46 protein-coding genes and 1 tRNA gene (2 of these 47 only partly in view) are annotated in these 57671 nt (G+C 65.7%); 23 read left to right on the top strand and 24 right to left on the bottom strand.

The features are described from left to right. A protein-coding gene (locus tag CupriaWKF_RS17270; RefSeq protein WP_276099001.1) for a sensor histidine kinase crosses the window boundary here: on the top strand, window positions 1–369 show its 3' portion. Its footprint begins 1125 nt before the window's first position; only the last 369 of its 1494 coding nucleotides appear in the window; its start codon lies beyond the left edge, outside the window; the stop codon is at window positions 367–369. 27 nt (window positions 370–396) lie between these two features. Here the strand turns inward: CupriaWKF_RS17270 and CupriaWKF_RS17265 are convergent, their stop codons facing one another. The 8 genes from CupriaWKF_RS17265 to CupriaWKF_RS17230 form a co-directional block, all read right to left on the bottom strand. Beyond that, window positions 397–1866, bottom strand: coding sequence for an FAD-dependent oxidoreductase (locus CupriaWKF_RS17265; protein WP_276099000.1), 1470 nt, complete (start codon window positions 1864–1866; stop codon window positions 397–399). A gap of 63 nt (window positions 1867–1929) precedes the next feature. Further along, complete coding sequence (locus CupriaWKF_RS17260) at window positions 1930–2826, bottom strand: patatin-like phospholipase family protein (RefSeq protein WP_276098999.1); 897 nt, start codon at window positions 2824–2826, stop codon at window positions 1930–1932. Window positions 2827–2859: 33 nt separating this feature from the next. After that, window positions 2860–3285 carry a PaaI family thioesterase gene (locus tag CupriaWKF_RS17255; protein ID WP_276098998.1) on the bottom strand — a complete coding sequence of 142 codons (426 nt, stop codon included), beginning with the start codon at window positions 3283–3285 and terminating at the stop codon, window positions 2860–2862. Between the two features lie 66 nt (window positions 3286–3351). Next, window positions 3352–4410, bottom strand: coding sequence for an AbrB family transcriptional regulator (locus CupriaWKF_RS17250; protein WP_276098997.1), 1059 nt, complete (start codon window positions 4408–4410; stop codon window positions 3352–3354). Between the two features lie 113 nt (window positions 4411–4523). After that, window positions 4524–6038, bottom strand: a complete 1515-nt coding sequence (locus tag CupriaWKF_RS17245) for a tripartite tricarboxylate transporter permease (protein WP_276098996.1) — start codon at window positions 6036–6038, stop codon at window positions 4524–4526. Between the two features lie 27 nt (window positions 6039–6065). Continuing rightward, entirely contained in the window at window positions 6066–6539 is a 474-nt protein-coding gene (locus tag CupriaWKF_RS17240) for a tripartite tricarboxylate transporter TctB family protein (protein WP_276098995.1), read from the bottom strand. Window positions 6540–6799: 260 nt separating this feature from the next. Further along, window positions 6800–7768 (bottom strand): tripartite tricarboxylate transporter substrate binding protein, encoded by a 969-nt coding sequence (locus tag CupriaWKF_RS17235; protein ID WP_276098994.1) that lies wholly within the window; start codon window positions 7766–7768, stop codon window positions 6800–6802. Between the two features lie 264 nt (window positions 7769–8032). Further along, a complete protein-coding gene (locus tag CupriaWKF_RS17230) occupies window positions 8033–8908 on the bottom strand; it encodes a ChaN family lipoprotein (RefSeq protein ID WP_276100857.1) in 876 nt (291 codons plus the stop codon). A gap of 261 nt (window positions 8909–9169) precedes the next feature. On the opposite strand from CupriaWKF_RS17230, the gene CupriaWKF_RS17225 reads away from it, so the two are divergent. Both CupriaWKF_RS17225 and CupriaWKF_RS17220 read left to right on the top strand, forming a co-directional pair. Continuing rightward, window positions 9170–10951 (top strand): hypothetical protein, encoded by a 1782-nt coding sequence (locus CupriaWKF_RS17225; protein ID WP_276098993.1) that lies wholly within the window; start codon window positions 9170–9172, stop codon window positions 10949–10951. Further along, the gene (locus CupriaWKF_RS17220) at window positions 10948–11847 is read left to right on the top strand and encodes a T6SS immunity protein Tli4 family protein (RefSeq protein WP_276098992.1); all 900 of its coding nucleotides are present in this window, start codon (window positions 10948–10950) and stop codon (window positions 11845–11847) included. The genes CupriaWKF_RS17225 and CupriaWKF_RS17220 overlap by 4 nt, the downstream gene beginning before the upstream one ends. A 173-nt stretch (window positions 11848–12020) precedes the next feature. Here CupriaWKF_RS17220 and CupriaWKF_RS17215 read toward each other — a convergent pair whose 3' ends face one another. The 5 genes from CupriaWKF_RS17215 to CupriaWKF_RS17195 form a co-directional block, all read right to left on the bottom strand. Beyond that, entirely contained in the window at window positions 12021–15218 is a 3198-nt protein-coding gene (locus tag CupriaWKF_RS17215; protein ID WP_276098991.1) for an efflux RND transporter permease subunit, read from the bottom strand. 3 nt (window positions 15219–15221) lie between these two features. Further along, a complete protein-coding gene (locus CupriaWKF_RS17210) occupies window positions 15222–16463 on the bottom strand; it encodes an efflux RND transporter periplasmic adaptor subunit (protein ID WP_276098990.1) in 1242 nt (413 codons plus the stop codon). Between the two features lie 269 nt (window positions 16464–16732). Further along, a complete protein-coding gene (locus tag CupriaWKF_RS17205) occupies window positions 16733–17371 on the bottom strand; it encodes an MOSC domain-containing protein (RefSeq protein ID WP_276098989.1) in 639 nt (212 codons plus the stop codon). Window positions 17372–17500: 129 nt separating this feature from the next. Then, the gene (locus tag CupriaWKF_RS17200; protein WP_276098988.1) at window positions 17501–18673 is read right to left on the bottom strand and encodes an MFS transporter; all 1173 of its coding nucleotides are present in this window, start codon (window positions 18671–18673) and stop codon (window positions 17501–17503) included. A 225-nt stretch (window positions 18674–18898) separates the two neighbouring features. Then, on the bottom strand, window positions 18899–19924 hold the full coding sequence (locus CupriaWKF_RS17195) for a D-2-hydroxyacid dehydrogenase family protein (protein WP_276098987.1): 1026 nt from the start codon (window positions 19922–19924) through the stop codon (window positions 18899–18901). Window positions 19925–20393: 469 nt separating this feature from the next. Between CupriaWKF_RS17195 and CupriaWKF_RS17190 the strand changes: the two genes are divergently transcribed. Beyond that, window positions 20394–22250, top strand: coding sequence for a phosphoenolpyruvate carboxykinase (GTP) (locus tag CupriaWKF_RS17190; protein ID WP_276098986.1), 1857 nt, complete (start codon window positions 20394–20396; stop codon window positions 22248–22250). A gap of 101 nt (window positions 22251–22351) precedes the next feature. Here CupriaWKF_RS17190 and CupriaWKF_RS17185 read toward each other — a convergent pair whose 3' ends face one another. Both CupriaWKF_RS17185 and CupriaWKF_RS17180 read right to left on the bottom strand, forming a co-directional pair. Next, window positions 22352–23047 (bottom strand): response regulator transcription factor, encoded by a 696-nt coding sequence (locus CupriaWKF_RS17185; RefSeq protein WP_276098985.1) that lies wholly within the window; start codon window positions 23045–23047, stop codon window positions 22352–22354. Beyond that, window positions 23044–24450, bottom strand: coding sequence for a cache domain-containing protein (locus CupriaWKF_RS17180; RefSeq protein WP_276098984.1), 1407 nt, complete (start codon window positions 24448–24450; stop codon window positions 23044–23046). Before CupriaWKF_RS17180 ends, CupriaWKF_RS17185 begins: the two co-directional genes overlap by 4 nt. A gap of 405 nt (window positions 24451–24855) precedes the next feature. On the opposite strand from CupriaWKF_RS17180, the gene CupriaWKF_RS17175 reads away from it, so the two are divergent. From CupriaWKF_RS17175 to CupriaWKF_RS17165, 3 genes are all read left to right on the top strand, one after another. Next, window positions 24856–26928 carry a carbon starvation CstA family protein gene (locus CupriaWKF_RS17175; RefSeq protein WP_276098983.1) on the top strand — a complete coding sequence of 691 codons (2073 nt, stop codon included), beginning with the start codon at window positions 24856–24858 and terminating at the stop codon, window positions 26926–26928. Between the two features lie 25 nt (window positions 26929–26953). After that, on the top strand, window positions 26954–27148 hold the full coding sequence (locus CupriaWKF_RS17170) for a YbdD/YjiX family protein (RefSeq protein ID WP_211946023.1): 195 nt from the start codon (window positions 26954–26956) through the stop codon (window positions 27146–27148). 203 nt (window positions 27149–27351) lie between these two features. Then, entirely contained in the window at window positions 27352–27801 is a 450-nt protein-coding gene (locus CupriaWKF_RS17165; protein WP_276098982.1) for a hypothetical protein, read from the top strand. 260 nt (window positions 27802–28061) lie between these two features. Here CupriaWKF_RS17165 and CupriaWKF_RS17160 read toward each other — a convergent pair whose 3' ends face one another. After that, entirely contained in the window at window positions 28062–28280 is a 219-nt protein-coding gene (locus CupriaWKF_RS17160) for a hypothetical protein (RefSeq protein WP_276098981.1), read from the bottom strand. Window positions 28281–28467: 187 nt separating this feature from the next. Between CupriaWKF_RS17160 and CupriaWKF_RS17155 the strand changes: the two genes are divergently transcribed. Next, window positions 28468–29373, top strand: coding sequence for a LysR family transcriptional regulator (locus CupriaWKF_RS17155; protein WP_276098980.1), 906 nt, complete (start codon window positions 28468–28470; stop codon window positions 29371–29373). Window positions 29374–29439: 66 nt separating this feature from the next. Here CupriaWKF_RS17155 and CupriaWKF_RS17150 read toward each other — a convergent pair whose 3' ends face one another. From CupriaWKF_RS17150 to CupriaWKF_RS17135, 4 genes are all read right to left on the bottom strand, one after another. After that, a complete protein-coding gene (locus CupriaWKF_RS17150) occupies window positions 29440–32130 on the bottom strand; it encodes a DNA topoisomerase III (RefSeq protein ID WP_276098979.1) in 2691 nt (896 codons plus the stop codon). A gap of 147 nt (window positions 32131–32277) precedes the next feature. After that, complete coding sequence (locus tag CupriaWKF_RS17145; protein WP_276098978.1) at window positions 32278–32682, bottom strand: thioredoxin family protein; 405 nt, start codon at window positions 32680–32682, stop codon at window positions 32278–32280. Between the two features lie 79 nt (window positions 32683–32761). Then, window positions 32762–33862: a DNA-processing protein DprA gene (gene dprA, locus CupriaWKF_RS17140; RefSeq protein WP_276098977.1), complete on the bottom strand. Its 1101-nt coding sequence runs from the start codon at window positions 33860–33862 to the stop codon at window positions 32762–32764. Between the two features lie 35 nt (window positions 33863–33897). Beyond that, the gene (locus CupriaWKF_RS17135; RefSeq protein ID WP_276098976.1) at window positions 33898–35067 is read right to left on the bottom strand and encodes a LysM domain-containing protein; all 1170 of its coding nucleotides are present in this window, start codon (window positions 35065–35067) and stop codon (window positions 33898–33900) included. A gap of 161 nt (window positions 35068–35228) precedes the next feature. Between CupriaWKF_RS17135 and def the strand changes: the two genes are divergently transcribed. The 10 genes from def to CupriaWKF_RS17085 all read left to right on the top strand — a co-directional run bounded on the left by def (window position 35229) and on the right by CupriaWKF_RS17085 (window position 45474). Beyond that, on the top strand, window positions 35229–35735 hold the full coding sequence (def, locus tag CupriaWKF_RS17130) for a peptide deformylase (RefSeq protein WP_276098975.1): 507 nt from the start codon (window positions 35229–35231) through the stop codon (window positions 35733–35735). 128 nt (window positions 35736–35863) lie between these two features. After that, entirely contained in the window at window positions 35864–36868 is a 1005-nt protein-coding gene (gene fmt, locus CupriaWKF_RS17125; RefSeq protein WP_276098974.1) for a methionyl-tRNA formyltransferase, read from the top strand. 203 nt (window positions 36869–37071) lie between these two features. Beyond that, window positions 37072–37932: a zinc metalloprotease HtpX gene (gene htpX, locus CupriaWKF_RS17120; protein WP_276100855.1), complete on the top strand. Its 861-nt coding sequence runs from the start codon at window positions 37072–37074 to the stop codon at window positions 37930–37932. A 176-nt stretch (window positions 37933–38108) separates the two neighbouring features. After that, complete coding sequence (gene rsmB, locus CupriaWKF_RS17115; RefSeq protein ID WP_276098973.1) at window positions 38109–39482, top strand: 16S rRNA (cytosine(967)-C(5))-methyltransferase RsmB; 1374 nt, start codon at window positions 38109–38111, stop codon at window positions 39480–39482. Window positions 39483–39491: 9 nt separating this feature from the next. Continuing rightward, window positions 39492–40346, top strand: a complete 855-nt coding sequence (locus tag CupriaWKF_RS17110) for a DUF4390 domain-containing protein (protein ID WP_276098972.1) — start codon at window positions 39492–39494, stop codon at window positions 40344–40346. After that, window positions 40343–42778, top strand: a complete 2436-nt coding sequence (locus CupriaWKF_RS17105) for a PAS domain-containing sensor histidine kinase (RefSeq protein WP_276098971.1) — start codon at window positions 40343–40345, stop codon at window positions 42776–42778. Before CupriaWKF_RS17110 ends, CupriaWKF_RS17105 begins: the two co-directional genes overlap by 4 nt. Before the next feature lie 51 nt (window positions 42779–42829). Continuing rightward, window positions 42830–43540 carry a response regulator gene (locus CupriaWKF_RS17100; protein ID WP_276098970.1) on the top strand — a complete coding sequence of 237 codons (711 nt, stop codon included), beginning with the start codon at window positions 42830–42832 and terminating at the stop codon, window positions 43538–43540. A 52-nt stretch (window positions 43541–43592) separates the two neighbouring features. Beyond that, window positions 43593–43668, top strand: a tRNA-Phe gene (locus CupriaWKF_RS17095). A gap of 232 nt (window positions 43669–43900) precedes the next feature. Next, a complete protein-coding gene (locus CupriaWKF_RS17090; RefSeq protein ID WP_276098969.1) occupies window positions 43901–44392 on the top strand; it encodes a hypothetical protein in 492 nt (163 codons plus the stop codon). A 353-nt stretch (window positions 44393–44745) separates the two neighbouring features. After that, window positions 44746–45474, top strand: coding sequence for an MIP/aquaporin family protein (locus tag CupriaWKF_RS17085; RefSeq protein ID WP_276098968.1), 729 nt, complete (start codon window positions 44746–44748; stop codon window positions 45472–45474). Here the strand turns inward: CupriaWKF_RS17085 and CupriaWKF_RS17080 are convergent. Beyond that, the gene (locus CupriaWKF_RS17080) at window positions 45458–47053 is read right to left on the bottom strand and encodes a carbohydrate porin (protein ID WP_276098967.1); all 1596 of its coding nucleotides are present in this window, start codon (window positions 47051–47053) and stop codon (window positions 45458–45460) included. The genes CupriaWKF_RS17085 and CupriaWKF_RS17080 overlap by 17 nt on opposite strands. A 1399-nt stretch (window positions 47054–48452) precedes the next feature. On the opposite strand from CupriaWKF_RS17080, the gene ltrA reads away from it, so the two are divergent. The 4 genes from ltrA to dinB all read left to right on the top strand — a co-directional run bounded on the left by ltrA (window position 48453) and on the right by dinB (window position 53929). Next, on the top strand, window positions 48453–50165 hold the full coding sequence (gene ltrA / locus CupriaWKF_RS17075; protein ID WP_276098966.1) for a group II intron reverse transcriptase/maturase: 1713 nt from the start codon (window positions 48453–48455) through the stop codon (window positions 50163–50165). 311 nt (window positions 50166–50476) lie between these two features. Continuing rightward, window positions 50477–51610 (top strand): TRAP transporter substrate-binding protein, encoded by a 1134-nt coding sequence (locus tag CupriaWKF_RS17070; RefSeq protein WP_276098965.1) that lies wholly within the window; start codon window positions 50477–50479, stop codon window positions 51608–51610. 164 nt (window positions 51611–51774) lie between these two features. Next, on the top strand, window positions 51775–52686 hold the full coding sequence (gene rarD / locus CupriaWKF_RS17065) for an EamA family transporter RarD (protein ID WP_276098964.1): 912 nt from the start codon (window positions 51775–51777) through the stop codon (window positions 52684–52686). Between the two features lie 157 nt (window positions 52687–52843). Continuing rightward, window positions 52844–53929: a DNA polymerase IV gene (gene dinB / locus CupriaWKF_RS17060; RefSeq protein WP_276098963.1), complete on the top strand. Its 1086-nt coding sequence runs from the start codon at window positions 52844–52846 to the stop codon at window positions 53927–53929. Between the two features lie 65 nt (window positions 53930–53994). On the opposite strand, the gene CupriaWKF_RS17055 is transcribed toward dinB, so the two are convergent. Together CupriaWKF_RS17055 and CupriaWKF_RS17050 are read right to left on the bottom strand one after the other, a co-directional pair. Beyond that, a complete protein-coding gene (locus CupriaWKF_RS17055) occupies window positions 53995–54969 on the bottom strand; it encodes a DUF2272 domain-containing protein (protein WP_276098962.1) in 975 nt (324 codons plus the stop codon). Between the two features lie 252 nt (window positions 54970–55221). After that, entirely contained in the window at window positions 55222–55500 is a 279-nt protein-coding gene (locus CupriaWKF_RS17050; RefSeq protein ID WP_211946049.1) for an HU family DNA-binding protein, read from the bottom strand. A gap of 1069 nt (window positions 55501–56569) precedes the next feature. Here CupriaWKF_RS17050 and CupriaWKF_RS17045 point away from each other — a divergent pair. After that, entirely contained in the window at window positions 56570–57091 is a 522-nt protein-coding gene (locus CupriaWKF_RS17045; RefSeq protein ID WP_276098961.1) for an SET domain-containing protein-lysine N-methyltransferase, read from the top strand. Between the two features lie 23 nt (window positions 57092–57114). Here CupriaWKF_RS17045 and CupriaWKF_RS17040 read toward each other — a convergent pair whose 3' ends face one another. After that, window positions 57115–57671, bottom strand: the 3' portion of a protein-coding gene (locus CupriaWKF_RS17040; RefSeq protein ID WP_276098960.1) for a sensor histidine kinase. 1078 nt of this gene lie beyond the right edge of the window; only the last 557 of its 1635 coding nucleotides appear in the window; the start codon falls outside the window, past its right edge; it ends in the stop codon at window positions 57115–57117.

The following is a 57671-nucleotide window of genomic DNA, read 5'->3' as shown; positions in this document are numbered from 1 at the left end:
CCGGGCCTGAAGCTGCCCGTGCGCGCCGATGCGGCGCTGTTGCGCGAGGCACTGGCTAACCTTGTCCACAACGCCATCCAGTATTCGCCGCGCGGCAGCCGCATCACGCTGTCGGCACGGCGCATCGACCAGACGGCGTGCCTGATGGTCGAGGACGACGGGCCGGGTATTCCCGCCAGCGAGCGCGAAAAGGTGTTCGCGCGCTTCTACCGGCGCGTGGGCAACACCGAACCGGGCTCCGGACTCGGGCTGGCGATCTCGCGCGAAATGGCCGCGCGGTTTGGCGGCACCGTCGAGCTGACAGAAGGATCGCAAGGGCAGGGGGTCAGGGCGCTGCTGAAGCTGCCGGTCAGCGAACAGGGCCTTTGACGGCCCCCTGTGCGCGACGCATCTCCATCAGCCGAACAGCTCTTCCGCCACCGTGGGATGCAGTTGCAGCGTAGTCTCCAGGTGAGATTCGCGCACCCCGAGCCGCAGCGCCACCGCCATCGCCTGCACGATCTCCGGTGCCGCGTTGTCCATCAGGTGCACACCCAGCACGCGCCCGGTACGCGCGTTCAGCACAAGCTTGAACACCGATTGCAGCGCATTGCCGCCGAAGCGGCTTTCGAGCGAGACAAAGCGCTTGACCACGGTGCGGATGCGCTCGGGCTTGCCGGCCTCTTCGACGGCCTGGGCCTCGGTCAGCCCGACCGCGCCGATGGCCGGTTCGCAGAACACGGCAGTCGGCACGAAATCGAAGTCCGAGCGTTCGCCGCGGCGGCCGAACAGCCGGTCCGCGAGCCAGCGGCCCTGCGAGGTTGCGACTGGTGTCAGGTGCAGGCCTTCGATCGCGTCGCCGATCGCATAGATCGAGCGCACCGAGCTGCGGAACTGCCGGTCCACCTTGATGCCGCCCTTGTCGCCGAGCTTCACGCCTAGCGCATCGAGCCCGAGCCCGTCCACGTTCGACACGCGCCCGACCGCTACCAGCGCCGCCTGCGCGCGCACGGATTCGGTCTGCCCCGGCTTGTTGCGGGGGAGATAGCAGACCTCCAGCGCGCCGTTGGCCTGGCTGATCAGGTTGACGGTGGCATTCAGGTGCAGCCGCACGCCCTTGGCTTCGAGCGCTCCCGCAAGCGCCTCGGCGATCTCCGCGTCGAAATGCGGCAGCAGCCGGTCGCCGGCAACGATCAGGTCCACCTTGACGCCGTAGCGCGACAGGATCGATGCCTGCTCCACGCCGATGTAGCCGCCGCCGATCACGGCGATCGATCCCGGCACGCTCTGCCACGTGAAGACATCGTCGGAATTGCTCGCAAGTTCACCGCCGGGAATGTCGAGCGCTTTGGGTCGGGCGCCCGTGGCGATCAGGATGCGCCTGGCGCGGATGACTTCATCGCCCACACGCACTTCATCGGGCGCCGTGACGGTGGCATCGCCGCGGATGATGTCGACGCCCGCTTCGAGCAGGCGCTGTGCGTAGGCCACGTTCAGCCGCGCGACTTCCGCGTTGACGCGCACGATGGCATCGCGCCAGTCCTCGTGGCCACCCGTGTGAGACAGGCAGCCGGACAGGATCGCGGCCCAGCCCGCGCCGTACGACAGCATCTTCTTGGGCACGCAGCCCCGGTTGACGCAGGTGCCGCCGATTTCATCGCGCTCGATCAGCACGACGCTGGCCCCATGCGACGCCGCGCGCCGCGCGCACGCGACGCCGGCCGAGCCGCCGCCGATCACGACGAAGTCGGCCTTGCGCGAACGCGCGGGCTTGCCGCTCTTGCCGCGCGCACGCGGCACGCGTTCCACCGCCGGCTCGGCACTGACTTGACGGGCCCGCCTTGGTCCGTTGTCGGACGTGGCGGTTGTTGTCTGGCGCTTGCTCATCCATGCCTCCTGTCGCGGCACGCGGCCGCATCGACAAACGATCGGACCGGCACCAGCAACGCGCTAGGCGCCGGACTTCAGTTCCGTATTCAGGATCGACGGCCACTCGCGCAGGAAAGTTTCCCCGTCGCGGCGGCCCAGGTCATAGGCGTGCGTCATCGCGTCGGGCCGGGTGTAGTCCCAGCTCGAGATCGGCACGCGTTGCGAAGGCTGCAGGTACAGGCGGCGCTGGCCGCCGCTTTGCATCACGAAACGGCGCGGGCGCGGATACAGCCGCGTCACCAGCACCAGCACATTGCCCGGCGTGGCGTCGAGCGCGTCCACGGGCACGTTGTCCACCAGGCCGCCATCGAGCACCGCGCGCCCGTCGCGGCGCAGCACCGGCGTGAAGGGCGGCGTGGAGGCCGACTGCAGCAGCAGGTCGGCAAGCTGCTCGGGCGAGCCACAGTCCTGCGCGCGCACGAACTCCGGGCGGAAGCCAAGCTTGCGCCCGAGCCGCGGATGCAGCGTCTTGAGCACGTGCTTGTCGATGTTGTACGCCAGCAGCCCCGCCGCCACGGCCAGGCGCGGCCCGCTCCAGCGCGGGATATGCGCGACGCCGATGCGGATCTCCGGTGCCTGCTGCAAGTGCGCGAGTCGCCCGTCTGCAAAGATCGACAGCAATGCCGTGCGGTAGATGCCATAGTGCGGAAACACCCGCTCGCTGCGCAGCAGGTTGCCCCAGTAGGCGTTGCGCTTGTTGTTCGACAGCACCTGGCGGTAGTACGCCATGGTCTGTTGCGAGTCGTGCGCATAGACCATGCAGGCCGTGGCCGCGCCCGCGGAAATGCCGGCGATCACGCGCGGGCGCAGCTTCAGTTCCGGCGCCACCGTGTCCCACCAGCCCGCCTGCCACCAGCAGCGGTTGCCGCCGCCGGCGAAGACAATCTGGTCAAAGGGGGTCGTGGTGCCGGTAGTCATGCCGCGATCTGCGAGTCGTTTGCGGGCCCGGCGTCAGAGCAGGGCATAGGTGGTGGTAGCCTGCACGGCCAGCTTGCCATCGGTGCCAGTCAGCTCGATCTCGCCGAACACCACGGTCTTGCCAAGGCGCAGCACCTTGGCGCGCACGAGCACATCGCCGTCGATCACGGGGCGCATGAAGTTGGTATTCAGGGTGACGGTGGTCATCGGCCGGAACGCGCCCAGCGCGCTGGCCACGGCGACGATCATCGCGGTGTCGGCGGCCGACATCAGCACCTGGCCGCACACCACGCCGCCCGCATGGCGGAACATTTCCTGGAATGGCAGCCGCAGCGTGATGCCGGCGTCATCGACGGCTTCGGCACGCAGCCCGAGCTGGCGCACCCAGGGCGCGAGCACGCGCTCCAGCGTGGCATCGATCTCGGCAAGGGTCAGGCGGCGTTCGGCGGATTCGGACATGGCGATCCTGGTCTTGTTGTCCCGCTGGGATGACACCCGGTAGCCGCCCGGAAAGCGGGCTGGCCGCTACTCCGTCTCTTCCGGCGCGACGCGATGTTTGAGCCAATGATACAGGGGGCCGGTGGCCAGCACCACGAAGGCCATCCGGATCACATGGAAGGCGGTCACGAGCGGCACGCCAAGCTCCAGCACCTTGGCCGTAATGCACATCTCGGCAATGCCGCCCGGCGTGGTGCCCAGGATCATCGTGGCCGGATGCGCGCCGGACAGGATCGAGATCACCCAGCCGAGCAGCGCCGACACCAGCAGCGCCGCCACCGTGTACAGCGCCACGCCCGACAGAAAACGCGGCGCGGTATGCAGGAAGTCGCGCGAGAAACGCGCGCCCAGCGACACGCCGATCAGCAACTGGCCGGCGCGGCTCATCCACGTCGGGATGGCCGACAGCTCGACGCCCGAAGCGGTCAGCACCGCCGCGGCCAGCAGCGTGCCGATCACGAACGGATTCGGCATATTGAGCCGGTGCACCAGCAGCGCCACGCCAAGCGTGATGGCGATCAGCGCCAGCAGACCCGGCGCGCTCACCGTGCGCGGCCCCGGGATGTACGGATCGAGGCCATGGATGCCGCCGTACTGGAAGATCGCCGGCACCGCCACCACCACCATCAGCACGCGCAGGGAATGCGCCGCCGCGACCTGGTCGATGCGCGCGCCGTTGCGCTCGGCCAGGTTGGCCATCTCCGAAGCGCCGCCGATGGCCGTCGAGAAAAATGCGGTCTTGAACGCGACGCCCGTGGTCCGGCGCAGCAGCAGCGCACCGCCCGCGCCCAATGCCAGCGCGAACAGGGAGCCCGCGATGATGTAGGGAAGGAATTCGAGCAGCCGGGCCACCACGTCCGGCGTGAAATACAGGCCCAGCGACGCGCCGATCACCCACTGGCCCGCGTTGCGCGCCTGCGTCGGCGCGCGCAGGTCAGCGCCGGCCATGCGCGCGCTCGCGACGGACAGCAACGGCCCGATCATCCACGGCAGCGGCGTGCGCAGCACGGTGCAGAGCAGCGCGGCAGCCAGGCCGAGCAGCAGCGTCAGCACGAACGGCAGCCAGCGATGGGAGGAAAGACTCATGATGCAGCGGCCTGGCAGGGGGCGCCGGCGCCTTGTTGTTGTGGATGCAAGAATGCATGAAGCCCGGCGCGCATGCACCGGGCTTCGTTCATCTTATGACACGGGGCGGATGATCACGCCGCATTGTCCGCCTGTTCGTGCGCGGTCGGACGATTGGCATGCCAGCGCAGCAGGCGCGGGATCACCACCACGGCCACGGTCATGGCCAGGATGGTGGCCGAGATCGGCTGCTTCACGAACAGGCTCCAGTCGCCCTGGCCGATCGACAGCGCATTGCGCAGCTGCTTTTCGGCAATCGGTCCGAGGATCAGGCCGACGATGACCGGCGCGGTCGGGAAGTCGAAGCGGCGCATCACCATGCCCAGCAAGCCGACCACGAACAGCAGCAGCAGGTCGAACCAGGACTGGCGGATGCCGTAGGCCCCGAGTCCGGCGAAGATCAGGATGCCGCCGTACAGCAGCGGCGTCGGCACGCGCAGCATGCGTACCCACAGGCCGATCGCCGGCAGGTTCAGCACCAGCAGCATCACGTTGCCGATGTACAGCGATGCCAGCAGGCCCCACACCAGGTCGCCCGAGGTCTGGAACAGCATCGGGCCCGGCTGCAGGTTGTAGTTCTGGAACGCCGCCAGCAGGATCGCCGTGGTGTTCGAGGTCGGGATGCCGAGCGTCAGCAGCGGGGCCAGCGTGGCGGTCACGGCGGCGTTGTTGGCAGCCTCCGGGCCGGCCACGCCTTCGATCGCGCCGACCTTGCCGAACTCTTCCTTGTGGTTCGACAGCTTCTTCTCGGTGGCGTAGGAGAGGAACGTCGGGATCTCGGCGCCGCCGGCCGGGATCAGGCCGAACGGGAAGCCGATGATGGTGCCGCGGATCCATGCCGGGACCGAGCGCTTCCAGTCCGACTTGTTCATGTGGACCGAGCTCAGCTTGTTGAAGGTGCCCTCCGGCTGCGGGAAGAACGCGTTGAACAGCGCCTCGCCCACGGCGAACAGGCCCACGGCCACCACCACGATGTCGATGCCGTCGTACAGCTCCTGCACGTTCATCGAATAGCGGGTCTGGCCAGACAGCGAATCCATGCCGATCAGGCCGATGCCCAGGCCAAGGAACAGGCTGGTCATGCCGCGCAGCAGCGACGAGCCCAGCACGGCCGAGACCGTGGTGAACGCGAGCAGCATGATCATGAAATATTCGCCCGGGCCGAACTCCAGCGCGACGTCCGCCGCCACCGGCGCGAACATCGACAGCAGCACGGTGGCGATGGTGCCGGCCACGAACGAGCCGATCGCAGCCGTCGCCAGCGCCGGGCCGGCACGACCGTTCTTGGCCATCAGGTTGCCTTCCATGGCCGTGACCATGGTAGACGACTCGCCCGGCGTGTTCATCAGGATCGAGGTGGTCGAGCCGCCGTACATCGCGCCGTAGTAGATGCCGGCGAACATGATCAGCGCAGCGGTGGGTTCGACCTTGGCCGTCAGCGGCAGCAGCATCGCCACTGTCAGCGCAGGCCCGATGCCGGGCAGCACGCCAATGGCGGTGCCGAGGAAGCAGCCCACCAGGGCCCACATCAGGTTGATTGGCGTGATGGCGACGGCAAAGCCGTGCATCAGCTGGTTCAGGGTATCCATTCGTGACTCCTTGCTGAACGGGCGGGCTCAGAAGCCGGCGATGGGAAGCAGCGGCAGGTTGATGCCGAGCAGGAATTCAAACAACGCCCACATCGGCACCGTGATGCACAGGCCGATGATCGCGTCGCGCACGATGCGGCGGCTGCCGTAGCCGCGCGCCACGCAGATCATCAGCAGCGTGGACGACAGCACGAAGCCGAGCGTGCCGATCAGCGCCATATTCAGCACCAGGCCCGCCGACACCCACAGGAAGCCCTTGAAGTTGTGCGGGGCGCTGGGCAGTTCGGCGTCTTCTTCGGGCATGTTGCGGAAGCCGCCGCGCACGCCCTGCCAGGTCAGCAGCGCGCCGCACACGGCCAGGCCGATCGCCACCAGCGTGGGCACGAAGCGCGGCGACAGGCCGGCATAGCCTTCTTCGCCAGAGATGCCCGACAGGCCGAGGAAGAAGAACAGCGAGATCGCCAGCACGGCAACGCCGATGGCGAGATGGGAGGGTTTCATGGAGGCTCCTTGGCCTTTGTCGCCAGCACAGGGGCGCTGGCTTCCGCGACGCTGGCTTTCTGAATCCTGCGCGGCCGCAGGGCCCGGCGACATGTAGTTTTGGTTTGGCTATCGCAGGTGGCAGACACCGGGCCCCGCGCCGTTTTCCCGGCTACCGTCTATTGCGGCAGCTTCGGCAGGCACGACAGGTAACACTTCAGCACTGCTCAGATCCGCGGGGCCGCGGATCCGTACTGCAAGGCGCTCGCGCGCCTCTGTTCTTACTTGGCTACGCCCAGTTCGCGCAGCGTGCCGCCCAGGCGGGCCGATTCGCTGTCGACGAACTTGCCGAACTCATCGCCGGTCAGCAGGAACGGCGTCCAGTCATTCTTCTGCAGCGTTTCCTTCCAGGCCTTGCTCTCGGTCGCCTTCACCACGGCGTCGATCATGGCCTTGCGCTGCTCGGGCGTGGTGCCGGGCGCGCCGTAGACGCCGCGCCAGTTGTAGATCTCGACGTTCACGCCCTGCTCCTTGAGCGTCGGGATGTCGGCGGTGCGGTCCTTGGAGGTCACCGCCAGCGCGCGCATCTTGCCGCTCTTGATGAACGGCAGGAATTCCGACACGCCGGCAATGCCGACGGTCACGTGGCCGCCGAGGATCGAGGCCGACGCTTCACCGCCGCCCTGGAACGGCACGTAGTTGATCTTCTTCGGGTCCACGCCGACGTCCTTGGCGATCAGGCCGGCCAGGATGTGGTCGATCGAACCCTTCGAACCGCCACCCCAGCTCACGCTGCCGGGGTTGGCCTTGAGCTGCGTGGTCAGGTCCTTGATCGACTTGATCGGCGAGCTGGCCGGCACGGTGATGACCATGGTGTCGGCGAACAGGCGCGCGATCGGCGTGGCGTTCTTGAGCGTGACCGGCGGATGGTTGGTCTCGATGGCACCGACCATCACCGCGCCGACGACCATCAGCGCATTCGGGTTGCCCTTGTCGGTGTTGACGAACTGGGTCAGGCCGATGGTGCCGCCCGCGCCGCCCTTGTTGTCATAGGTGGCCGTCTTGGTCACGCCCGAGGCGATCATCGCGGCGCCCAGGCCGCGGCCGGTCTGGTCATAGCCGCCGCCCGGGTTGGCGCCGATCATGAACTTGACGGTGTCCATGGCATAGGCAGGCGCGGCAACGGCGGTGGCCGCAACCACGGCCGAGGCCATGACGATGTGGGCGAAACGGTGAATCGAGCGGCGCATAACGGTCTCCTTGTGGTATTGCCGTATCTTCGGCTGGCCGTCATGGCGTCGCGTCGGGACCCGGGAGACACGGGCGCATACCGTCACGAAGGAACCGGTAGGTCGCTGTCTCCTGTCCGTTGCACGCCTTGCATGCCGGCATTGTTATGGGCTTCTGTGTGACCCGCTGGTGGGTCATGTGCCGGATTCTAGGCGTTGAAAACTGTCAAAAGGCTGTCAGATTGACAGCTCTTGCATCGGGGTTTACGTGGATAGGCGGGTGATTCAGCGCGCAGCAGGCGCGGATGCGGCGACCGGTATGGCCTTGCCCACCACGGCGTCGCGGCACGGATCGCCGCGTTCCACGGGCGCCACGGTCACGACGCGGTCGAAGCCCGCCGGGTTGCCCTGGCCGTGCTCCAGATAGCCCACGCTGACCGCCTTGCCGGCATCCGCTCCCAGCCAGCGCGGCACGCCGATATCGTTGCGCACATGGCCATTGCCCGCGATCAGCACCGCGCCGCGCGCCGCGTAGGGACGCAGTGTGGCCGCCATCACGGCATCGCGCGCGGCCTGCGCGTCGAGCATGCCGGGCAGCATGGCCTTGGGGAAATTGCCGCAGTGGCCTTCGTCGAGCACCGCGGTCTGCGCTGCCACCAGGTCCGGCGGCAGCGTGCCGGTCAGGCCCAGCCGGGCACGCTCCTGCGGCGTGAACAGGCCGTCAAGGCCGCCGCGCACGATCTTCGCCGCGTCGGCGCGCGACAGGTTCGCGGCCAGCAGCGGCAGGTCGTACGCCAGCGCCAGCGCCACCACCGGCCGGTACAGCGGCCATTGCCAGCCGCCACCGCCGGCCTGCGCGATCAGGTAGTCGGCGTCGTCCGCTCGTTCGCGGCGCGCGCGGTCGATATCGGCCTGGCGTTCGCGGTCGAATTGTTCCATGGCAATGGCGGGGCGCCAGCCTTGCTCGATGGCGTGGGTCAGCGCGGCGAGGCGCTGTTGCTGGCCGGCGGGGTTATCGTGGACTTCTCCCAGCAGCACGTAGGACTTGCCGGCAAAGTCGGCATTGACTTCCGCGGGAGACGGTCCCTGGGTTGCGCAGCCGGCCGTCAGCACGGTCAGGGCCGCCGCCAGCATGCCGGCCATATGCAACCGGATTGACATCATGCGGTGTTCCTCCCTTATCTCAATGCGGCCGCCAATGGCGAGATTCTCGCCCACCTTGGCCAGGTTGCCGTCGGACAGGTCCTTCAGCGCCGTGCCCGCGATCCAGGTTGCCGCTGCCGCCGGCCGGCCAGCTATAGCTCGGTGTAAGTCCCCGCTCGGCACCTTCCTTGCGGCTGGTCAATCCGGGCGTTCCGTCCGGCAGATAACTTGCCTCGGACTCGCTCAATTGCAGGCCAATACCGGCCCTCCACCGCCACCATGGAAAACCCCGGCTACCTACTCTACCGCAGCATCATCAACGACGACGGCGATCAATATGCCCCGGTGACACTGACGCCAGCGGAAGATCAGCGTGAAAAGATCGTCCTGGCCAAACCTTACGTTATTCCTGTCCTCTTTTTGCCCGGCATCATGGGCACCAATCTCAGGAAAAAGGAAGGGAAGGATATCGCCTGGCGTCCGCCAAACACGGACCTGCGCGGCGCGGCAGATGCCATCTGCCAACTCTTCAGCTATCTGTTCAAGAATGCGAAGGACCGCGCCGGCGACCTGGCAACCGCAACGGTGGAGGTCGATCCCAGCGGGCCGATCGACGCCGGCCTGAGCGGGTTGCCCAGAAACGTGCTCGTTGTGCGCGGCTGGGGAGCATTGATGCGTTCCTCCTACCACCCGTTCATGGGCGATTTGCAGCACCTCCTGAACTCACTGGCGGAATACGATTTCGAGCGCTGCGTAGCGGACCTGAAGGGCTGGGCAGCCGAAGATGGCCAATCCCCGCCTTCGGACTGGGGTGCGGACCGTGGCGAGGCATTGACGCGCGAGGAAATCCTGCACGCGGCCAATTACCAGTTCGATGTCTGGGCCGGCGGCTACAACTGGCTGCAGAGCAATCGCGACTCCGGTGCGGCCATCAAGGACCTGATCGAGAACACGATCCTGCCGTACTACAACGAAGGCAAGACGGTCATCGTCGAGGACACACCCGACGGCGAAGGCAGTAATCAATGCAGCATCCGGCGCCGCAAGCCGGGTCGTCCGATGGCCGAGAAGGTGATAGTGGTGACCCACTCGATGGGCGGACTGGTGAGCCGTGCGCTGACCGAGATTCACCAGTGCGACAAGGTGCTGGGCGTCTCGCACGGCGTGCAACCCGCCACGGGTGCACCGGCCACGTACAAGCGCATGCGTGCGGGATTCGAGGGGGTGGAGCAGGTGATTCTGGGGCGGAACGCGGCAGAGGTGGTTGCCATTTTGTCGCAGGCGCCGGGTGGGTTGGAGTTGTTGCCGACGGCCGACTACAACGATGGCAAGCCTTGGCTGAAGGTGCGGGAGCGCAAGGGTGGCAAGGAGACGCTGGCGTTGCCGAGGAATGGTGATCCTTATAGTGAGATTTATCTGTCGCCGGACTGGTATGGGTTGGTGCCGGACAACAATCCGGACTTGCTGGTCCCCAACTCCGCGAAGCAAGCGCAATTTGCGCGCGATTCTGAGCCTGATCGAGACTCTCCACGCAGGACGTTGACTGAAATTGTTGACGGTGTTCGAAGATTTCACCGTGCAATAGAGAGGCGATACAAGGTTCATACCTATGCCCACTATGGCGCGCAGGGGCGGCGCGATCCCGAGAGGGATCCTGGTGGCTTGCTTGGGTTAGGTCTTATGGCGAGTAAGGATCGGTTCAGCTGGGGAGAGGTCGCCTGGGAGGGGACAGGGGGCCGGGGGCTGGATCCCAAGAAGGTCAAGATCACTAAGGATGACGGCAACGGCACGCTGAGAACCTCTGAGGGGCTCAGCCTGAAAATAGGTGAGCCCGACAGTCCTGGGGATGGCACGGTACCCGTCCAATCAGGTGCAGCACCGGGTAAGGCAGGTATCGCGATGAGCTTTGCCCATGGACAAGACTGCGCCGGGAAGCAGAACACTAAATTCTGTTACGACCATCAGGGTAGCTATGGGGATAAGCGCGCGCTCTACGCCACGATGCACGCAATTGTGAAGATTGCCCAAGAAGCTCAATGGCACAGAAAGGAGTCTGTATGAAAGAAGGATGGAGAACACGTGCCATTGGCCGGCATCTAATCGACCTGCCGGGAGAGGCGAAGACGATTGAGAGCTATGCATACAACAAAGTGAAAATTGAGCTGTTGCCGGCGATTCGGTCGCAGGACAGTTTGGATCAGTTGGTAGCCAAAGAGGAACAAGCACTGCGCAATGCAAAACACCAAATGCATGGCAGCATGTTCGTCGAACGAGTGCCGCATGCCAACGGATCGGTGAGCTTGCTCTCGTGGAACCGGCCAACGGGGGACATACTCTATCGCCTTGATACATACTTTCGAGCCGGATCAAAAACACTGAAATACTCGGGAGACATTGATCCGGACAAGAAGAATGTGGTTCTTGCTTCCTGCGATCGACTTGCAGAGGAATGGCGAGAACTGGAAGTTGGTGAAATTTCGAACGGCATTGGCTATGTAGTGAATGATGTGATTTTGGCGGCAAGCCGCTTCAATCTCGAAAGTTGGCGCATGGTCATTCGGCTGGCCGGAAAGCCAGATGTTTCATTCAAGGTCACCGCCTATACGCAGCGCAGTGTCGAACCCGGCTTACGCAAGCGCGCCGGCGGAGTACTGGCAGGATTGCTGGGGGCAGTGGCTGGATTTACTCAATTGCGCAATCGTGAACACCCGGTCGGCCCCATCGAGGCCGACGAGATTCTCGTGGCAGGCACGCAGGACGGCAAGCGGACTTACGGCTTCAAATGGGAAGCGCCGGGCAAGGCCGACTCCCTGGCTGAACCAAATCTGAATATATCGCTGCAGGTCGGCGAAAGCGCTTACCGCACCAACAAGGAGTCGTTTGCCAGCGACGAGGAGGCGCTGGAGTTATGGGACGCCGTGGTCGGCTCCATTCGGCTGCGCCCGGGGGCCGTATGAGTACAGACCAGATTCGCGCCGCCATGTGCTGCGGATAGTGGTGCGGCCCTCCTGAAAGTTGCCGGGTCCCCGCATACGCGGGGACCACGTGTCGGTTAGCACGCGCAAGTCATCGTGGTCAACGCGCCGTCATCGCTCACGCAAGCGGAAGTGGAAAACTTCGCTTCCGTCCTTCAGTGCTGCTGCACCGTCTCGGCGTGCACCTGCTCCGGCAGCCTGTTCCCGTCCGCATCGATCTGCAGCGGGCCGGTGCCCGAGAACCGGTCCAGCGCCAGGTAGATCACCGGCGTGATGAACAGCGTGATGACCTGCGAGAACAGCAGGCCGCCGACCACGGCCAGGCCCAGCGGCTGGCGCAGCTCGGCGCCCGCGCCCAGGCCCAGCGCCAGCGGCAGCGCGCCCATGACGGCGGCGAACGTGGTCATCATGATCGGCCGGAAGCGCAGCAGGCAGGCCTGGCGGATGGCCCGCGCCGGCGCCATGCCTTGCTCACGCTGCGCCGCGAGCGCGAAGTCGATCATCATGATGGCGTTCTTCTTGACGATGCCGATCAGCATCAGCACGCCGATGGTCGCGATCAGCGACAGCTCCACGTTGAACAGGAACAGCGTCAGCAGCGCGCCGATGGCGGCCGAGGGCAGGCCCGCCAGGATCGTCAGCGGATGGATGTAGCTCTCGTACAGCACGCCCAGCAGCGTATAGATGACCGCGATGGCCGCCACCAGCAGCACGATCTGCGTGGCCTGCGACGACTGGAACACGGCCGCGTCGCCACCCCAGCTCGTGAAGATGGAGGTCGGCATGGCGATCTCCTGCCGGTAGCGGTCGATCTTCGCCGAGGCCTCTCCAAGCGCCGCGCCGGGCGCCAGGTTGAACGACACCGTCACCGAAGGCAGCTGGCCCTGGTGGTTCACGGCAATCGGCCCGACCCGGCGCTCGGTCGTGGCGAACGCGGAGATTGGCACCATCTGGCCGGTCTTGCTGCGCACGTAGAGCTTGGTGAACGCGCTTTCGTCCTGGCGGTCGACGTCGGCGGCCTGCAGGATCACGTAGTAGTTGTCGATCGGCGTGTAGATCGTCGACACCTGGCGCTCACCGAACGCCGAGTACAGCGCCGTGCGCACGTCCTGCATCTGCACGCCGAGCGCGTTGGCCTTGTCGCGGTCGATCGAAAGCTGCGCCTCCAGGCCCGATTGCTGCGAGTCGCTGGTAACGTCGCGGAAGATCGAGTCCGCGCGCATCTTTGCCATGAGCTTGTCGCTGAACTCCTGCAGCTGGCCGGCCTTCACGCTTTGCAGCGTGTACTGGTAGCGGCTCTTGCTCTGGCGTCCGCCCAGGCGCAGGTTCTGCACCGGCGAGAAATACACCGCCAGGCCCGGGATACCGGACACGTCCTTGCGCAGCGACTCCACCACCTTTGGCATCTTGGGCCGCTCGCCGAGCGGCTTCAGTTCGATGAACATGCGGCCGGTGTTGATCGCCGGCGACGGGCCGCCGCCGATCGAGACCACGATGCTCTTCACCGCCGGGTTGGCGCGCATGCGCTCGGCGGCATCGCGCAGCCGCTCGGCCATGGCGTCGAACGAGATGTCCTGCGGGCCTTCGGCGTTGACCTGGATCTGGCCGATGTCTTCCTCGGGGAAGAAGCCCTTGGGAATCTTGACGAACAGCACGGCGGTCAGCACGAAGGTCAGGCCGGCGGCCACCAGCACCACGCGCCGGTGCGCCAGGCACCAGTCCAGGCCGTGCGCGTACTTGTGCAGCGTCCACTCGAACAGGTTCTCGAACCACTGCGTCGAGCGCATGCCCAGCGTCTGCTTCTGCACCACCGCCGGCGCGTGGCCAGCGTGATCGCCATAGGCGTGCTGCGATTCATCGACCGGCACGTTCTCGGCCGACAGGAAACGCGCGCACAGCATCGGGATCAGCGTGAGCGACACCAGCGCCGACACCAGGATCGACAGCGACACCACCGCGGCGAACTCATGGAACAGCAGCCCGATCACGCCCGGCATGAAGAAGATCGGGATGAACACCGCCACCAGCGAGATCGAGATCGACAGGATGGTGAAGCCCATCTCGCGCGAACCGACCAGCGCGGCCTTGAGCGGCGGCACGCCTTCCTCGATATGGCGCACGATGTTCTCGAGCATGACGATGGCGTCGTCCACCACCAGGCCCACGGCCAGCGTGATGGCCAGCAGCGACACGTTGTCCAGGCTATAGCCGAAGGCCTTCATCAGCGCCACCGTGCCGATCAGCGAGATCGGCAGCGACACCGTGGGGATCAGCGTGGCGGCGGCGCGGCGCAGGAACAGGAAGATCACCATCACCACCAGCGCGACCGTGAGCGCCAGCGTGAACTGCACGTCGTGGATCGATTCGCGGATCGAGTTGGAGCGGTCGTTGACCACCGACACGTTGACCGAGCCCGGCATCTGGGCCAGCAGCCGGGGCAGGGCGCCCTTGATCGCATCCACCACGGCCACGGTGTTGGCGTCGGGCTGGCGCAGCACGGCCAGCACGATGGAGCGTTCGTTGTTGAGCCAGCTGCCGGTCTTGAGGGTCTCGACGCTGTCTTCCACCTCGGCCACGTCGGACAGGCGTACCAGCACGCCGTTGGGCTGGCTCGCGACGATGATGCCGCGGAACGCTTCGGCATTGGCAAGCTGCCGGTTGGCCTGGATCGTCAGCGTCTGGCGCGCGCTGTCGAGCGTGCCGACCGGCGTGTTGGCGTTGGCACGGTTCAGCGCCGTGGCCAGTTCGTCGAGCGTCAGGCCGCGTGCGGCCAGCGCGTCCGGGTGGGCGCGCACGCGCACGGCAAAGCGCTTCTGGCCGAACACCTGGACCTGCGCCACGCCGGGCAGCGTGGCCAGCGTCGGCGAGATCAGGTTGTCGCCAAAGGCATTGAGTTCAGCCAGGCTCATCGCCGGCGAGTTGATCGCCAGCAGCAGCACCGGCGCATCGGCCGGGTTGACCTTGCGGTACGACGGCGGCACCGTCATCTCGATCGGCAGCGAACGCTGGGCGCGGAACAGCGCCGCTTGCACGTCCACGGCGGCGGCATCGATGTCGCGGTCGCTGTCGAATTCGATCGTGATGCTCGAATTGCCAAGCGTGTTCGACGAGCTGATCACCGTCACGCCCGGAATCGTCGCGAACTGCTTTTCAAGCTGCGTGGCCACCGAGGCGGCCATGGTTTCGGGGCTTGCGCCCGGCAGCGTCGCCGTGACCTGGATCACCGGCGAGTTGAAGCTGGGCAGCGCGGCGATCGGGATGGTCGGGTACAGCACGATGCCGGTGACGATGACCGCGATGCACAGCAGCACCGTCATCACCGGACGGCGGATACAAAGCTCGGACAGCGTCATGACTTAGTGTCCCTGGGCGGCATCGGGCGCGCTCGCCGGCGTGGCGGCGGGGGCGGACGCCGGCGCGGCTTCGCGCACCAGGGTGCCCGGGCGCAGGTTCTGCGTGCCTTCCACGACCACGCGCGTGCCCGGCGGCACGCCTTCGATCACGGCCGACGTGGCGGTGGTGGTCACCATCTTCACGGGCATGCGGGCGACCTTGCTGTCCGGCTGCACGGCGTAGACGAAGCGGCCTTCCGGCCCCGTCACCACGGCCTGCGGCGGCACCGACAACGCATCCTTGAGTGTCTGCACCACGGCGCTGACGTTGGCATAGGTGCCGGGCCACAGGCGCTGCTCGTCATTGTCGAACTGCGCCTTGACGCGGATGGTGCCGTACTGCGGGTCGACGGTGTTGTCGATGAAGGTGATCTTGCCCGTCACCGGCGTCTTGCTGCCGTCGTTGGGCTGGGCCGTGACCTGCACGGGGCCGGAGCGCAAGGCGTCGCGCAGCGCGGCGAGCTGGCGCTCGGGCAGGCTGAAGGTCACCGCGATCGGCTGGACCTGAGCGATGGTGACCATCGGGCCGGTGCTGTTGGGCAGCACCATCGAGCCCGGGAAGACATTGATCACGCCAGTGCGCCCGCCGATGCTGGCGCGGATCGCGCCGTAGCTGACGGCAACGCGGCTGGCCTCGATCGCGGCCTGGTCGGCGCGGATGGTGGCCTCGAAGCCGTCCACCTTTGCCTGGGCCGTATCCACCGCGCTCTTGGAAATGAAGTTGCGCTCCAGCAGTTCCTTGCTGCGCGCCAGGTTGCGGCGCGCGTCGGACAGGTCGGCCTGGTCGCGCAGCTGCTGCGCCTGCGCCTTGGCCAGGTTGGCCTCGTCCATGCGCGTGTCGAGCGAGAACAGCAGGTCGCCGGGCTTGACGGTCTGGCCTTCCTTGATATGGACGGCGCGCACGGTACTCGAGACCTGTGGGCGAACCTCGACTGTGGATAACGCCGTCACGTTGCCGTTGGCCGTGAATTGCAGCGGCACGTCGCCCTGCTGCACGAGCGCGGTAGCGACCACCACCGGCGCGGGCCCCTTCGCGACGGGCCTGGGTGCCAGCCAGGCATGCCAGCCGAACCATCCCGCCCCGCCAAGCACGGCCACCGTGATCACCACGACCCACGGCGATACCCGGCCCCGGCCGGTTCCCGCGGACGCACTCCAGTTGCCGTCGACAAACCCCTTGGGCTGATCGATCCTGTCTGTCTTCATCTTGTGTGGACCCTCTAAGCCGCAGCGCGCCTCCCCGGTGACGTCCCGCCTCTGTTCCTGCCGTGACCGCCCAATACGGGCAGCCCGGGGACCGGGCGGGTACGTGTCGCGCAAAACCTCTACTAGTACAGTGGTTCGCCCCGCGTAGCCAGCGCGGACTATTACAGCGCGTTACAGCGGTAACGGCGTGATCCGGGCCTGGCTTGATTGGCGACGAGGGTGGCGTGGCGGAGGCGGGGGCGACTGCTTGTATCGATAGACAAACATTATCAGAAAAGCTGCCGCCGGCCATCCCGGCGCCAGCGGTTAATGCTGTCAATCGACAATTTGCGTGGCCCATGATGCACATAAATGGCATCGCCTGCCCGGACTTCGCCGGTCCGCACCACGCTCAGGTAGACGCCGGAGTAGCCGCTCTCGACCATGTCGCGGACGGCATGGCGGTAGCCCAGCACCGCATTGAACTTGCACGAGGGCTGCCGCGGCGACGCCACACGCAGCAGCGCGGTGCCGATGCTCAGCATGTCGCCGACCCAAAGGTCGGTCTCGTCCAGGCCTTCGATGGTCAGGTTCTCCCCCATGGCGCCGAATGGCAGGCCACGGTGCGCTTCGGGTTGCGCGGCGGCGCGGCGGCGCGCGTTCCACCAGGCGTAGTGCTCGGACGGATAGGCATAGACAGCCTTGTCCGGGCCGCCGTGCGCCGCCAGGTCCGCCTGCTCGTCGCCGGCCACGCCGAGCGGACGCACCTGCACGCGCAGCGGGCGGGCCAGCGTGCTGACCGGGTGCTTGCGGATGCCGGACATCACCACCGCCTCGGTGCCGGCGCGGGCGACCACCAGCGGAATGGCCTTGCCGATACTGATCGCCAGCACGCGTGCGCCGGCCAGGACTCCGTTCGGTTCGCTCACGATGCCCCCGCTGCAGGAGTTGTGGATAACTCCGTGGATAACGCAGGGAACAGTTGGTGGACAGTGCGTTGGACAACACTGTGGAAAAGCTGTGGAACGAAACCCCGCTGAAGCGGGTCCGGGATCCGCTCAGGCCTGTTGCGGTGCCGGCCGCGGCGGCCACTGGCAGCCAAGCGCCCGCGCGCGCTGCGAGATAACCAGGGCAGCCAGCATCAGCGCCGCGGCACCCCAGTGCAGCGAACCGGAGCCGGCCACGGTATAGATGGCCGCGCCGGCCATGGCGCCCAGCGCCTGGCCGAGGTAGATCGACGACGAGTTGAGCGAGATCGACACCGAGGCCCGGTCCGGCGCAATCATCACCAGCCGCGCCTGCTGCGCGCTATTGGTGGCAAACCCGCCCACGCCCCACAGCATGAACAGCAGCACCAGCGCCACGCTGTGCAGGCCCGCCAGCGGCCACAGCAGCAGCGCCGTAATCGACGTCAGCAGCGTGATCCGGACGATCCGGCTCGGCGAGATCCGGTCCATGCGCGAGGCCGCCATCGCATTGCCGAACACCCCGCAGGCGCCGTAGGCCAGGAACATCAGGCTCAGCGCGGCGCCGGTAATGCCGTGGACATCGCGCATCAGCGGCGCAATGTAGGTAAACATCGTGAACATGCCCGCCGACTGGATCATGGTGGTGGCCACCACGAGCAGGATCGGCCGGTGGCGCAGCACCGCGCCCCAGGCCTCGCGGCCCACGGCCGGCACGTAGAGCCCGCGCGGCAAGGCGCGCCAGACCGCCGCCGACACCAGCAGCGCCAGCACGCCCACGATCGCCATGCTGACGCGCCAGCCGAGCGTGCTCGCGATCCAGGTGCCCAGCGGCACGCCGACCACGCTGGCGATGCTCCAGCCCAGGAACACGAAGCTGATCGCGCGCCCGCGCGTCTGCGCATTGACCAGCAGCGGCAGGGTGGCAGCGGTCTGCGGAGTGTAGATGGCAGCGCCGATCGCGGTCAGGAAGCGAATCACCATCAGCGTGGCGAAATTCGGCGCCAGCGCCGCGGCCAGGTGCATCACCGCGTAGACCAGCAGCGAACCGGCCAGCAGCAGGCGGCGGTCGATGCGCGAACCGAGCGTGGCGAATACCGGCGCCCCCACGCAGGTGGCCAGTGCAAATACCGAGATCAGCTGGCCGGCACTGGCCACGCCCAGGCCGAAATCGCCGGCAATGTCGTTCAACATGCCGGTCACGATCATCGCGCCGGTGCCAATGATGAAATTGCCGACGCAGAGCGTCACGAGCCTGGGGTCCATTCCGGCCTTGGTGGAAGGGTGGCGCGCTGGCGCCTTGTTATTGTCGGGATGTGCGGCGGGCCGTTGCGGCCCGCGCCTGGGGAAGTCCCGAGTGTAGCGGTTTCGCGAAATTCGCGTCCGCGGCGGCCGAAGCGGGGAGGTATCCGGCGTTGTCGAGCCGATTCTAGGCAGGCCCCCCTCTCCCGCGGAGTGGCAGAGGGACGCCAACCGTGGATGAAAGGTTCGTCAGCGCGACAGCGCCGGCGTCAAAGCCTTCGGGTTGACGATGCTGTCGTGCTGGCCGGCCAGCACATCGAGGATGTTCTGGAACGCGGTACGGAAGTACAGCTCATAGCTGTCGCGCTCCACATACCCCAGGTGCGGCGTGCAGATGCAGTTTTCCATGCGCAGCAGCGCGTGGCCCTGCAGGATCGGCTCGGACTCGAACACGTCCACCGCCGCCATGCCGGGACGGCCGCGGTTCAGCGCCGCGACCAGCGCGTTCTCTTCCAGCAGTTCGGCGCGGCTGGTATTGACGAACAGCGCCGTCGGCTTCATGCGGGTCAGGTCGGTCAGCTTGACGATGCCGCGCGTGTCGTCGTTCAGGCGCAGGTGCAGCGACAGCACGTCGCTGTCGGCGAAAAACTGGTCTTTGGACTCCGCGACCGCCAGGCCATCGGCGCGCGCCGCTTCCTGCGATGCCTCGCGCCCCCAGACCAGCACGTTCATGCCGAAGGCCCGGCCATAGCCGGCCAGCAGCCGGCCGATCTTGCCGTAGCCCCAGATGCCCAGGGTCTGCCCGCGCAGCACCTGGCCCAGGCCGAAGTTGGGCGGCATGGTGGTCGACTTCAGGCCGGACTGCTGCCAGGCGCCGTGCTTGAGGCTCGCCACATACTGCGGAATGCGGCGCTGGGCTGCCATGATCAGCGCCCAGGTCAGCTCGGCCGGCGCAACCGGCGAGCCGACGCCCTCCAGCACCGCCACGCCGCGGTCGGTGCACGCCTCGACATCGATATGCGTGTCCGGCGCGACGCCGACGCGCCCGGTCTGGCTGATGATCTTCAGCTTGGGCAGCTTTTCGAGGAGCTGGCGCGTGATGCGCGTGCGTTCGCGGATCAGTACGACCGCCTCCACGTCCGACAGGCGCGCGGCCAGCTGGCCCACGCCCTTGACGGTGTTGTTGAACACCTTGACGTCGTGTCCTTCCAGCAGGCTGAAGCAGGGCAGCTTGCGCACGGCATCCTGGTAATCGTCGAGTACAGCAATCTTCATCGGAAACTCTTTTTGTCGGCTGGCCTTGTGACCCGGGATGTGTGCTCGCGGCAACGGAACGCGCGCCGCAAGCGCTATTGTCGGCCATCCCGGCCCGGCACAATCCATGCGTCAATCCATGATTCGCAATGCTGCGCAGCAAAAAACAGCAGGGTGCAGCAGTGGTATCCTTGCCCGCTCCGGTGTCGCCAGGAATGGTCGGTTGAGCCTCGCTCCCGACACCCGGCGCCGTCGGACAAAGCCCGCCTGGCCCCGCGCGGGCGAAGCGCAACTTTAGCGCAGGCGCAGGGACTGCCGCGACCCTTTGCGTTGCCTGGGCCGCAGAGGAGTTGTAACGGGATGTGACGACCGGTGCGAGTCGCCGATGAGCGCCAACGAGGCGCGGCGACGAGCACCGGCCTGGCTGGCCTCAGGCCGGGCTTTGAAAAGATTTCCCCCTTCCTTCCCTTTACACATTTGGAGTTGCCGTATGAACCACCCCTCGATGCAAGGCACGGCCGCGTTGAACGTGCCGGCCTGGGTCAAGAACCAGAAGCTGGTGGCCTGGGTAGCCGAAATCGCCGCGCTGACCAAGCCGGAGCGGATTCACTGGTGCGACGGTTCGCAGGAAGAATATGACCGCCTCTGCGAGCAGATGGTCGCGGCCGGCACGCTCAAGCGCCTGAACCCGGCAAAACGCAAGAATTCCTACCTGGCCCTGTCCGATCCTTCCGACGTGGCGCGTGTCGAAGACCGCACCTTCATCTGCTCGGACAAGAAGGAAGACGCCGGCCCCACCAACAACTGGATCGCCCCGGCCGAGATGCGCCAGACGCTCAACGGTCTGTTCGACGGCTGCATGCGCGGCCGCTCGCTGTACGTGGTTCCGTTCTCGATGGGGCCGCTGGGTTCGCCGATCGCCCATATCGGCGTGGAACTGTCCGACTCCCCGTACGTGGCCGTCAATATGCGCATCATGACGCGCATGGGCAAGGCCGTGTATGACGTGCTGGGCACCGACGGCGACTTCGTGCCGTGCGTGCACACTGTCGGCAAGCCGCTCGCCGCCGGCGAGAAGGACGTGCCGTGGCCGTGCAACCCGACCAAGTACATCGTCCATTTCCCGCAAACGCGCGAGATCTGGTCGTTCGGCTCGGGCTATGGCGGTAACGCGCTGCTCGGCAAGAAGTGCTTTGCCCTGCGTATCGCGTCGACCATGGGCCGCGACGAGGGGTGGCTGGCCGAGCACATGCTGATTCTGGGCGTGACCTCGCCCGAGGGCAAGAAATACCACGTGGCCGCCGCATTCCCGTCGGCCTGCGGCAAGACCAACTTCGCGATGCTGATCCCACCCAAGGGCTTCGAAGGCTGGAAGGTCAACACCATTGGCGACGACATCGCGTGGATCAAGCCGGGCAAGGACGGCCGCCTGTACGCGATCAACCCGGAAGCCGGCTTCTTCGGCGTGGCCCCGGGTACCAGCGAGAAGACCAACTACAACGCGATGGCGACGCTGAAGGAGAACGTCATCTTCACCAACGTGGCGCTGACCGACGACGGCGACGTGTGGTGGGAAGGCATGACCAAGGAAGCGCCGGCGCACCTGATCGACTGGCAGGGCAAGGACTGGACCCCGGAAATCGCCAAGGCGAGCGGCGCCAAGGCGGCCCACCCGAACTCGCGCTTCACCGCGCCGGCTTCGCAGTGCCCGTCGATCGACGAGAACTGGGACAACCCGGCCGGCGTACCCATTGATGCGTTCATCTTCGGCGGCCGCCGCTCGACCACCGTGCCGCTGGTGACCGAAGCGCGCAACTGGACCGAAGGCGTCTACATGGCCGCGACCATGGGCTCCGAAACCACCGCCGCGGCCGCCGGCCAGCAAGGCGTGGTGCGCCGCGACCCGTTCGCCATGCTGCCGTTCTGCGGCTACAACATGAGCGACTACTTCGGCCACTGGCTCGACCTGGGCAAGAAGCTGGAAGCCACTGGCGCCAAGCTGCCGAAGATCTACTGCGTGAACTGGTTCCGCAAGGACGCCGACGGCAGCTTCGTGTGGCCGGGCTTCGGCGAGAACATGCGCGTGCTGTCGTGGATGATCGACCGCGTCGAAGGCAAGGGGCAGGGCGCCGAGCACGTGTTCGGCACCAGCCCGCGCTATGAAGACCTGAACTGGAATGGCGTGGACTTCTCGCCGGCGCAGTTCGCGCAGGTCACGTCGATCGACGCCGACGCCTGGAAGCAGGAGCTGGTGCTGCACGACGAGCTGTTCACGCAGCTCAAGCACAACCTGCCGCAGGCGCTTGCCGAAGCGCGCTCGGCACTGGGCAAGCGCCTGGAAGGGTAAGCACCCGGCCAGCCATGGCACTCCCTCTCCCGCAGCGGGAGAGGGCCCGGGAGCGTGGCGAGTCGCCGAGTCAGCCTGTGGATACTGTGGATAACTTCCGGTTATCCCGCCTCGCCCTCTCCCCCCGACTGCTCCACCGCGTACTTCACCAACCCCGCCCGGCCCTCGATGCCCAGCTTGCGCTTGAGGTTGAGCCGGTGGGTTTCCACCGTGCGCACCGACACACCGAGCCGCGCGGCAATCTCCTTGTTCGCCATGCCCTCGCCGATGCAGCCAAGGATGTCACGCTCGCGCCGGGTCAGGGCGTCCAGCGGATCCGCTGCGGGCGCCTGTTCAGCCATGCCGCGCGCGATACGCGCGCTATAGAACACGCGTCCGGCCAGCACGGCCTGGATGGCGGCCATCAGTTCGTCCGCCGGCGCATCCTTGAGCACATAGCCACGCGCGCCGGCACGCACGGCCTGGCGCGCGTATTCCAGGTTGTCGTGCATGCTCACCACCAGCACGGCGATTTCCGGGTACTGCTCGTGCAGCGCGGCGGTCAGGGCAATGCCGCCCATGCCGCGCATGCCGATGTCAGTAATGACCAGGTCCGGGCGCTCCGGCTCGCCGGCACGATCCAGCCAGGCCAGCGCCGCCTCGCCGCCATCGGCCTCGCCCACGACGCGCAGGCCGGGCTGCAGCGCCAGGTGCATGCGCATGCCATCCCGAACCAGCGCATGGTCGTCGATCAGCAGCACGCGCGCGGGCGCGGCAACGGGTTCCGCCATGTCGGCCGGGTCAGGAATATGGGTCATGACTGCGAAGAATCCGCGGGGAGGGGAGCGGTGGGCCGGGCCGGCAATTTCGCGAGCGGCAGGACCGCCTGCAGTTCGGTGCCGCCAATGCCCGAAACTATGCCGAACTGACCGCCCAGCGCCGCGATGCGCTCGCGCAGGTTGCGCAGGCCGATGCCGCGCCGCGGATCGACCTGCATGCGGGCCACGTCAAAACCGCAGCCGTCGTCGCGCACCGTCAGGCGCGTCGCGTCCGGATCGAATGCCAGCGCCACGGTCACTTTGCGGGCGCCGGCATGGCGTTCGACATTGGTCAGCGCTTCCTGCACGATCCGGTACAGCGCGGTGGCCTGCTCGTCGGGCAGCTCACGCGGCGTGCCGGCCTGGGCCACGCTGATCTGCAGCTGGCTGCCGGCCTGCATCTCGCGCGCCAGGTGCTGCAGGGCGGCAAAGATGCCGAGATCATCGAGCAGCGCGGGGCGCAGGTTGCGTGCCACGCGCCGTACCTCGTTGAACACCGTGTCGAGCCGGTTCAGCGCCATGCCGAGCACCGGCGCCACCGCCGCGCCTTCCGCCGGCGCCAGGCGCAGCCGGTTGGCAGCCGCTTCCAGCACCAGCTTGACCGACACCAGCAACTGGCTGATGCCGTCATGGAGTTCGCGCGACAGCCGCGCGCGTTCCTCTTCCTGGGACTGCACCACGCGCTGGGCGAGTTGGCGCAGCTTGGCATCGGCCTCGCGGTGCTCGCTGATATTGAGAGCCAGGCCGCTGGCCGCTACCAGCAGGATGCTGACCGCGGCGATCACGCCGATCCACGCCATGGTCTCGCGGATATCGGTCGCGGCGCGCGCGTCGAGCTGGCGCAGCGTGCTTTCCACATCGTCCAGGTAGATGCCGGTGCCGAGCATCCAGCCCCATTCCGGCACGGCCACGACGTAGCCGAGCTTGGGCGCGAGCTGCTGCGACGACGGCTTTTTCCACAGGTAGCGCACCGAGCCGCCCCCCGCCTTCGCCGCCGCGATCAGCTTCTGGATGGTGAGGGCGCCCTGCGGATCGCGCAGCGTCCACAAGTCCTGCCCGACCAGTTCCGGCTGGCGTGGGTGCATCAGGTTGCGGCCCTGCAAGTCATACAGGAAGAAATAGCCATCGGGCCCGTAGTCGAGCCGCGCCAGCGCGTCCATGGCGGCCTGGCGCGTGGCGGCGTCGGTGCGGCCCGAACGCACCATCGGCGCGATCGCGCTTTGCGCCAGTTCTACGTAGTGGCGCAGTTCGGTTTCCTTGCTCTGGAGATAGGCGGACTCGACCAGCGTGCGCTCGTGCTGGGCCAGCTGCGTCGCCTGGAAACGCACGGCAAGCGCGATGCCCAGCATGGCCACCGCCAGCGGCGCCACGGCGAGCAACAGGATCTTCTGGCGGAGTTTCATACATGAACCGGACGACCGGGGGTAAACACCGATGCCGCGCAGGCGGCATGCCACCGTCGATCTGCGTAGTACTACGCAGAAGTGCTGCGTAGTTCCGCGCTTGTGCGGGGTATGGCGGGTGTCAATACTACACGCCGGACGCGAGAACTGCCCCAGCAGGGCGCACGCGGCCACGCAGCTGGTGCATCGCCTACCCGGATGGTGCATCGCCTGCCTGCCAGACGAGATCCGGAAACGACACGAACCGGGCGAGCAGCAGCCAGATCCCAGGAGACGCCTTCACCGCCGGATTGCCCCGCTGCCCGCCTCAGGCGCGCGCCCACCGCCGCGCCGCCGGGACCCTGCCAGTTACCAGTCCTTCGCCGCCGCAGGCTATCGAAATCCCGGTCTGAGGAGACCTTCACTATGAATCGCATCGGAGAACACCTGGTGTGGCTGGCCGTCGCCGTCCTCGGCGCCTTTGCCTTCGCCACGGTCGCGCTGTCGCGCGGCGAGGCTGTCAGTGCGCTGTGGATCGTGGTTGCCGCGCTCTGCATCTACCTGATCGCCTACCGCTACTACAGCCGCTTCATCGCCGACAAGGTGATGCAGCTCGACCCGAAACGCATGACCCCGGCCTGGCGCCACAACGACGGCCTGGACTACGTGCCGACCAACAAGGCGGTGCTGTTCGGCCACCACTTCGCCGCCATCGCCGGCGCCGGCCCGCTGGTCGGCCCCGTGCTGGCCGCGCAGATGGGGTATATGCCGGGCATGCTGTGGATCCTGGCCGGCGTGGTGTTCGCCGGTGCGGTGCAGGACTTCATGGTGCTGTTCATTTCCACGCGCCGCGACGGCCGCTCGCTGGGCGACCTGGTCAAGTCCGAGATGGGCACGGTGCCGGGCATGATCGCGCTGTTCGGCTGCTTCATGATCATGATCATCATCCTGGCGGTGCTGGCGCTGATCGTGGTGAAGGCGCTGGCGGGCTCGCCGTGGGGGACGTTCACGGTGGCGGTGACCATCCCCATCGCGCTGTTCATGGGCATCTACACGCGCTACATCCGCCCGGGCCGCATCGGCGAGGTGTCGGTGATCGGCTTCGTGCTGCTGATGCTCGCCATCATCGGCGGCCAGTACGTGCATGAAAGCGCCGTGCTGGCGCCGCTGTTCACGTATGACGGCAAGGCGCTGACCTGGATGCTGATCATCTACGGCTTCATCGCTGCCGTGCTGCCGGTGTGGCTGCTGCTGGCCCCGCGCGACTACCTGTCGACCTTCCTGAAGATCGGCACCATCATCGCGCTGGCCATCGGCATCCTGATCGTCGCGCCGGAACTCAAGATGCCGGCCTTCACGCAGTTCGCCAAGGGCGGCGGACCGGTGTGGTCGGGCAACCTGTTCCCGTTCCTCTTCATCACCATTGCCTGCGGCGCGGTGTCGGGCTTCCACGCGCTGATCTCGTCGGGCACCACGCCCAAGCTGCTGGAGAATGAAAGCCACGCGCGCTTCATCGGCTATGGTGCGATGCTGGCCGAGTCCTTCGTCGCCATCATGGCGCTGGTGGCCGCCTCGGTGATCGAGCCGGGCGTCTACTTCGCGATGAACAGCCCGAGCGCCGTGATCGGCACCTCGCCGGAAGCCGTGGCGCAGGCCGTGTCGAACTGGGGCTTCGTAATCACCCCTGACGTGCTGATCCAGACCGCCAAGGACGTTGGCGAGAACACCATCATCTCGCGCGCCGGCGGCGCGCCGACGCTGGCCGTGGGCATCGCCCACATCCTGCACCAGGTGGTGGGCGGCCAGGCCATGATGGCCTTCTGGTACCACTTCGCGATCCTGTTCGAGGCGCTGTTCATCCTGACCGCCGTCGACGCGGGCACCCGCGCCGGCCGCTTCATGCTGCAGGACCTGCTGGGCAGCTTCGTGCCGAGCATGCGCCGCACCGACTCACTGCCGGCCAACCTGATCGCCACCGCGCTGACCGTGGCGGCCTGGGGCTACTTCCTGTACCAGGGCGTGGTCGATCCGCTGGGCGGCATCAACACGCTGTGGCCGCTGTTCGGCATCTCCAACCAGATGCTGGCCGCCGTGGCGCTGGTGCTCGGCACTTGTGTGCTGGTCAAGATGAAGCGCGGCCAGTACGCCTGGGTGACGCTGCTGCCGACCGTCTGGCTGCTGATCTGCACGCTGACCGCCGGCTGGCAAAAGCTGTTCGATGCCGATCCGAAGGTCAGCTTCCTGACCCACGCCGGCAAGTTCAGCGCCGCCATCGCCGAAGGCAAGGTGCTGGCCCCGGCCAAGAGCATGGAGCAGATGCACCGCATCGTCTTCAATGACTACCTGGACGCCGGCCTGTGCGCGCTGTTCATGTTCGTGGTGCTGTCGATCGTGGTCTACGGCTTCAAGACCGCGATGCAGGCGCGCACCGCGAGCCGCCCGACCGACAGGGAAACGCCGTTCGAGCCGCTGCCGGCGGCCGCCTCGGCACAATCCTGATCCGCTGAAGCAGAAGGAGCCCGCCATGCTGGAACAACTGGGAACGATGGGACGCTATCTCGGGCAGTCGCTGCGGCTGATGGTTGGCCTGCCCGACTACCAGACCTATGTGGCCCACATGGAAAGCACCCACCCGGATCGCGCGCCAATGACTTACGAGGAATTCTTCCGCGAACGCCAGGAAGCGCGCTATGGCGGCGGACAGGGCAAGTGCTGCTAAAACGTACCGGCCGGCACTGACAGCACGGGCAACCTTAGGGTTGCCCGTTTTCATTCCAGGCGCCGAAATCGCCACCGATACGCTATGTTGTCGCACGAATCAGACGTTTCAGCAGCGGGTTACATGGCTTTACACGTGGTTACAGCAAGGCCGGGGCTCGTTCTCTACACTTGCGGCACAACATGGCAAAGAAAGGAAACGATATGTCTCGCCATCCCGTTCGCAACATGACCCTGGCTATCGCCCTGGCGGCGTCCGCGCTGCCGGCGTTCGCGAGCGATATGAACAATGCCCTTGGCGGCGCCCTCGGCGGCGTCGCAGGGGCGGCTGTAGGCGGCGCACTGGGCGGCAGCACCGGTGCCGTGATCGGCGGTGCCGTCGGCGGCGGTGCGGGTGGGGCGGTGACGTCCAACCGACGCGAGCGCACGGGTGCCATCATTGGCGGTGCGCTGGGCGGTGGTGCAGGCACGGCGGCGGGCAACGCCATGGGCGGCCGCGCGGGCGGCCTTGTTGGCGCGGCCGTGGGCGGTGGCGCGGGCGCGGCGCTGGGCGGAAATGTCTCGCGCAGCAACTCGTATGAAAATGACCGCCGCTACTATGGCGATGACCACTACAAGTACAAGAAGCACAAGCACCACCATCACGACGACTGAGCCGACGCTCAGCCGGGGCAGGATGCAGGAACGGGCCGCGCTGGCCCGTTTTTCTTTGCGCGCTCAGGCATAATGCCTGGCAACAGATACTGGTTTGATCGGACGCAGAAACAAAGAAGCCCGCAACCAGTGCGGGCTTCTTCTCCAATAAATACGGAGAGGTCTATCAGACTCTCTCCAAACGACCTGTGGAGACCAGGTTGATACAGAAGGGGCCGCATAGGGGAGAAACGGCCCCGGACCGCACTTGCAGTCCCTGCTTACAGGGGCATGCGGTCGGACGACAGATCGTACTTGGCGCCGTCGCTGTAGGTGTCGAATTTGCCAGACTTGGCGCCGTCGCTATAGACGTCGTACTTGGCGGCCTTGGCGCCATCGCTGTAGACATCGTACTTGCCGGCCTTGGCAAATGCCGGTGCAGCGGACAGGGCTGCGGCGAGGGTGGCAATAGCGATCAGGGTATGACGGGTAGTTTTCATGGCTCAGTATTTCTTCAACTGGTGCCGTCCGGGCAGTCTGACTTGCTGCATTGCGGCATCCGATGGCTAGATATTAGGCGTTTCCCTGATATCAATAAATACTGCTTGCCACAATGATTAGTTTTGATTCCAACAATAAAGTGGCCTGAACGAGGAAAAATTCAGGGAGCCGACGGGAGACTATGTCATGGATCGCCTGCAATCGATGCGCGTCTTCGCCAAAGTGGTAGAGTTGGGGAGTTTTGCTCGTGCAGCGCAGCAGTTGGAGATGTCCAATGCGGTCGTCACGCGTTATGTCGCAGACCTGGAGAGCCACCTCGGCACGCGGCTGCTGAACCGGACGACCCGCAGCCTGTCCCTGACCGACGCCGGGGAAACCTATCTGCAACGCTGCCAGCAGATCCTCGAAGACGTGGAAGAAGCCGAGGGCGTAGTGACGGCGCGAAGTCAGTCACTATCAGGAACACTGCGCCTGGTGACACCCGTGATGTTCGGCCTGCACCTGCTACCCAACCTGATGTCCCGGTTCCAGCAGCTCTACCCCGACGTGGTGTTCGACGTATTGCTGTCCGATCGCAACGTGGACATTGTGGAAGAGGGCCGCGACGTCGCGGTCATGCTCTCTGATCTGGGACTGGGCTCGCATCTGGTGGCCCGGCCGCTGATTTCCGCGGAAATTGTGCTGTGTGCATCACCAGATTACGTCCGCATGCACACGCCGCTGCGCCATGCGCACGAGCTGACCAACCACCGCTGCATCGCTATGCGGCTACCCAACGTGGAACACGAGTGGACGCTGCTGGGACCGGAAGGCGAAGTGACAGTGCCGATCCGCCCAGGGCTGCTGTGCAGCAATGCCGAACTTGCGCACCAGGCCGCGCTCGCCAATATGGGGGTGGCGATGCTCTCGTCGTACCTGGCCAGGCCGGGGATCGAGGCAGGCCATCTCGTGCATGTCCTGCCGCAGTACCAGCTGCCACGGCGCGATGTCAGCGTGGTCTACCCGAGCCGCAAATTCCTGCCGACCAAGGTCCGGGCGTTCATTGACTTCCTGCTGGAAGAGGGCGTCCGGAACCGGGACCAGGTTTCATAAGGCAGGCAGGAAGAGGCAGGCGCTGACGCGCCGCCGCCTCTTGCCGCTTGTCCGCCGCCTAAGCGCTCATTCCTCGGCTTCGACCGTGGCCTTGCCCGCGGCGCGGGTCTTCTTGGCCGCGACCGTCTTGGCGGGTGCCTTCTTGGCCGCGGTCTTGGTGGCTGTCGCCTTGGTGGCGGTCTTCGTCGCCGCGGCCTTCTTCGCCGGTGCCTTGGCCGGAGCCGCCTCAGCCTCATCCGCCTTGGCGGCCGCGCGCGACGCGGTCTTGGCTGGCGCCTTGGCGCCGGCCTTGGGCTCGCGTGCCTCGAACTCGAAGCCGATCTTGCCGTCCGCCTGCCTTACCAGGAAGGCCTTGAAGTTGCGGCCCGTGCGCGACGACTTGAAGCCCGTCAGCAGGTCGGTGCGGCCCTCGTTCAGCAGCTTGCCGACCTGCTCGCGGCTGATCTCCTGCTGCAGGATGATCTTGCCGGTGGTGAAGTCGCAGCTCTTCGGGCTGGCCACGCTGTTCTCGCACACGTACTTCATGCCGTGCTCGAACACCGCGCCACTGCACTTCGGGCAGGTGCCGACCGGCTCCTGGCCACTGAAATCGACCGGTTCGCCGTCGCCCTCTTCATCGTTCTGGCCGAAATCGAATTCCATCTTGTAATGGCCTTCGTCGTCCTTGGCGATCTTGAGGATGGCGGCAAATGGCCGGCCCATCTTGCTGCGGAAACCTTGCAGCGGGCCGATTTCCTTCTTCAGCAGCAGTTCCTCGACCTCGTCGATCTCGAACTGGCGGCCACCCGGGATCTTGCTGATCGAGAATTCGCACGCGGTGCAGGCAAAGCGGCGGTAATTCTCCTTCACCTGGCCGCCGCACTGCGGGCACGGCGTGTCCAGCGTGGCGTAGTCGCCCGGGATGGTGTCGCTGTCGTATTCCTTGGCGCGCTTGACGATCTGCTGCGTCATCTGCGCGATCTCGAGCATGAACTCGTCGCGCTTCAGGCGGCCGCGCTCGATCTGCGAAAGCTTGTGCTCCCACTCGCCGGTCAGCTCGGCCTGCGTCAGTTCCTGCACGCCCAGCCCGCGCAGCAGCGTCATCAGCTGGAACGCCTTGGCGGTCGGGATCAACTCGCGGCCTTCGCGCACCAGGTACTTCTCGGTCAGCAAGCCTTCGATGATGGCCGCGCGCGTGGCCGGCGTGCCCAGGCCCTTGCCGGCCATGGCTTCGCGCAGCGCGTCGTCGTCCACGAGCTTGCCGGCGCCCTCCATGGCGGACAGCAGCGTGGCTTCGTTGTAGCGCGCGGGCGGCTTGGTGGTCAGGCCGACGCTGTCGACCTTGTCGGTCTTGACCTTCTCGTCCTTGGCCACCGGCACCAGGTTGGCGGCGTCCTTGTCGCCCTGCGCCTCGCGGCCGTAGATCACCAGCCAGCCCGGATTGACCAGCACCTTGCCTTCGGTCTTGAAGTGGTGGCCGGCAACCTCCGTGATCCGGGTCGTGACCTGGAACTCGGCGGCCGGGAAGAACACCGCCAGGAAGCGGCGCACCACCAGGTCGTACAGCTTCTGCTCCGGCTCCGACAGGTTCTTGGGCGCCTGCAGCGTCGGGATGATGGCGAAGTGGTCGCTGATCTTGCTGTTGTCGAAGATCTTCTTGTTCGGCTTGACCCAGCCCTGCGCCAGGATCTTCTTCGCGTGCGGCAGGTAGTTGGGCGAGCTGTCGGCGAGCATGGTCATGGTCTGCTTGACCGTTTCCATGTAGTCCTCGGGCAGCGCGCGCGCATCGGTACGCGGGTAGGTCAGGACCTTGTGCTTTTCATACAGGGCCTGCGCCAGGCCGAGCGTGTTCTTGGCCGAGAAGCCGAAGCGCGAGTTGGCCTCGCGCTGCAGCGTGGTCAGGTCAAAGAGCGCCGGCGACTGCTGCGTCGACGGCTTCGATTCTTCGGTGACAGTGCCGGGCTTGTCGCGGCACGCGGCGACGATGCTCTTGGCCTCGGCCTCGCTCCACAGGCGCGAGTCGCGCGCCTCGGGATCGAACTCGTTCTTCTTGAACTTGGGATCGAACCAGCGGCCTTCGTACAGGCCAGCGGCGGCGATGAACTCGGCGTGCACTTCCCAATAGTCGCGCGGCACGAAGTGCTTGATCTTCTCCTCGCGCTCGACCACGATCGACAGCGTCGGCGTCTGGACGCGGCCGACGGTGGTCAGGAAGAAGCCGCCGCCCTTGCTGTTGAAGGCGGTCATGGCACGCGTGCCATTGATGCCGACCAGCCAGTCGGCCTCGGAGCGGCAGCGCGCGGCATCGGCCAGCGGCAGCATGTCTTCGTCGGCGCGCAGGCTGGCGAAACCGTCGCGGATGGCCTGCGGCGTCATCGACTGCAGCCACAGGCGGCGGATCGGCTGCTTGGCCTTGGCTTGCTGCGCGATCAGGCGGAAGATCAGTTCCCCCTCGCGCCCCGCGTCACAGGCGTTGATCAGGCCGGTGACGTCCTTGCGCTTGATCAGCCGGTTGAGCACCTTCAGCCGCGACTCGGTCTTGGCGATCGGGCGCAGGTCGAAGTGCGGCGGGATCACGGGCAGGTTGGCGAAGCTCCACTTGCCTCGCTTGACCTCGTATTCGTCGGGCGCGGCAATCTCGACCAGGTGACCCACGGCAGACGACAGCACGAAGTCGTCACTTTCAAAGTACTCGTCGTGCTTGGTAAAGCCCCCGAGGGCACGGGCGATATCGGCCGCGACCGATGGCTTTTCCGCGATGATGAGGGCTTTTGACATTGAACGGGTCCTTGCGGGTTGCTTCCGGCAACGCGCGTTTTGCACTGCAATATAAGTAGACATCGCCCCCGGAGGGCTTTGAGGCGCCAATCATAAGCGCGGTTTCGACGGCGGTGCAAGCCAGCCGCAGCGGCGGGAAATCCGCCGTTACGCCGCGCGCCGCCCCCCGGCAAGCAACCACTCCAGCACTTCCGGTACGTCCTCCTGCGCACCAGACATGGTCGTGCCCCGGGCGAGCATCCGTTCCAGTACCTCGATGTGCGGCAGCAGCGTGCCATAGAACTGCGTCGGCCCCCCCGCCACCGGCTGGACCAGCAGCGTGGGGAAATTCTCAATATCGATGTCGCCAAGCTGGTCCGCGTGCGTTTCGATGTCGATCCACACATAGCAGTCCTCCGGGTGGCGCGCGGCCAGCGCGGAAAACGCCTTCAGGTAGTCCCGGCATGTCCCGCACCATTGCGCGCACAGGCAAGCGACCAGCCGTCCTTGTGGATGGGCGGACAGTGCTGCGCCGATGGCGGCAACGTCACGTTCTGGAAAGTAAACGGTCATGACGGTTCAAACATGAGCCTATTCAGGCACCGTAGATTGGCGATTGTATCGGCAATGGGTCCGGGGCCACTGGCGAAGTCTAGGACAGACTGCGGAAGAGGTTCCCCGGTAGACGTTCCGCGCGGCCTTCCAGTTCCAGTTCGAGCAGCCGCGTAGCCAACGCCTCCGGAGCCAGACCGCTGCGCTCGCACAGCGTGTCGAGCGTGACGGGATCGTGTGTCAGGATGGCCAGCAGCGGATCCTGCGGCGCCTTGGACGTCGTCTGCGCCGAATCCGTCACCTTCCCCGGCCGGACCGACAGGCCGAATTCTTCCATCACGTCCTCTGGCGATTCGACCAGCTTGGCCCCCTGCCGGATCAGAAAGTGGCACCCGCCCGAAAGCGGCGCGTGGATGGAGCCCGGAATGGCAAAGACCTCGCGCCCCAGGTCCGCCGCGAGCCGGGCGGTAATCAGCGAGCCGGACCGGGCCGCGGCCTCCACCACCAGCACGCCGCGCGCCAATGCCGCGATCAGGCGGTTGCGCCGCGGGAAATTGTCCTTGAACCCCTGCATGCCCAGCGGGAACTCGCTGACGATGGCGCCGTGTTCGACGATGCGATGCGCCAGTTCCAAGTGGCGGGCAGGGTAGACCCGGTCGGCCCCGGTGCCGATCACTGCGATCGTGCCGCCTGCGCCCCCCAGCCCGCCCTCATGGGCCGCCGCATCCACGCCCAGCGCGAGCCCCGAGACCACCGTCTGGCCCGCCTGCGAGAAGGCCCTGCCGAATGCTTCGGCATCGGCCTTGCCCTGCGCCGTGGCTCCGCGCGCGCCGACGATGGCAAGCGCCGGCCTCGCCAGTGTGGCGAGGTCGCCCTTGATATATAGGAGCGGCGGGGGATCCGACAGGTCGAGCAGCCGCACCGGGTAGCGCGGATCGACCAGCGTCAGCAGATGGTTGCCGGGCTGCCCGAGCCACGCCATGGTTTTGGCCAGCGCCTGGCTCAGGGTGGCTCCGGGCGCAGCCAGGATGGCAGCCGCGAGCTTGCGCGGCACGACCGACGACAGTGCTTCCACGCTTTGCGCGAACACTTGCTGCGGCAAGCCGAATGCCGCCAGCAACAGGCGCACCGTCACCGGGCCGATGCCCGGCGCACTCGCCAGGCGCAGCCACGCCAGCGTGTCATCCGCGTCCCGTGCCACATCCGGCCATGCGGCGGCCGGCGCCGGGCCAGCGGTCAACGCGGGGAAATGACGCGATCACCGACCTCGATCACGTTCGAGGCGTCGGTCACCAGCGCATACGACACGCCCTGGAACACCCGGAACACGAAGGCCAGCCCGTAGCGCTCGTCAGGCAGCACGATATTGCGATTGCCGTCGGTCCGGTCATTCACGACGTCACCGGCGCGAGAAAGCGCCAGCACATGGCCCGGCTCCAACCCGACATTGGTGCCGACATTGAGCACCACGACCTGCTTGGCGCCGCCGTATTGCACGCCGCCGTAGACCTTGGCGACACGGCCGTCGATCTGCGTTTCCGGCGCGCGCGGCACATAGCGCACGGCCTCGCGCGTCGGCTGGGGCAGCAGCATCGTGCCCACGCCCATTTCCTGCTGGGCCTGCGTCACGCGCAGCGTGGATACCGCGTCGGGACCACCGGCTTCGCGGGTCAGGCGCACATTGCCTTCATACTCGGCCTCATACCCGAGCACCTGCCCGGTGACCGGGTCGTAGACCGGCGTGACCGGCCGGAAGGCCTGCCAGTCGCTGCCAACCGCCGCCGCCTCCGGCGCGATACCGCGCGCGTAGGCGGTATCGCCGCGGCCCAGGTAGACGTGCGACTCGGGCACGGCGACGATACGGGCCGACGTTGCCAGCGTACCCTGGTCCACCACCAGCGGACGGATCAGGAACGGCTCGATGTCCTTGGCCGAAATACTGAGAATGGCGGCGCCCTCGGCGTCGCCGCGCACGTGCGGCGTCAGCTTGACGGTATCGCCGGCGCCCGGCGTGGTCGACAGCCAGGCCCGTCCATCGCGCTGGATCAGGTACAGGACCTGGCCGGGATAGATAAGATGCGGATTGTGGATCTGCTGCCGGTTCATGCCCCACAGCTCCGGCCAGCGCCACGGCTGGCGCAGGTACTGGCCCGAGATGCCCCACAATGTGTCGCCCTTGCGCACCGTGTACTGCGACGGCGCATTGGGCGCGAGCTCCGAGGCGGGAATCCCTTGCTGCGCCACACGCTGGGCTTCGGCATGCTGGGCGGGTGAAACGGTGAGGTCCGCCGCCAAGGCTGGAACACTTGCCGCAGCAGTGATGCCAACGGCACTCAGCACGGCAAGGGTGAACGCATGCAGCCTGCGGCCCGACGCCGCCTGGTGTTCTTTGGTAAGATCGCGCATTTTCGTGAACCGGCTGGCAGAACAGCCGGATTGACCCTGGAGAGCGTGCCTGCTGCGGCGCGCCTTGAATTTTTGTACTAGCGCCCCGATTCTGCATGTAATCCCCCGCCGCCGCAACGCGGCCGGACAGCCCAGAGCAGCCGGCGTTGCGCCCGAGCATCATGGCAAAACTCGACATCCTGACCTATCCCGATCCCCGTCTGCACACCGTGGCGAAACCCGTCAAGGAAGTGGACGACCGCATCCGCCAGCTGGTAAAGGACATGGCGGAAACCATGTACGAGGCACCCGGCATCGGCCTGGCGGCGACGCAGGTCAATGTGCACGAGCAGGTGGTGGTGATCGACGTGTCGGAGACGCGCGACCAGTTGCAGGTCTTCATCAACCCCGAGATCACCTGGGCCAGCGACAACCGCAAGGTCTGGGAAGAGGGCTGCCTGTCGGTGCCCGAAGTCTATGACCGCGTGGAGCGCCCGGACCGCGTGCGCGTGCGCGCGCTCAATGAAAAGGGCGAAACCTTCGAGCTCGATGCCGACGACCTGCTGGCCGTCTGCGTCCAGCACGAGATCGACCACCTGCGCGGCAAGGTGTTTGTCGAATACCTGTCGCCGCTCAAGCAGAACCGCATCAAGTCCAAGCTGCACAAGCGCGAGCGCGTGCGCATGTAACGGGCGCGCACGGCGCCAAGGCTGGGACAGCCGCGCCGTGTCTGCTATCGTTATGGCTTCCGAAGTCAGGAACGTACCGGCCGCTATGCGGCCGGTTCTGTTTTCAGGTCCACATCAGGGAGCCAGTCATGTCCGCAGCCAAGTCCCTGCGTGTCGCCTTTGCCGGCACGCCCGAATTCGCGCGTGTCGCGCTCGAAGCCATCCACGCCGCCGGTTTCCCGGTGGTTGCCGTGCTCAGCCAGCCGGACCGCCCGGCCGGCCGCGGCATGCAGCTGCAGGCAAGCCCCGTCAAGCAGTACGCCGTCGCCAACGGCCTTGAGCCGGTGCTGCAGCCGCGCTCGCTGCGCCGTACAGGCAAGTACCCGGAGGAAGCCGCCAATGCCGTCGACACGCTGGCGAAGATCGCGCCCGACGTGATGGTGGTGGCCGCCTACGGCCTGATCCTGCCGGCCGAAGTGCTGGAACTGCCGAGGCTTGGCTGTCTGAACATCCACGCCTCGCTATTGCCGCGCTGGCGTGGCGCCGCGCCGATCCATCGCGCGATCGAAGCCGGCGACGCCGAGACCGGCATCACGCTGATGCAGATGGACGAAGGCCTGGATACCGGCGCGATGCTGTCGCGCGAGTCGGTGCCGATCGCGTCTGATGACAGCACCGGCACGCTGCATGACAAGCTGGCGTCGCTGGGCGGCCGCATGATCGTCGACGCACTGCGCAAGCTTGCCGCGGGCGAGACGCTGCCCGCCACGCCGCAGCCCGATGCCGGCGTCACCTACGCCGAGAAGATCGGCAAGGACGAAGCCCCGCTGGACCTGCGCCGCCCGGCGGCCGAGCTGGCCAGTCAGGTGCGCGCGTTCAACCCGTTTCCAGGCGCCACGCTGCAGCTCGACAGCACCGTGATCAAGTGCTGGCAAGCCGTGCCGCTGTCCGCCGGCAGCAACCTGCCGCATCCGGCGGGCACGGTGCTGGCCGCTGACGCCGGCGGCGTGATCATCGCCTGCGGCGACGGCAGCGCGCTGCAGGTCACGGAACTGCAGAAGCCCGGCGGCCGCCGACAGCCGGCGCAGCAGTTCCTGCAGGGAACGCCGCTGCCGCCGGGAACGCGCTTTGCCGTGCCAGCGGAGTCAGTCTGAGGCACCGTGTCGGGCAAGCACCACGCTTGAAGTGCAGATTAGATATCCTGATGGACGGAGCTATCACCGGCCAGGGCTGAGGTTCCGCTGAATCGCGCCGGCGATGCAAAGCCGTTGAATTTTCAGCGTTTCAACCCTATCTAATGCTCAGTACGCCTGGCCGCATCCGCGGCGCGGGCCACGACTACACGGAGATCACGTCAATGTTCAACTGGGTCAAGACCTTCATGTTGATGGCCGCCATCACGGCGTTGTTCATCGTCATCGGCGGCATGATCGGCGGACGCAACGGCATGATGTTCGCGCTGTTGATGGCGCTTGGCATGAACTTCTTCTCCTATTGGTTCTCGGACAAGATGGTCCTGCGCATGTACAACGCGCAGGAAGTCGATGCTGGCAGCGCGCCGCAGTTCTACGGCATGGTGCAGGAACTGTCGCAACGCGCCGGCCTGCCGATGCCGCGCGTCTACCTGATCAACGAGGACGCGCCCAACGCATTCGCCACCGGCCGCAACCCCGAACACGCGGCGGTTGCCGCCACCACGGGCATCCTGCGCGTGCTGTCCGAGCGCGAGCTGCGCGGCGTCATGGCGCACGAGCTGGCGCACGTGCGCCATCGCGACATCCTGACCTCGACCATCGCCGCGACCATGGCCGGTGCCATCTCCGCGCTGGCGAACATGGCGATGTTCTTCGGCGGACGCGACGAGAATGGCAACCGGAGCAATCCGATCGCCAGCATTGCCGTGGCGATCCTGGCGCCGCTGGCGGCCTCGCTGATCCAGATGGCGATTTCACGCGCGCGCGAGTTCGAGGCCGATCGCGGCGGCGCGGAGATCAGCGGCGATCCGCAGGCGCTCGCCAGCGCGCTGGACAAGATCCACCGCTATGCGCAAGGCATCCCGTTCCCGGCCGCGGAAGAGCATCCGGCCACGGCGCAGATGATGATCATGAACCCGCTGTCGGGCGGTGCCATCGCCAACCTGTTCTCGACCCATCCGGCCACCGAGGAGCGCATTGCGCGCCTGATGCAGATGGCGCAAACCGGCACGTATCCGGCCTGAATCCCGCAACGCGCCGGCGCCAAATCGGGCGCGGGACCACACACAGGGTAAACTGCCCGCTGTCTTGCCTGTCAAGCCAGCGGGCTTTTTGTTGCCCGCGTGGCGCCGCAAGCGCCTGCATGGCCCGGCATGCCGTTGCCACGCTCTCCTGTTCTATTGTCTTAAGCCTTACCGATATGCGCCTGCCCCACGATTCGCTTGCCTTCCAGATGCTCGGTGCCGCCATGGCCGTGCGTGCCGTCAATGAAGGCACGGCCCTGCCGCAGGCCATTGAAGATGCCGCCACGCACCTGCGCCTGGACCGCGTGCGCGATGCCGCCACGCGCGGCGCCCTGCAGGACCTGGCCTACCGCACCATGCGCCAGTTCGGGACCGCGCGCGCGCTGGTGACGCAGCTGGTCACGCGCCCGCCCGGTGCGCAGGTGGACTCCCTGCTGGCGGTCGCGCTGTCGCTGCTGCTCGAAGGCGAGGAGGGCGACTCGGCCAAGGTGGGCCGCGGCGGCTACAGCGCATTCACCGTGGTGGACCAGGCGGTCAGTGCCGCCGCATCCGAACCCAAGACTGCGCACGCGCGCGGACTCGTCAATGCCGTGCTGCGGCGTTTCCTGCGCGAGCAAAAGCCGCTGCTGGCAGCAGTGAACCGCGATGAGCAAGCCCGCTGGAACCTGCCGGCATGGTGGCTGCGCATGCTGCGCGAAGCCTATCCCGACCAGTGGATGGCGCTGGCGGAAAGCGCCAACGTGCGTCCGCCGATGACGCTGCGCGTCAACACGGCACGCATCCCGTTGCAGCAATACCTGACCGAGCTGGCCAATGCCGGCCTGGCGGGACAGGCCATCGGTGCGCAAGCGGTGCGCCTGGTGCGCGCATTCCCGGTTTCGCAGATTCCGGGATTCGCGCAGGGCGACGTGTCGGTGCAGGATGCCGGCGCGCAGCTGGCCGCGCCGCTGCTCGAAGTTGCCGACGGCATGCGCGTGCTCGATGCCTGCGCCGCGCCGGGCGGCAAGACCGGCCACCTGCTGGAACTGGCCGACATCGACGTGACCGCGGTGGAAAGCGACGCGCAGCGCGCCGCCCGCATCGACGAAAACCTGTCCCGACTGGGCAAGCGCGCGCACATCGTGGTGGGCGACGCCAGCCGGCCCGGCGACTGGTGGGACGGTCGGCCGTTCGACCGCATCCTGGCCGACGTGCCGTGCTCGGCGTCAGGCATCGTGCGCCGCCACCCTGATATCCGCTGGCTGCGCCGCGAAGCCGATATCGCCCGGCTTGTCAATGAACAGCGACGCATCGTTTCGCAACTCTGGCCACTGCTCAAGCCGGGCGGCATCCTGGTCTATGTCACCTGTTCTATTTTCCCAACGGAAGGAGAGGAGCAGGCGCGCTGGTTTGGTGCACAGTTGACAGATGCGATACGATTGCAGGCGCCGGGGCAGCTACTGCCCGGTACCCAAGCAACACAGCCCGCCAGCAACAACGATGCTGGCCGGGACGGCCTGCCGTCTGATCATGATGGCTTCTTCTACGCCCGCTTCCAGAAACGCGCCTGATCAGATCCGATGGTGAGCACGCTGCGCTTGTCAGACTTCCGCGTCCCTGCAGACCGCGCGCGTACGGTTGCCGGGACGTGGTGCAATGACACCACCTGCCTGCTGCAGCGCGCGTGCGCGGCCCTTGCCCTGGTGCTGGCCTGCCTGCTGTGGGCTGGCACCGTTGGGGCGCAGGTCATCGAGGCCACCGAAGCGCGCATCGAGTACCAGGACAACGGCTTCGAACTGACGGCGAGCTTCGACTTCGACCTGCCCCCCGCGGTCGAAGACGCGTTGAACAAGGGCATCTCGCTGTATTTCATGGTCGAGTTCCAGCTCTCCCGCCCGCGCTGGTACTGGTTCGACGAAAAGCCGGTCAATACGAGCCGCACCATCCGCCTGTCCTACCAGCCGCTCACGCGCCAGTATCGCGTTTCCACGGGCGGCCTGCAGATCCCGTTCGCGCGCCTGAAGAGCGCGCTGCAATTCATCCAGCGCGTGCACGGCTGGCGCGTGTTCGACCGCGGCGCGGTCAAGCCGGGCGAGTCCTATCATGCCGAAGTGCGCATGAAGCTGGACCTCTCCCAACTGCCCAAGCCTTTCCAGATCAATGCAGTCAATACGCGTGAATGGAACCTGGCTTCGGACTGGCGCCGTTTCACCTACACGGTGCCCACTGACCTGAACGCGCCGCCGCCACCGCCACCTCCTGCGTCCGCACCCGCGCTGCCGGCCTCGCCGGCCATGCCGGCCATGCCTGCGTCCCCGGTCCCCGCCTCGGCACCGGCTGCGTCGGCCGAACTGCGCGCCAGTCCGTTCGCCCAGACCGTGTCGACCGCACTATCGCCCTTCGCGCTGGTGCAGGCCGCCCCCGGCCAGCCATGAACACCAGCGGTCTCTGGGACAGCCGGTTCCGCCGCGTACTTTACCGGGTAGTGGCCGGGATCATCGTCTTCCTGGCGCTGGTGCTGGTGGGTCTGCTGGCCGGCGCTTCCGCCAACACGGAATTCTTCGACCGCTACTTCACGCTGCTTTTCAAGATCAATCTGGTCGTCGGCGCGCTGCTGGTGATCACAGTCGGCGCGCTTGCGCTGACGCTGTGGCTGCGCTACCGCCGCGGCAAGTTCGGCACGCGCCTGATGACCAAGCTCGCCGTGTTCTTCGGCGTGGTGGGCGTGCTGCCCGGCGTGCTGATCTACCTGGTGTCGCTGCAGTTCGTTTCGCGCAGCATCGAATCGTGGTTCGATGTGCGCGTGGAAACCGCGCTCGAAGCGGGCCTGAACCTGGGACGCTCCACCATCGACGGTGCCCTGGCCGACCTGCAGGGCAAGGCGCGCCTGATGGCCGAACAGCTGAGCGGCCCCTCCGGCATCGCCACCTCGCTGCAGCTCAACCGCCTGCGCGAGCAATACGGCATACAGGAAGCGGCGATCTTCACTGGCAGCGGCCGCGTGCTGGCCACGGCTTCGAGCAGCTATGCCACGCTGGTTCCCGACCTGCCTTCGGGCGTGCTGGCCGAACAGGCGCGCCTGGCGGGCGGCTACGCCGCGGTGGAAGGCGGAACCGATGCCTCCGTGGACGGCAACCGCACGGAGCGCATCGACAGCAGCCACCTGTACCGGCTGCGCGTGATCATTCCGCTCGGCGCCGCGCCCGCCGGCGACACGAGCACGGCCGCGGCAAGCGCCCCGCGCGCCGCCGCCGCGCCGAAGGCGCGCTGGGCTGGCTCAGGTCTCTCGGTCGAGCGCCGGCCCGAAGATTCGCCGTCGAGCGGGTTCGGCCTGGTGGGCGACACCGTGCGTGAAGAGCGCTACCTGCAGGTCGTGCATCCCGTGCCGGCCGTGCTCGCGCGCAACGCGGATGAAGTGCAGCGCGCCTATCAGGAATACCAGGAAAAGGCGCTGGGCCGCACTGGCCTGCGCAAGATGTATATCGGCACGCTGACGCTCACGCTGTTCCTGGCAGTATTCATCGCGGTGATGCTCGCGTTGCTGCTCGGTGGCCAGCTCGCGCGTCCGCTGCTGATGCTGGTGCAGGGGACCAAGGAGGTCGCCGAAGGCGATCTCTCGCCCAAGCGCGAGCTCAAGAGCCGCGACGAACTCGGCATGCTCACGCAGCAGTTCAACCAGATGACGCGCCAGCTCGCCGAAGCGCGCCTTGCGGTCGAGGAAAACCGCACTGCGCTGGAGCAATCGAAGGCCTACCTGGAAAGCGTGCTGCAGAACCTCACCGCCGGCGTGCTGGTCTTTGACCGCCGCTTCGTGCTGATCACTGCCAACCCTGGCGCCGAACGTATCTTCCGCCAGCCATTCGGGGCCGTGCTGGGACTACCGATCGAACATATCCCCGGCATGGGCCCGTTCGGCGAGATCGTGCGCCAGGCTTTTTTCGACCAGAGCACGCGCGAAGTGCTCGGCGGTGCGGAGCACTGGCAGAAGCAGATCGAACTGCCGCAAGGCCATGAAGAGCAGCCGCTGACGCTGCTGGTGCGCGGTGCTCGCCTGCCCGGCGGCGAACGCGACGAGCCTGGCTACGTGGTCGTGTTCGACGACATCTCCGACGTGATTTCCGTGCAGCGGTCCGTGGCCTGGGGCGAGGTGGCGCGCCGTCTCGCGCATGAAATCAAGAACCCGCTCACACCGATCCAGCTCTCTGCGGAACGCCTGCAGATGAAACTCTCGCCAAAGCTCGAGGACAAGGACGCCGAGGTCCTCAAGCGCGGTGCGGCGACGATCGTCAACCAGGTGGCCGCCATGAAGCGCATGGTCGACGACTTCCGTGACTATGCGCGCACGCCACCGGCGGTGCTGCAGTCGCTGCAGATCAACGCGCTGGTATCCGAGGTTTTGCACCTGTATGGCATCGACGATCCTGCCGTGCAGGAGCATCCGGTGATCCATGCGGCGCTGGACCCGGGGCTTCCCGAGATCAAGGGAGATCCGACGCAGCTGCGCCAGGTGATCCACAACCTGTTGCAGAACTCGCAGGATGCGGCGGCTGAGAACGTCGCGGCGGGTAGGGCGGCGCCCCATATCGCTCTACACACCGAGACTGTAGAATACAAAGATTCTGCCGGCGAAAACCGCCAGGCAGTCAAGCTAACCATTGCGGACAATGGTCCGGGCTTTGCTCCGCGCATCCTGAGCCGTGCGTTCGAGCCTTATGTGACCACCAAAGCCAAAGGTACGGGCCTTGGGCTGGCAATGGTAAAAAAGATCATTGACGAACACGGCGCGCGCATCGAACTGCGCAATCGAATGGAAGGTGCCGATATCGTCGGTGCACAGATCTCGATCCTGTTCGTTAAACTGGCATAGTCAACTTGGCGGTCCGTCACGGAACGCTTTGGTGGGGTTAAGAGGGGAAGTATGGCAACCATCCTCGTAGTCGATGACGAAATGGGAATCCGGGAACTGCTCTCGGAAATCCTGAGCGACGAAGGCCATGTGGTCGAGGTCGCCGAGAACGCGCAGCAGGCACGCGAGTACCGGGCGGGCACTACCCCTGATCTCGTACTGCTTGATATCTGGATGCCGGATACCGATGGCGTGACGCTGCTCAAGGAGTGGTCCGCGCAAGGCCAGCTGACCATGCCCGTGATCATGATGTCGGGCCATGCCACCATCGACACCGCGGTCGAGGCCACCAAGATCGGCGCCCTGAATTTCCTGGAAAAGCCGATCGCGCTGCAGAAGCTGCTGTCGGCCGTGGAACAGGGCCTGGCCCGCGGCATCGAGCGCCCGCGCGCGGCGGCCGCCGTGGCGCCGGCACCGGCGGTGCCTGCCATCGACGCTGCGCTGGCGCCTGCTGCCACCGAGGCCGGCGGTGAAGCCGCGCCCAATGGCAGCAACGCGGCCCGTCCGCCCGAAGCGGAAATGCATTTCTCGTTCGACATGCCGCTGCGCGAGGCGCGCGACCTGTTCGAGCGCGCCTACTTCGAGTACCACCTGGTGCGCGAACACGGCAGCATGACGCGAGTCGCCGAGAAAACCGGCCTGGAGCGCACGCACCTGTACCGCAAGCTCAAGCAGCTTGGCGTGGAACTGAGCCGCAACAAGCAGGAACCCGCGGAACAGTGATGCAATGAACGCTTGACGGGCACCTGATACGTTGTTATAGTTTCGCTTCTTTGGCCCGGTAGCTCAGTCGGTAGAGCAGAGGATTGAAAATCCTTGTGTCGGCGGTTCGATTCCGTCCCAGGCCACCAGAACATCAGAAGCCCGACTCATCCGAGTCGGGCTTTTTGTTTTGGCGCCGCCGTTTTGGCTCAACCGTTGCGGGACGTTGCTATCCGTCCGTGCGGTACAACCCAGATCTAAAAACTTTTGACTTGGCTGCCGATAGACATATCTTTACGATTGCCTGACGCTGAACAGTAGCCGGTATCGCGCACACAGAATGCGCGGCCGGGTCAGGCTGTTTCTATTTGGGGGGTCAATATGGATACGCTGTCCGAGGCACGAATTGGCTGGCCGCAGGAACCCGACGCCGCCGAGCGCGGCATCTGGAAGAGCACCATGGCCGCGGCCAGCCAGGCGCTGGGCGCAGCAAGGAATGTGCAGCAGGCCATGGCGCAGACGCTGAAGCTGCAGCAGAAGATCCGCGCATTGCGTGATGAACTGCACCACGCCGAGGCCGAGCGCGATGTCTACCGCGAACTGCACGCGCGTACCGTGGATGAACTCCACCAGGCTGTCGATCGGAGCCCCGCCGAAATGAAGCGGCTGCGCGCCGAAGCCGAAACGCTGCAGATCCGCCACCGCGCCTACAAGCTGCTCGTGCAGCATTACATGCGCATCGGCACGCCCATCGATCCCAAACTGTTCGCCGAACAGCGCAGTCGCGTGCAGCAGCACATCCTGTTCCAGCGCCGCCGCGGCATTCCTGTCGCGAAGATCGGCGTGGAGGATATCGCCTTCCTGTTGCGCTGAGCGCGGCGGCAACCGCTGAACCGGGAACGCCTTGCACGCGCGCTGATTCGATACCTGCGGTCTGTTCACAAGATCGCGTGGGCGCATTGACGCCCATGGCCGCGGGCGGAACACTTCGCCTTCCGGCGCGCCATGTTTGGGCGCCAGTTTCGCCCCCGATCGAGGCGTCGTCTCAGGCGACGTTGCGCATCCCGCTGCCACGCTGCTGTCGTCCTCTCTTTCGGCCTGGTGTCCTGTTCCGTGCAGGACATGCCCGCACCCTGGCCAGATATGCCCCTGAAGACCTTGCGCCGCGCGACGCGGCCGCCCCGCATGACCCGACTGTTGATGACCGGCAACCCGGGAGCGCAGCAGTGAGTACGCTTTCGCGCCGGCTGGTGGCAGAGGGACTGGGTACGGCATTGCTGATCGCCGTGGTGGTGGGTTCGGGCATCCGCGCCGAGCGGCTGGCGGACGGAAATATCGGCCTGGCATTGCTGTGCAACGCGCTGGCCACCGGTGCCGGGCTCGTGGCGCTGCTGGTCGCGCTCGGGCCGGTGTCCGGCGGGCACTTCAACCCCGTGGTGAGCCTGTCGGCGCTGGTGCAGGGCACGCTTTCGCCGCTGAACGCACTCAGCTACGCGCTGGCGCAGGTCGGCGGCGGCATTGCCGGCGTGATGGCCGCGCATGCCATGTTCGGCGAACCGGTGCTGGCGTGGTCGGCCCACAGCCGCACGGGCCTGCCGATGTGGTGGAGCGAGTTCGTGGCGACGTTCGGGCTGGTCGGGGTCGGCATCGGCACGCTGCGCAGCCGGCCGGCCCTGGTGCCGTTTGTCGTGGCGGGCTACATCACCGCCGGCTACTGGTTCACGTCATCGACGTCATTCGCCAATCCGGCGCTGACCATTGCCTGCGCCATGACCGACACCTTCACCGGCATCCGTCCCGTCGATGTGCCGGGCTTCGTGCTCGCGCAGATTGCCGGAGGACTGAGCGCTACGCTGCTATTCCACTGGCTGTGCCGCAAGCCGGTCGCGCAAACGGAAGCAGCGGCCGCGGCGCACTGGCGCCAGGGCAAGCCGGCCGTTACCAGCGCCGATTGAGCTGCACGCCGAAGATAGAGCCGCTGTTCTGCATAGCCCAGGCTTCGGCCGGCGGCCTGAAGGCAATGCCATCGACATCGGTAGCGCGGCTGTAGGTATAGAACGCACGCAGGTTCGCATTGCCGGCGGACTTGCCCAGCGTCAGCGTCGGCGCGACGGTCAGCGCGGTGCGCTGGCCGCTGGCGCCGAAACCGGAAGAGATCTGGTCGCGCGCGACTTCGAAGACCAGCTTGAACTGGTCGCTGGCCACATAGGCCGGCCGGATTCGCGTAGCGGCCCATTGCAGCGTGCCGACCGGCGAACGGTCGAACTGCATGCTCGATTCGACCGAGCCGCCGAGCCCGGACTTGCCCTTCCATTCGAGCGATTCCGCGACACGCACGCGCGACAGGGATGGCCCCATGCCCGTGTAGCCCGCCATGGCGCTGCGCGCGCCGGAACCGAACTGCAAGCCGACACGGTTGGTTCCCGCCAGCACGCCTTTCTGCTCATGCATCGCCGACGCCCACCAGGCGCTGCCCGAATCGGCGGCCAGCGATTGGGTCTCGACACGGGTGAAGCCGAGCTGCACCGAGCCCTGCGGATTGGTCGAGATCGGCGCCGTGCGCAGCGAGTGGTAGCTCGGCAGGTTCTGCCCGTTCTGGTCGTTGCGGGCGGTGTACTGGTAGTTCAGGCCGATGTCGCCAAGTACGCGCGCATTGTCCACGCCGAAGCGCATGGCCGCGGAATTGGGCGGCAGCAGGCCGGACGACATCAGCAACGGGTCGCCGTCGCGGCGGCCCGCCCACATGGTGGCGCCGTCCAGCACCGACAGGCCATTCACGGCCGTATAGAACTGCGGCACCAGCGCGTAGGGATCGACCGCCGCGGGCCGGCCGTTGATGGACGTGGCGTCGGTGCCGCGGGCCTGGGCGATCAGCATGACCTGGGCACCGCCATCGAGGTCGAGCACCGACTCGCGGATCTTGACTTCGCCCGAGCTGCGGCAGGCCAGGCCGTGGCCGATGCCCGTGGACAAGGCGCCGCCGGCACAGGCGCGCATGGTGGCGTCGCGCTCTTCGGCGGCGGCACGACCGCTGTAGCTGAGGCGCCAGACCGAGTCCACCGCGGCATCATCGGCGGGGAGCTGCGAGCGCAGGACCGGCGGCGCGTCGCTCGGCGTGGCATCGCCACTTTCGCCTTGCGCGGGCGGTTCGGCCACGAAGTGCCCGAGCCTTGCGGGAAACAGCACCACGGGAGCGGGCGCCGGGGCGGCGGAATCGGGCGGACCGACGAAGTCGTCAGACGGCGCAGCGGCTTCTGCCGCCGGTACGTCGGCGGCTGGCGGCGTAGCGGGCTGACGCGCAGCCTCGGGCGCCTGTTCGCCGGCGATCAATGCGCCGAGCGGGTCATCGGCTGGCGTGGCCATGGCCACCACGGTCGGAACGGGTCGCGCTTCCTGTATGCGTGGCGGGGCCAGGGACTGAATGTTCTGCGGCGTCTGCGCGCACGCGGTCATCCCCCAGGCAGCCAGTACGGCAACACTCAGGCGGCGGCGGGGAAAACGGCGGCAGGAGGCAGCAAGAAATTCGGACAACATGCAACGAGCGGACCGGAACCACGGACCACCGGTACGGGGTCCTTTTTTTAACAGTCGCACGATTTGACTGCAAGCCGGGTTACAAAATCCATCGCAACGTTGGCCTTCTCACAATACGAAAAGCCAGTGCTGCGGCACGCCTTTGCGCGAGTTGTCCCCACTGTGGACAAGCGCAACAGGACTAGCGAAAACCCGGACACCCGCAGGGCTCCGTGCCGAAAAAGGCACCGCTATAATCGGTGGGCTTGGTGCGACACGCATTCTCGTGTCCGGGTAGCTCCAACGTAAGGAGCATCGACCTTTGTCGAGACAAGGGAAGGGCCTCGGCCTGAACCGTCCAATCTCGACCAATTACTTGCTTAGACGAACCCGGCCGAACAGCTAGGGGGAGTCCGATGTGTTGTGAGGAAGCCAGAGTATCGGCGCCTTACAGCTTGCTTTTGCTGGATGGATTTCCAGCCATTGCCCAAGGGCGGGGACGCTCGCCTTTGGGCGAGTTCTCTGTACGCACTCTCCCCGGAGGGTGTCTGCGGTTAGACAGCGGAGTTTCCGTTGTATCGCCGCAACATAGCATTCAAACCGTTCTGGATGGAACGGCGCTACGTTCTTTGGGACGACATCGAGGCTCGCAAGAGCGTTCGATGCCGTCAAGCGCTCGCTGGTAAGGGAGCACGACTGTAAGTAGGTGAGGTCCCGGAGCGGTAGCTCTGTGCATTATGGTTCGGTCGGAAATGTCCGAAAGGGCGTGACGATAGAGAACCTGCTATGCGACTAGCAGTAGCCTAGGGGGACATGCGTCACTGGTAACGGTGGGGTGTGAAGCTCTCCTGACAATGCGGCCCCCGAAAGGGTGCCATCAGGTCGTGAGACAGGATGGTGGAGGCTCCGAGCAGCAACGGGGTCGAGGCGCTAGGCTGACTGGTATGGGTAACGTAAGTGAACTGCTGATAAACGTCGTAACGATTGAGATGCCAAAGCTGCTGTTAGGCATTAACCAAACGGTGTGTGGTCGGTTGTCCCACTCAAGCCTTGGGACACGTCGCCACGATGACCACCGGCGGAAAGGCAGACCCTAACCCAGTCGTGTAATGCGCAGGGAACGTGGTAAGCCCGTATGGCTGCCGGAGCGCAGTTTGGCTCAGGCAGGCGAACCGCAAGGAACGCTGTTGGCTGTGCGGGTATGGGAGGTTGGAAAAAGCGAACGCCGGGCTGTAATGGTCTGGATAGGGATTGAGACATCATCCCACGCGAAAGCGGGCAGACTTCCAACTGGTCAATCGTCGCAGGACGGCTGACTGATCTCGCTTGTTTAAATTTTCTTCCCTTGAGGGGCAACACGTCCCTCAAGGGGCGTGCTGTCTCTTGATGTTGGGGAAGATCCTCAAGATAGGAGAGCAGCATGGAAGCATTGATCCGCAAGGATGAATCTGCGCTCTCCGGCGTGCCGCAAACCTGGGGCGCCATTAATTGGCGCCGCGTGGAGCGGAACGTTCGAGATATGCAGATTCGAATTGCGAAGGCGACACAGGAAGGGGACTGGCGTAGGGTGAAAGCCCTGCAACGGTCTCTGACCCGCTCGTTCTCCGCCAAAGCACTGGCGGTACGACGAGTGACGATGAACCAAGGTGAGCGAACGGCAGGCGTCGATCGCGAAAAGTGGAAAACGCCTGAAGTCCGGTGGGAAGCCATTGGGCGGTTGAAGCGCCGGGGGTACAGACCTCTGCCATTACGGAGGGTCTTCATCCCCAAGGCCAATGGGAAGGAGCGCCCTCTGGGCATTCCAACCATGTTGGACCGAGCCATGCAAGCGTTGTATCTGCTGGCGTTGGAACCGGTGTCCGAAGGAACGAGCGATCCGAACTCTTATGGATTCAGGATCAACCGATCCACGGCGGATGCCATGTCCCAGCTGTTTGTTTCCTTATCCCAGAAGGCCTCGGCTCAATGGGTGCTGGAAGCAGACATCAAAGGATGCTTCGACCATATCAGTCACGACTGGCTGGAGCGCAATGTCCCAATGGACAAAGCAATCCTTCGGAAGTGGTTGAAGGCTGGCGTGGTATTTCAAGGCCAGTTTCAGGCAACCGAAGCCGGAACGCCGCAGGGAGGCATCATTTCCCCGACTCTGGCAAATGTGGCGCTGAACGGCTTGGAAACGCAACTGACCCAGTTCCTCGGAACGAAGTTGGGAGTGACCAAGGCGAAAAGGCTCAAAGTGAATGTTGTGCGTTACGCGGACGACTTCGTGATCACCGGTGATACGCCGGAGGTCCTAGAAAGCGAAGTGAAGCCGTGGGTAGAACAGTTCCTCGCTGTACGGGGGCTATCGCTATCGACGGAGAAAACGCGGATCGTCAGCATCGCGGACGGCTTTGACTTCCTAGGGTGGAATTTCCGTAAGTACTCGGGAACACTGCTCATCAAGCCAAGCAAGAAAAACGCGCAAGCGTTCTATCGCAAGGTGAAGGCGGTCATCAGCACCAACAAGACGGTGGAGCAGTCGGTTCTAATTCGACTGTTAAACCCGATGCTGCGGGGCTGGGCACAGTATCACAGTCCCGTGGTTGCTAAATCGGCGTTCGCCCGCATGGAGCATGAAGTATTTATTGCTTTACGGCGGTGGGCAAAGCGGCGACATCCACATAAGTCGGCCGAATGGGTGCGGAGGAAGTATTTCGCAACCGTCGGCGAACGAAACTGGGTGTTCGGAACCAAGTTCGTGAGCGGCAACGGCAGTGTAGGCTGGACAGAACTGTACTCGCTTGCGGGTACGACTATCCGGCGGCACAAGAAGATTCGGGGGGATTACAATCCCTTCGATCCTACGCAGGAACGGTACGGCGAAAAGCTGCGACAGGAGCGAATGTTGGAAAACATGGCGCACCGTAAGCAGTGGATCAAACTGTATCTATCCCAGCAAGGCTTGTGCGCGGTGTGTCAGTGCAAGATAACCAAGGAAACAGGATGGGAAGATCATCACATCGAACCTCGCATACGCGGGGGCTCCGATGCTCTAGGGAATCGCGTGCTGCTGCATCCGAACTGTCACATGCAAGTGCACCACCATGGCAGAACTGTTGTGAAACCGGTGTCCGAAGTGACATTTAGTTGAGGCCCGAGCCGTATGCGGGGAAACTCGCACGTACGGTTCCTAGGGGGGGACAGGTCAGTAATGACTTCGTCCCTACCCTACTCTTTCGGGTAAGACAGCCGCGGCCTGTTACGAACGGGTGCCTCCATGGCGGTTGTGCAAGGTCACCTATCGTCCCGGCATTGCAAGGGTTCCCGTCCGTAACAGGCACAGCGTTGCGCCCGCGGCACCATCCCGGCCATGGGCGCGTCACGGTCCGGCGCAAGGCGCGATGACACGATCGGCGTCCCAGGCCCGCATCCGCACCAATATCTATAAAAGAGGAGAAGTTAATGCAGCGTCGTTCCTTCCTGTTGAAAGCGTCGGCCGTGGCCGCAACCGGGGCACTTGCCGCATGCGGCAAGGATGAAAAGGCCGCAGCGCCGGCCGCAAGCGCCCCAGCCGCCCCGGCCGTCGTCGGCAGCAACCCTGCCGTGGAATGGCGCCTTGCATCGAGCTTCCCCAAGTCGCTGGACACCATCTTCGGCACCGCCGAACTGCTGTCGACCCGCGTCAAGGAACTGACCGATGGCAAGTTCAACATCAAGGTCTTTGCCGCCGGCGAAATCGTGCCGGGCCTCCAAGTCCTGGATTCGGTGCAGAACAACACCGTGCAGATCGGCCATACCGCCGGCTACTACTACTTCGGCAAGAACCCGACGCTGTGCTTTGATACCACCGTCCCGTTCGGCCTGACCGCGCGCCAGCAGAATGCGTGGATGCTGCAAGGCAACGGCATGAAGCTGATGCGCGAGTTCTTCAAGGAATACAACGTCGTCAACTTCCTGGGCGGCAACACCAACGCGCAGATGGGCGGCTGGTTCCGCAAGGAAATCAAGACCGTGGCCGACCTGCAGGGCCTGAAGTACCGCATTGCCGGCTTTGCCGGCGTGGTGCTGTCGCGCCTGGGCGTGGTACCGCAGCAGATCGCCGGCGGCGACATCTACCCGGCGCTGGAAAAGGGCACCATCGACGCGGCCGAGTGGGTAGGCCCGTACGATGACGAGAAGCTCGGCTTCTACAAGGTGGCCCCGTACTACTACTATCCGGGCTGGTGGGAAGGCAGCGCGCAGCTGTCGTTTTACGCCTCGGCCAGCGAATTTGAAAAGCTGCCGGCGCTGTACAAGCGCGCGCTGGAAACCGCCACCATCGAAGCCCACACCATGATGATGGCCAAGTACGACACGGTCAACCCGCAGGCGCTGGCCCGCCTGCTGGAAAACGGCGTGAAGCTGCGCCCGTTCTCCAAGGAAATCATGGAAGCCTGCTTCAAGGCCACCCAGGAAGCCTACGCCGACGAAGTCGCCAAGAATCCGTCGTTCAAGAAGATCTACGACGACTGGCGCGTGTTCCGCAACAACGAGGCCGCCTGGTTCAACGTGGCCGAGCAGGCATTCGCGCAGTTCAGCTACGCGCGCAAGCTGTAATTTCGCCACGCGGGGGCAGGCTGCCCCCTCGGCGCAAACCCCGTGTTCCCGTGAGGGCACGGGGTTTTTGTTTTACGTGAGTGCAATGCCTGGGCCTGCAGCGGGCTCCGGCAATAAAACACCCCCGCCGGTAGAATCGCGCGCAGATCTATCGGAATTCCCCCATGCAACTCGGCATCCTTTACGCACTCCTGGCCTACACCATCTGGGGGCTGCTCCCGCTCTACATCAAGTCGCTGCCCGGCATCGCACCGGCCGAAATCCTGCTGCACCGGATGGTCTGGTCGCTGGTGTTCCTGGCCGTCGTCCTGGCCGCCCGGCGCCAGTGGGCCTGGCTGGGCAAGGTGGCCACGGACCGGCGCCTGATCCTGTCCTTTGCCGCGAGCGCCGCGCTGCTGTGCGGCAACTGGTTCATCTATATCTGGGCCGTATCCGCCAATCGGGTGGTCGATGCCAGCCTGGGCTATTTCATCAACCCGCTGTTCAGCGTGCTGCTGGGCGTGGTGTTCCTGCACGAGCGGCTGCGGCCGGGGCAATGGCTGTCGATCGCGGTGGCGGCGGCAGGGGTCGCCTGGCTGACCGTGGCATCGGGCCAGCTGCCGTGGATTGCCCTGGCGCTGGCGGCCACCTTCGGCGGCTATGGGCTGCTGCGCAAGACGGGAGCCCTTGGGGCGCTGGAAGGGCTGTCTCTCGAGACCCTGCTGCTGTTCCCGCTGGCCGCCGCGGCACTGGCCTACCTATTTGCAACCGGCCAGGACAGCTTCCGGCACGCAGCACCAGGTACGCAATTCCTGCTGTTGATGGCGGGGCCGATCACCGCCGTGCCGCTGCTGTTCTTTGCCGCCGGCGCCCGCCGTATCCCGCTGTCCCTGCTTGGCCTGCTCCAGTACACGGGCCCGACGCTGCAGCTGCTGCTTGGCGTCTGGCTATGGCATGAGCCGTTCCCGCCGCAGAAGCAGCTGGGTTATGCGCTGATCTGGGTGTCCCTGGCCTTGTACGCGGCCGAAGGGATTTGGGTCAGTACCCGGCAGAAGCCGGAATCCATTAGCGCAAACGATGAGGCCGTCAATAATTAGCCAGGCTTTATTCATTAGGTCGATGAAATTGAGCGCACGAACGCAGAATCGGGGTTTATCTTCATCAACCGGATTAATCATCCACGGAAAAATTTTTCTATTCTCATAAATAGCATCGATGGATAGGGGCGTCCCCCATCCCCTATCCCTGTACCGCATGCCCGCGACCCCGTCCCCGCCCAGCGAACCGGCCATCCAGCGCAAGATCATCCATTGCGACTGCGACTGCTTTTACGCGTCGGTCGAAATGCGCGACGACCCGTCGCTGCGCGGCCGGCCCATGGCTGTCGGGGGAGCCGCGGACCGGCGCGGCGTGATCGCTACCTGCAACTACGAGGCGCGCGCGTTCGGCGTGCGCTCGGCCATGTCGTCGGCGCAGGCCCTGCGGCGCTGTCCGGACCTGCTGATCGTGCGCCCGGCCATGGACAAGTACCGCGAAGTCTCGCGCCGGATCTTTGCGATCTACCGCGAGTACACGGCCCTGGTCGAACCGCTGTCGCTGGACGAGGCTTATCTCGATGTGAGCGAGTGTCCGCACCATGGCGGCAGCGCCACGCGCATTGCCGAGGAAATCCGGCGCCGGGTGCGGGAGGAGGTGGGTGTCACGGTATCGGCAGGGGTCGGACCGAACAAGTTCGTCGCCAAGATCGCGAGCGACTGGAACAAGCCCGACGGGCTGTTCGTGGTGCGGCCGGCGGCAGTGGATGCCTTTATCGCCGTGCTGCCGGTCGGACGCATCCATGGTGTGGGCACGGTCACCGCGGCCAAGCTCAAACGCCTTGGCGCCGAGACCTGTGGCGATCTGCGGGACTGGCCGGCGGACCGGCTGCATCGCGAGTTTGGCCGCTTCGGCGCACGGCTCTACAACCTGTGTCGAGGCGTCGATCCCCGCACGGTATCGCCCGAGCGCGAACGCAAGTCGATCAGTGTCGAGGAGACCTATGCAGACGACCTGCCGGACCTGCAGGCCTGCCTGGCGGAACTGGAACCGCTGGTCGCCATGCTGGAGGTCCGCATTGCGCGCGCGCAGGCGCATGACACCATCGACAAGCTCACCGTGAAGCTGCGTTTCTCGGACTTCCGCCAGACCACCGTGGAATGCCGTGGCCATGCGCCCGACCGCGGCACCTACGCCCGCCTGCTAGCCGAGGGCCACGCGCGGCGCGGACTGCCGGTGCGATTGCTCGGTGTCGGTGTCGGGACCAGTGACCGCGATACGGCGCAACTCGAACTGTTTCCCTGAGTCATATTCACCCGATAAATCAATATCGCATAAAAATCCGCTAGTTGATTTTTCGCATAAATAATCTACTGCAGATCGTTGCGCATGATCAGCAGCCAGGGCATGTGGGAGTTCGTGACGCCATCGAGCCTGCCCGAATCCCCCAACTCGATCTCCTCCATCGACACAGACTGCTGGACGTTGCCGCCAATGGCCTTCACCAGGCGCGCGGCGGGATCCACCGACACCACGATGTCGCAATGCATGGGCGTCGTGCCAAAGCCGATACCGGCGATGTCCTCGAGGTATCTTTCGCGGCCGCGCGGCGCACAGATGATGTCGCCCGTCCGTGGCAGCGCAGGAACGGGTTCGAGATGAAAGGCGGGCCGGGGCAGGATCCCGTCGCGCGCATCCACGACATACATGGAATGTGACTGGCCGGTCAGGAACTGGCGCTCGTCGAGTCCGGCCTTGCGCAGGACCCAGGAAATGAATACCGCCGACCAGGCCCAGGACGGCTGCGTGACCTGCGTGCAACGGGGCACCTGGCCCACGATGCCCCAATAGCGCCGCGCCATCTGGCAGCCCAGTGGCGTGGCTTCCATGCCGGTGCCGTCGGGGAACGAGACACAGCCGGACTCGGCGCCATCGGCATCCGTTTCCTGGTCGGCGGAGCCTTGGGCAGGCGCGCCGGCATCTGCCGAAAGCGGCTCCTCATCCGGCTGCGGCGCCGGCAGGGGACTGAACGTCACGCAGGCGGTATCGTCGCGGCCCAGGCGCACGGTCTGCGAGCCCCAGCGCCGCCATTCCTGTATGGCGATTTCCACGATGCGTTCGCGCGTGGTTGCGCCCGGCGTGGTCGCGGGACGTTCCATGTCGGGGAGCGGAGCCGCCTGCGGGCGCGCCGGTTCGCTCACCGTGCTGCAGCCTGCGAGGCATGCCAGGGCCACGGCGGCGCACAGGACCCAACCCCGGGCCTGTGGAAAAACCTGTGGAATCCACTGTGGAGAGCGCTGTGAATAACGCTGTGGAAATATGGCCTGGTCCGAACTGGGAAGCATGTGGCCCCCAATGATGTGCCGCACACGCTGCGGCCTTGATCAAGCGCGCCTGAACGGCAGTTTGCCAGTCTGGCCGGCCAGCCGCGGGATGGGCCGGTCCGGGGTGCAGCGGTCGCTGCAGAAGTATCTTGCCAGTGCTGTGGATAACGTTTCCCCGCCCGGCGCGCACCAGCGCCCTCGGGCGACACGGTGGCGGCATGGCGGGGTCATGCAAAGCCGGGGTGCCGCAGTGGCCCGCCAGGCTTTCCGGGCTTACTGATTGACGGCGTCCTTGAACTTCTGGCCAGCCTTGAACTTCACCGTCTTGGCTGCTTCCACCTTGATTTCTTCGCCGGTGCGCGGGTTGCGGGCCATGCGCTCGCCGCGCTCGCCCTTGCTGAACGTGCCAAAGCCGACCAGGCTCAGCGTATCGCCCTTGGCAACGGCGTCCATGATGGCCGACAGGGTCACGTTCAGTGCCTGCTCGGCCTTTGCCTTGGTCAGACCGTCCACGCCAGACGCGATAGCGTCGATCAGTTCGGTTTTCGTCATGCTTCACTCCGTATCGAGTTGATAAAACACAGACGTCCAGACACGGTCCGCCCACGGTTGGGCCGGACCGGCAAAGACGTCGCGGGCCACATGATACCGTGCCGGACAAGGCGCACCGGATGAAGATTGTTACGAGCACCTTTCCGGAAAGCGGCTTCGGGCCGTGATTCGGCTGCCGCCGGACCATTCGGCGAGCCCGGAAGCGCGCACGGGGAGTGATGTTTACGCCCTCCGGCCCCTGAAGCGCCTTCAGGACTCCTCTGACCGCGTATACGCCCTTTACAGCCTTACGACCTCTATCGGGTGGAGGAGTGCCCTCCGTAGCGCCTGAAGGGCTCCTGGAGGCTTTCCAGAGCCTGCTACAGCATGGCTGGCCATCCACAGCCCACTTTCGACCGACTATTCCAACCCAGCCCATGCACTATGTTGCATAGCAAGCATTCTTCTTTGGGCGGCATTCGCGCGGTGAATGATGTTGGGCGGCGTATACGTCGGTCCGCGTATACGGCCTCTGGCAATCGCATGGGACTGCTGGAGCGTATACGCGCTGTGCCGGGTTTACGTTCGCGAACTCCCCCCAATTTCGTGCCTCGGCTGAAGGTGGCCACTGGGTTTACATCTTTCTTTTCATGTATACAAATAGTGGTAGTAGGTAAACACCGGTTATTTCTGTGGATAAGCTGGTAAACGCCAAGCTGATCAAAGGTTTACATAAACCAGAACCACAGGGACGCAGTGTTGGCGGGCGTGGATGACTCGGGGGTCTGTGCGGGGGTGCCTGTGTCGAGGGTCTGACTTGTTCCTGTCGCGTCCCCAGGCCAACCCCAGGCGGCCCACACGCAATCCGGCTGCTTATCCACAGAAACGGGCGGCCTTATCCACATTCCAGTGGCTGCGCATACGGTCCTGCCAGATCGATGACCTGCCCCTTCAGTAGTGATTCGGCGTATACGTGGCGCCAGCCATGAGGCTTGCGTATACGGTCCCCGGGCGCCCCGGTATCATCCCGATCGCGTCGGCGCGACCCGCGCCTGCAACGCAATGGAAAGCGAACAGCACGGGAAGGCAAATGGCGGACAAGGCAAAGCGCAAGGACAGCGTCAAGGAAAGCAAGGCGGGCAAGTCGGCGAGCGACCGCATCGAGGTGCGCCAGTCGGGCGTGCATGGCAAGGGCGTTTACGCGATTGCGCCGATCGCGGAGGGCGAGCGGGTGATCGAGTACAAGGGCGAGCACATTTCCTGGAAGAAGGCCCTGGAACGCCACCCGCACGACCCGAATGATCCCAACCACACGTTCTATTTCAGCCTGGACGACGGCAGCGTGATCGACGCCAAGTTCGGCGGCAACCGCGCGCGCTGGATCAACCATGCCTGCGCCCCGAACTGCGAGGCGCGCGAGAAGAAGGGCCGCGTATTTATCCATGCGCTGCGCGATATTGCCGCGGGCGAAGAGCTTTTCTATGACTACGGGCTGGTAATCGAGGCCCGCTATACGAAGAAGCTGAAGAAGGAATTCGAGTGCCGCTGCGGCAGTGCGGAGTGCCGCGGCACCATGCTGGCGCCCAAGGGCAAGAAGTCGGGCGGCAAGTAAGCGACGCTACGCCGTACTCCGCATCAGGCGGCCACCCCGGCCGCCTCGCACGGGATGCGGATCACGAAGCGCATGGTCGGGCGCCGTTCGCAGCCGGCACCCGGTTCCGCGGACGCGGAGGCCTCGGCTGGCACGTCCTCGATGCGGATGGTGCCGTGGTGCAGGCCGATGATTTCATGCACGATCGCGAGCCCCAGCCCGGCGCCGGCAGTCTGTGCCGCCGGAGCCTGATCGCCCTGGCGGTCGCCACGGAAGAAGCGCTTGAAGACCTCTTCGCGCCGCTGCGGGGCGATGCCGGGGCCATTGTCTTCCACCATCACCACCGCCATGCCGCGGTTGCCGAGTGCCTCGCCGCCCGCGCGCACCGTGATGCGCCCGCCCGGGGGCACGTACTTCACGGCGTTGTCGATCAGGTTGGACAGCGCTTCGCGCATCAGCAGCCGGTTGCCGCGGACCATGGCCGGCGAGCTGCCGGTAAAGGTCGGGCCGGGCAGGACCTCGAAGCCCAGGTCCAGGTGGCGCGCCAGCGCCTGGGGCACCCATTCCGCGCCGGTCTCGAAGGCCAGCTCGGCCAGGTCGA

It is taken from the genome of Cupriavidus sp. WKF15, assembly GCF_029278605.1.
Taxonomy (GTDB): domain Bacteria; phylum Pseudomonadota; class Gammaproteobacteria; order Burkholderiales; family Burkholderiaceae; genus Cupriavidus.
This window is presented reverse-complemented; position numbering and strand designations above follow the sequence as displayed.

What these genes read in the sequence shown, in the direction of transcription:
- htpX (WP_276100855.1), top strand. Translation starts at nt 37,072, where the DNA reads ATGTTCAACTGGGTCAAGACCTTCATGTTGATGGCCGCCATCACGGCG.
- CupriaWKF_RS17165 (WP_276098982.1), top strand. Translation starts at nt 27,352, where the DNA reads ATGTCTCGCCATCCCGTTCGCAACATGACCCTGGCTATCGCCCTGGCG.
- rarD (WP_276098964.1), top strand. Translation starts at nt 51,775, where the DNA reads ATGCAACTCGGCATCCTTTACGCACTCCTGGCCTACACCATCTGGGGG.
- CupriaWKF_RS17110 (WP_276098972.1), top strand. Translation starts at nt 39,492, where the DNA reads ATGGTGAGCACGCTGCGCTTGTCAGACTTCCGCGTCCCTGCAGACCGC.
- CupriaWKF_RS17135 (WP_276098976.1), bottom strand. Translation starts at nt 35,067, where the DNA reads ATGCGCGATCTTACCAAAGAACACCAGGCGGCGTCGGGCCGCAGGCTG.
- CupriaWKF_RS17080 (WP_276098967.1), bottom strand. Translation starts at nt 47,053, where the DNA reads ATGTTGTCCGAATTTCTTGCTGCCTCCTGCCGCCGTTTTCCCCGCCGC.
- CupriaWKF_RS17260 (WP_276098999.1), bottom strand. Translation starts at nt 2,826, where the DNA reads ATGACTACCGGCACCACGACCCCCTTTGACCAGATTGTCTTCGCCGGC.
- CupriaWKF_RS17175 (WP_276098983.1), top strand. Translation starts at nt 24,856, where the DNA reads ATGAATCGCATCGGAGAACACCTGGTGTGGCTGGCCGTCGCCGTCCTC.
- CupriaWKF_RS17200 (WP_276098988.1), bottom strand. Translation starts at nt 18,673, where the DNA reads ATGGACCCCAGGCTCGTGACGCTCTGCGTCGGCAATTTCATCATTGGC.
- fmt (WP_276098974.1), top strand. Translation starts at nt 35,864, where the DNA reads ATGTCCGCAGCCAAGTCCCTGCGTGTCGCCTTTGCCGGCACGCCCGAA.
- CupriaWKF_RS17220 (WP_276098992.1), top strand. Translation starts at nt 10,948, where the DNA reads ATGAAAGAAGGATGGAGAACACGTGCCATTGGCCGGCATCTAATCGAC.
- CupriaWKF_RS17255 (WP_276098998.1), bottom strand. Translation starts at nt 3,285, where the DNA reads ATGTCCGAATCCGCCGAACGCCGCCTGACCCTTGCCGAGATCGATGCC.
- CupriaWKF_RS17245 (WP_276098996.1), bottom strand. Translation starts at nt 6,038, where the DNA reads ATGGATACCCTGAACCAGCTGATGCACGGCTTTGCCGTCGCCATCACG.
- CupriaWKF_RS17090 (WP_276098969.1), top strand. Translation starts at nt 43,901, where the DNA reads ATGGATACGCTGTCCGAGGCACGAATTGGCTGGCCGCAGGAACCCGAC.
- CupriaWKF_RS17050 (WP_211946049.1), bottom strand. Translation starts at nt 55,500, where the DNA reads ATGACGAAAACCGAACTGATCGACGCTATCGCGTCTGGCGTGGACGGT.
- CupriaWKF_RS17045 (WP_276098961.1), top strand. Translation starts at nt 56,570, where the DNA reads ATGGCGGACAAGGCAAAGCGCAAGGACAGCGTCAAGGAAAGCAAGGCG.
- CupriaWKF_RS17230 (WP_276100857.1), bottom strand. Translation starts at nt 8,908, where the DNA reads ATGTCAATCCGGTTGCATATGGCCGGCATGCTGGCGGCGGCCCTGACC.
- CupriaWKF_RS17190 (WP_276098986.1), top strand. Translation starts at nt 20,394, where the DNA reads ATGAACCACCCCTCGATGCAAGGCACGGCCGCGTTGAACGTGCCGGCC.
- CupriaWKF_RS17055 (WP_276098962.1), bottom strand. Translation starts at nt 54,969, where the DNA reads ATGCTTCCCAGTTCGGACCAGGCCATATTTCCACAGCGTTATTCACAG.
- CupriaWKF_RS17100 (WP_276098970.1), top strand. Translation starts at nt 42,830, where the DNA reads ATGGCAACCATCCTCGTAGTCGATGACGAAATGGGAATCCGGGAACTG.
- CupriaWKF_RS17160 (WP_276098981.1), bottom strand. Translation starts at nt 28,280, where the DNA reads ATGAAAACTACCCGTCATACCCTGATCGCTATTGCCACCCTCGCCGCA.
- CupriaWKF_RS17070 (WP_276098965.1), top strand. Translation starts at nt 50,477, where the DNA reads ATGCAGCGTCGTTCCTTCCTGTTGAAAGCGTCGGCCGTGGCCGCAACC.
- CupriaWKF_RS17180 (WP_276098984.1), bottom strand. Translation starts at nt 24,450, where the DNA reads ATGAAACTCCGCCAGAAGATCCTGTTGCTCGCCGTGGCGCCGCTGGCG.
- CupriaWKF_RS17225 (WP_276098993.1), top strand. Translation starts at nt 9,170, where the DNA reads ATGGAAAACCCCGGCTACCTACTCTACCGCAGCATCATCAACGACGAC.
- rsmB (WP_276098973.1), top strand. Translation starts at nt 38,109, where the DNA reads ATGCGCCTGCCCCACGATTCGCTTGCCTTCCAGATGCTCGGTGCCGCC.
- def (WP_276098975.1), top strand. Translation starts at nt 35,229, where the DNA reads ATGGCAAAACTCGACATCCTGACCTATCCCGATCCCCGTCTGCACACC.
- ltrA (WP_276098966.1), top strand. Translation starts at nt 48,453, where the DNA reads ATGGAAGCATTGATCCGCAAGGATGAATCTGCGCTCTCCGGCGTGCCG.
- CupriaWKF_RS17145 (WP_276098978.1), bottom strand. Translation starts at nt 32,682, where the DNA reads ATGACCGTTTACTTTCCAGAACGTGACGTTGCCGCCATCGGCGCAGCA.
- CupriaWKF_RS17240 (WP_276098995.1), bottom strand. Translation starts at nt 6,539, where the DNA reads ATGAAACCCTCCCATCTCGCCATCGGCGTTGCCGTGCTGGCGATCTCG.
- CupriaWKF_RS17150 (WP_276098979.1), bottom strand. Translation starts at nt 32,130, where the DNA reads ATGTCAAAAGCCCTCATCATCGCGGAAAAGCCATCGGTCGCGGCCGAT.
- CupriaWKF_RS17250 (WP_276098997.1), bottom strand. Translation starts at nt 4,410, where the DNA reads ATGAGTCTTTCCTCCCATCGCTGGCTGCCGTTCGTGCTGACGCTGCTG.
- CupriaWKF_RS17195 (WP_276098987.1), bottom strand. Translation starts at nt 19,924, where the DNA reads ATGAAGATTGCTGTACTCGACGATTACCAGGATGCCGTGCGCAAGCTG.
- CupriaWKF_RS17105 (WP_276098971.1), top strand. Translation starts at nt 40,343, where the DNA reads ATGAACACCAGCGGTCTCTGGGACAGCCGGTTCCGCCGCGTACTTTAC.
- CupriaWKF_RS17210 (WP_276098990.1), bottom strand. Translation starts at nt 16,463, where the DNA reads ATGAAGACAGACAGGATCGATCAGCCCAAGGGGTTTGTCGACGGCAAC.
- CupriaWKF_RS17235 (WP_276098994.1), bottom strand. Translation starts at nt 7,768, where the DNA reads ATGCGCCGCTCGATTCACCGTTTCGCCCACATCGTCATGGCCTCGGCC.
- dinB (WP_276098963.1), top strand. Translation starts at nt 52,844, where the DNA reads ATGCCCGCGACCCCGTCCCCGCCCAGCGAACCGGCCATCCAGCGCAAG.
- CupriaWKF_RS17185 (WP_276098985.1), bottom strand. Translation starts at nt 23,047, where the DNA reads ATGACCCATATTCCTGACCCGGCCGACATGGCGGAACCCGTTGCCGCG.
- CupriaWKF_RS17265 (WP_276099000.1), bottom strand. Translation starts at nt 1,866, where the DNA reads ATGAGCAAGCGCCAGACAACAACCGCCACGTCCGACAACGGACCAAGG.
- CupriaWKF_RS17170 (WP_211946023.1), top strand. Translation starts at nt 26,954, where the DNA reads ATGCTGGAACAACTGGGAACGATGGGACGCTATCTCGGGCAGTCGCTG.
- CupriaWKF_RS17215 (WP_276098991.1), bottom strand. Translation starts at nt 15,218, where the DNA reads ATGACGCTGTCCGAGCTTTGTATCCGCCGTCCGGTGATGACGGTGCTG.
- CupriaWKF_RS17155 (WP_276098980.1), top strand. Translation starts at nt 28,468, where the DNA reads ATGGATCGCCTGCAATCGATGCGCGTCTTCGCCAAAGTGGTAGAGTTG.